42 protein-coding genes and 3 tRNA genes (1 of these 45 cut by a window edge) are annotated in these 51,646 nt (G+C 62.9%); 23 read left to right on the top strand and 22 right to left on the bottom strand.

What is annotated here, in order from left to right; all coding sequences use genetic code 11:
* The first annotated feature begins 33 nt into the window (after positions 1 to 33).
* Complete coding sequence (gene xdhB, locus B3H47_RS14445) at positions 34 to 2,382, top strand: xanthine dehydrogenase molybdopterin binding subunit (RefSeq protein WP_286987734.1); 2,349 nt, start codon at positions 34 to 36, stop codon at positions 2,380 to 2,382.
* Positions 2,379 to 3,215 carry a xanthine dehydrogenase accessory protein XdhC gene (gene xdhC, locus B3H47_RS14440; RefSeq protein ID WP_286987732.1) on the top strand — a complete coding sequence of 279 codons (837 nt, stop codon included), beginning with the start codon at positions 2,379 to 2,381 and terminating at the stop codon, positions 3,213 to 3,215. Before xdhB ends, xdhC begins: the two co-directional genes overlap by 4 nt.
* 22 nt (positions 3,216 to 3,237) lie before the next feature.
* Here the strand turns inward: xdhC and ilvD are convergent, their stop codons facing one another.
* Positions 3,238 to 5,079, bottom strand: a complete 1,842-nt coding sequence (ilvD, locus tag B3H47_RS14435; protein WP_286987731.1) for a dihydroxy-acid dehydratase — start codon at positions 5,077 to 5,079, stop codon at positions 3,238 to 3,240.
* 108 nt (positions 5,080 to 5,187) lie between these two features.
* Here ilvD and B3H47_RS14430 point away from each other — a divergent pair, with 108 nt between their 5' ends.
* From B3H47_RS14430 to B3H47_RS14420, 3 genes are all read left to right on the top strand, one after another.
* Positions 5,188 to 6,090, top strand: a complete 903-nt coding sequence (locus tag B3H47_RS14430) for a LysR family transcriptional regulator (protein ID WP_286987730.1) — start codon at positions 5,188 to 5,190, stop codon at positions 6,088 to 6,090.
* A gap of 68 nt (positions 6,091 to 6,158) precedes the next feature.
* Positions 6,159 to 6,437, top strand: a complete 279-nt coding sequence (locus tag B3H47_RS14425) for a type II toxin-antitoxin system Phd/YefM family antitoxin (RefSeq protein ID WP_286987728.1) — start codon at positions 6,159 to 6,161, stop codon at positions 6,435 to 6,437.
* Positions 6,437 to 6,757 carry a type II toxin-antitoxin system RelE/ParE family toxin gene (locus tag B3H47_RS14420; RefSeq protein ID WP_286987726.1) on the top strand — a complete coding sequence of 107 codons (321 nt, stop codon included), beginning with the start codon at positions 6,437 to 6,439 and terminating at the stop codon, positions 6,755 to 6,757. Before B3H47_RS14425 ends, B3H47_RS14420 begins: the two co-directional genes overlap by 1 nt.
* A gap of 200 nt (positions 6,758 to 6,957) precedes the next feature.
* Here the strand turns inward: B3H47_RS14420 and B3H47_RS14415 are convergent, their stop codons facing one another.
* The 5 genes from B3H47_RS14415 to uvrA form a co-directional block, all read right to left on the bottom strand.
* On the bottom strand, positions 6,958 to 7,509 hold the full coding sequence (locus B3H47_RS14415) for a hypothetical protein (RefSeq protein WP_286987721.1): 552 nt from the start codon (positions 7,507 to 7,509) through the stop codon (positions 6,958 to 6,960).
* A gap of 191 nt (positions 7,510 to 7,700) precedes the next feature.
* A complete protein-coding gene (gene clpA / locus B3H47_RS14410; protein ID WP_013105756.1) occupies positions 7,701 to 10,013 on the bottom strand; it encodes an ATP-dependent Clp protease ATP-binding subunit ClpA in 2,313 nt (770 codons plus the stop codon).
* A gap of 10 nt (positions 10,014 to 10,023) precedes the next feature.
* Entirely contained in the window at positions 10,024 to 10,350 is a 327-nt protein-coding gene (gene clpS / locus B3H47_RS14405; RefSeq protein ID WP_013105755.1) for an ATP-dependent Clp protease adapter ClpS, read from the bottom strand.
* Positions 10,351 to 10,629: 279 nt separating this feature from the next.
* Positions 10,630 to 11,880, bottom strand: coding sequence for an NADP-dependent isocitrate dehydrogenase (gene icd / locus B3H47_RS14400; protein WP_286987720.1), 1,251 nt, complete (start codon positions 11,878 to 11,880; stop codon positions 10,630 to 10,632).
* A 104-nt stretch (positions 11,881 to 11,984) separates the two neighbouring features.
* A complete protein-coding gene (gene uvrA / locus B3H47_RS14395; RefSeq protein ID WP_286987719.1) occupies positions 11,985 to 17,930 on the bottom strand; it encodes an excinuclease ABC subunit UvrA in 5,946 nt (1,981 codons plus the stop codon).
* A gap of 201 nt (positions 17,931 to 18,131) precedes the next feature.
* Between uvrA and B3H47_RS14390 the strand changes: the two genes are divergently transcribed.
* From B3H47_RS14390 to B3H47_RS14355, 8 genes are all read left to right on the top strand, one after another.
* Positions 18,132 to 19,100 carry a M23 family metallopeptidase gene (locus B3H47_RS14390; RefSeq protein WP_286987718.1) on the top strand — a complete coding sequence of 323 codons (969 nt, stop codon included), beginning with the start codon at positions 18,132 to 18,134 and terminating at the stop codon, positions 19,098 to 19,100.
* A gap of 9 nt (positions 19,101 to 19,109) precedes the next feature.
* Positions 19,110 to 19,607 carry a bactofilin family protein gene (locus B3H47_RS14385; RefSeq protein WP_286987716.1) on the top strand — a complete coding sequence of 166 codons (498 nt, stop codon included), beginning with the start codon at positions 19,110 to 19,112 and terminating at the stop codon, positions 19,605 to 19,607.
* Between the two features lie 109 nt (positions 19,608 to 19,716).
* The gene (locus B3H47_RS14380; protein WP_286987714.1) at positions 19,717 to 21,456 is read left to right on the top strand and encodes an ABC transporter transmembrane domain-containing protein; all 1,740 of its coding nucleotides are present in this window, start codon (positions 19,717 to 19,719) and stop codon (positions 21,454 to 21,456) included.
* 208 nt (positions 21,457 to 21,664) lie between these two features.
* Positions 21,665 to 22,504, top strand: coding sequence for a thymidylate synthase (locus B3H47_RS14375; protein ID WP_286987709.1), 840 nt, complete (start codon positions 21,665 to 21,667; stop codon positions 22,502 to 22,504).
* Entirely contained in the window at positions 22,501 to 22,998 is a 498-nt protein-coding gene (locus B3H47_RS14370) for a dihydrofolate reductase (RefSeq protein ID WP_286987707.1), read from the top strand. Before B3H47_RS14375 ends, B3H47_RS14370 begins: the two co-directional genes overlap by 4 nt.
* Before the next feature lie 28 nt (positions 22,999 to 23,026).
* A complete protein-coding gene (locus B3H47_RS14365) occupies positions 23,027 to 23,377 on the top strand; it encodes a hypothetical protein (protein WP_013123045.1) in 351 nt (116 codons plus the stop codon).
* Positions 23,378 to 23,452: 75 nt separating this feature from the next.
* On the top strand, positions 23,453 to 24,757 hold the full coding sequence (locus B3H47_RS14360; RefSeq protein ID WP_286987705.1) for an MFS transporter: 1,305 nt from the start codon (positions 23,453 to 23,455) through the stop codon (positions 24,755 to 24,757).
* A gap of 34 nt (positions 24,758 to 24,791) precedes the next feature.
* Complete coding sequence (locus tag B3H47_RS14355) at positions 24,792 to 25,238, top strand: DUF3617 domain-containing protein (RefSeq protein WP_286987703.1); 447 nt, start codon at positions 24,792 to 24,794, stop codon at positions 25,236 to 25,238.
* 110 nt (positions 25,239 to 25,348) lie between these two features.
* On the opposite strand, the gene aceA is transcribed toward B3H47_RS14355, so the two are convergent.
* A complete protein-coding gene (aceA, locus tag B3H47_RS14350) occupies positions 25,349 to 26,656 on the bottom strand; it encodes an isocitrate lyase (protein WP_286987702.1) in 1,308 nt (435 codons plus the stop codon).
* A 413-nt stretch (positions 26,657 to 27,069) separates the two neighbouring features.
* On the opposite strand from aceA, the gene B3H47_RS14345 reads away from it, so the two are divergent.
* The 4 genes from B3H47_RS14345 (at position 27,070) to leuA (ending at position 31,897) form a co-directional block, all read left to right on the top strand.
* On the top strand, positions 27,070 to 27,672 hold the full coding sequence (locus B3H47_RS14345; protein WP_286987700.1) for a chromate transporter: 603 nt from the start codon (positions 27,070 to 27,072) through the stop codon (positions 27,670 to 27,672).
* Entirely contained in the window at positions 27,672 to 28,205 is a 534-nt protein-coding gene (locus tag B3H47_RS14340; protein WP_286987698.1) for a chromate transporter, read from the top strand. The genes B3H47_RS14345 and B3H47_RS14340 overlap by 1 nt, the downstream gene beginning before the upstream one ends.
* 16 nt (positions 28,206 to 28,221) lie before the next feature.
* Positions 28,222 to 29,799 carry an NAD(P)H-hydrate dehydratase gene (locus tag B3H47_RS14335; RefSeq protein ID WP_286987696.1) on the top strand — a complete coding sequence of 526 codons (1,578 nt, stop codon included), beginning with the start codon at positions 28,222 to 28,224 and terminating at the stop codon, positions 29,797 to 29,799.
* Between the two features lie 385 nt (positions 29,800 to 30,184).
* The gene (gene leuA, locus B3H47_RS14330; RefSeq protein WP_276728585.1) at positions 30,185 to 31,897 is read left to right on the top strand and encodes a 2-isopropylmalate synthase; all 1,713 of its coding nucleotides are present in this window, start codon (positions 30,185 to 30,187) and stop codon (positions 31,895 to 31,897) included.
* Between the two features lie 110 nt (positions 31,898 to 32,007).
* Here the strand turns inward: leuA and B3H47_RS14325 are convergent.
* The 13 genes from B3H47_RS14325 to B3H47_RS14265 all read right to left on the bottom strand — a co-directional run bounded on the left by B3H47_RS14325 (position 32,008) and on the right by B3H47_RS14265 (position 43,913).
* A tRNA-Pro gene (locus tag B3H47_RS14325) sits at positions 32,008 to 32,084 on the bottom strand.
* Positions 32,085 to 32,115: 31 nt separating this feature from the next.
* Positions 32,116 to 32,520: a MerR family transcriptional regulator gene (locus B3H47_RS14320; RefSeq protein ID WP_286987695.1), complete on the bottom strand. Its 405-nt coding sequence runs from the start codon at positions 32,518 to 32,520 to the stop codon at positions 32,116 to 32,118.
* Between the two features lie 200 nt (positions 32,521 to 32,720).
* The gene (locus B3H47_RS14315; RefSeq protein WP_013105710.1) at positions 32,721 to 33,068 is read right to left on the bottom strand and encodes an integration host factor subunit alpha; all 348 of its coding nucleotides are present in this window, start codon (positions 33,066 to 33,068) and stop codon (positions 32,721 to 32,723) included.
* Between the two features lie 44 nt (positions 33,069 to 33,112).
* A complete protein-coding gene (gene pheT, locus B3H47_RS14310; protein WP_286987689.1) occupies positions 33,113 to 35,554 on the bottom strand; it encodes a phenylalanine--tRNA ligase subunit beta in 2,442 nt (813 codons plus the stop codon).
* A gap of 67 nt (positions 35,555 to 35,621) precedes the next feature.
* A complete protein-coding gene (pheS, locus tag B3H47_RS14305) occupies positions 35,622 to 36,665 on the bottom strand; it encodes a phenylalanine--tRNA ligase subunit alpha (RefSeq protein WP_286987687.1) in 1,044 nt (347 codons plus the stop codon).
* A gap of 159 nt (positions 36,666 to 36,824) precedes the next feature.
* Positions 36,825 to 37,181 carry a 50S ribosomal protein L20 gene (rplT, locus tag B3H47_RS14300; protein WP_013105707.1) on the bottom strand — a complete coding sequence of 119 codons (357 nt, stop codon included), beginning with the start codon at positions 37,179 to 37,181 and terminating at the stop codon, positions 36,825 to 36,827.
* 49 nt (positions 37,182 to 37,230) lie between these two features.
* Complete coding sequence (gene rpmI / locus B3H47_RS14295) at positions 37,231 to 37,428, bottom strand: 50S ribosomal protein L35 (protein ID WP_013123033.1); 198 nt, start codon at positions 37,426 to 37,428, stop codon at positions 37,231 to 37,233.
* 214 nt (positions 37,429 to 37,642) lie between these two features.
* On the bottom strand, positions 37,643 to 38,188 hold the full coding sequence (gene infC, locus B3H47_RS14290; RefSeq protein WP_156052675.1) for a translation initiation factor IF-3: 546 nt from the start codon (positions 38,186 to 38,188) through the stop codon (positions 37,643 to 37,645).
* Positions 38,189 to 38,239: 51 nt separating this feature from the next.
* Complete coding sequence (gene thrS / locus B3H47_RS14285) at positions 38,240 to 40,159, bottom strand: threonine--tRNA ligase (protein ID WP_286987684.1); 1,920 nt, start codon at positions 40,157 to 40,159, stop codon at positions 38,240 to 38,242.
* Positions 40,160 to 40,304: 145 nt separating this feature from the next.
* Positions 40,305 to 40,381 (bottom strand) — tRNA-Val (locus B3H47_RS14280).
* A gap of 47 nt (positions 40,382 to 40,428) precedes the next feature.
* Complete coding sequence (locus B3H47_RS14275; RefSeq protein WP_286987680.1) at positions 40,429 to 42,645, bottom strand: RelA/SpoT family protein; 2,217 nt, start codon at positions 42,643 to 42,645, stop codon at positions 40,429 to 40,431.
* Complete coding sequence (locus tag B3H47_RS14270; protein WP_286987678.1) at positions 42,642 to 43,508, bottom strand: alpha/beta fold hydrolase; 867 nt, start codon at positions 43,506 to 43,508, stop codon at positions 42,642 to 42,644. Before B3H47_RS14270 ends, B3H47_RS14275 begins: the two co-directional genes overlap by 4 nt.
* A gap of 63 nt (positions 43,509 to 43,571) precedes the next feature.
* Entirely contained in the window at positions 43,572 to 43,913 is a 342-nt protein-coding gene (locus tag B3H47_RS14265) for a transglutaminase (RefSeq protein WP_231836507.1), read from the bottom strand.
* A 175-nt stretch (positions 43,914 to 44,088) separates the two neighbouring features.
* On the opposite strand from B3H47_RS14265, the gene ompR reads away from it, so the two are divergent.
* From ompR to B3H47_RS14250, 3 genes are all read left to right on the top strand, one after another.
* Entirely contained in the window at positions 44,089 to 44,817 is a 729-nt protein-coding gene (gene ompR / locus B3H47_RS14260) for a two-component system response regulator OmpR (RefSeq protein WP_013105699.1), read from the top strand.
* Positions 44,786 to 46,261 carry an ATP-binding protein gene (locus B3H47_RS14255; protein WP_286729991.1) on the top strand — a complete coding sequence of 492 codons (1,476 nt, stop codon included), beginning with the start codon at positions 44,786 to 44,788 and terminating at the stop codon, positions 46,259 to 46,261. Before ompR ends, B3H47_RS14255 begins: the two co-directional genes overlap by 32 nt.
* Positions 46,262 to 46,380: 119 nt before the next feature.
* Positions 46,381 to 47,190 carry a DUF2189 domain-containing protein gene (locus tag B3H47_RS14250; RefSeq protein ID WP_276728603.1) on the top strand — a complete coding sequence of 270 codons (810 nt, stop codon included), beginning with the start codon at positions 46,381 to 46,383 and terminating at the stop codon, positions 47,188 to 47,190.
* 3 nt (positions 47,191 to 47,193) lie between these two features.
* On the opposite strand, the gene B3H47_RS14245 is transcribed toward B3H47_RS14250, so the two are convergent.
* Positions 47,194 to 48,822: a peptide chain release factor 3 gene (locus B3H47_RS14245; protein ID WP_286987677.1), complete on the bottom strand. Its 1,629-nt coding sequence runs from the start codon at positions 48,820 to 48,822 to the stop codon at positions 47,194 to 47,196.
* Between the two features lie 179 nt (positions 48,823 to 49,001).
* On the opposite strand from B3H47_RS14245, the gene dnaQ reads away from it, so the two are divergent.
* The 3 genes from dnaQ (at position 49,002) to B3H47_RS14230 (ending at position 51,321) form a co-directional block, all read left to right on the top strand.
* Positions 49,002 to 49,721: a DNA polymerase III subunit epsilon gene (gene dnaQ, locus B3H47_RS14240; protein WP_286987676.1), complete on the top strand. Its 720-nt coding sequence runs from the start codon at positions 49,002 to 49,004 to the stop codon at positions 49,719 to 49,721.
* Positions 49,722 to 49,787: 66 nt separating this feature from the next.
* Positions 49,788 to 49,862 (top strand) — tRNA-Val (locus tag B3H47_RS14235).
* A 520-nt stretch (positions 49,863 to 50,382) separates the two neighbouring features.
* Positions 50,383 to 51,321: an ion transporter gene (locus B3H47_RS14230; RefSeq protein ID WP_286987675.1), complete on the top strand. Its 939-nt coding sequence runs from the start codon at positions 50,383 to 50,385 to the stop codon at positions 51,319 to 51,321.
* Here B3H47_RS14230 and B3H47_RS14225 read toward each other — a convergent pair.
* Positions 51,263 to 51,646, bottom strand: partial view of an FAD-binding oxidoreductase gene (locus tag B3H47_RS14225; protein ID WP_286987674.1) — the 3' end only. It continues 1,047 nt past the right edge of the window; the window shows 384 of its 1,431 coding nt (coding positions 1,048-1,431); its start codon lies beyond the right edge, outside the window — the gene reads right to left on this strand; it ends in the stop codon at positions 51,263 to 51,265. The genes B3H47_RS14230 and B3H47_RS14225 overlap by 59 nt on opposite strands.

The following is a 51,646-nucleotide window of genomic DNA, read 5'->3' as shown; positions in this document are numbered from 1 at the left end:
CCGCCGGGCCGCCCCAAGGCGGGGTGCGCCCCCTTGGGGGGCAGCGACCGCGAAGCGGGAGCGTGGGGGCCGTCCACTCCGCCGCACGAATCGGCGCATCTACACGTCAGCGGTCAGGCCACGTACACCGACGACGCGCCCGAACTGCACGGCACACTGCACGCGGCGCTGGGGCTTTCTTCCCTGGCGCACGGCAAGCTGCTCGGCATCGACCTCGCCCGCCTGCGCGCCCAGCCCGGCGTGGTGGCCGTGTTCACCGCCGCCGACATTCCGGCGACGAATGACTGCGGCCCCGTGGTGCACGACGACCCGATTCTGGCCGACGGCACGCTGCGCTTCGTCGGTCAGCCGGTCTTCCTGGTTGTCGCCACCACGCAGACCCTCGCGCGCCGCGCGGCGGCCCTGGCACGCGAGGTGATCCAGGCCGAGGCCCTGCCGGCGGTGCTCACCGCCCGCGAAGCCCATGCCCAGGGCCAGTATGTGCTGCCCCCCATGCACCTGACGCGCGAGACGGCGCCCGGCGAACTCGAACGGGCGATGGCCTGCGCCCCGCATCGCCTGCAAGGCAGCTTGAGCGTGGGCGGGCAGGAGCAGTTCTACCTCGAAGGCCAGGTGGCCTATGCCATGCCCACCGAAAACTCGGGGCTGCGCGTGCTGTGCTCCACCCAGCACCCCAGCGAGATGCAGCATGTCGTCGCCCACATGCTGGGGTGGATGCAGCATCAGGTGCAGGTGGAATGCCGACGCATGGGCGGCGGCTTCGGCGGCAAGGAATCGCAGTCGGCGCAATTCGCCTGCTGCGCGGCGCTGGCTGCCCACTTGCTGCAAAAGCCGGTGAAGCTGCGGCTCGACCGCGACGACGACTTCCTCATCACCGGCCGGCGCCACGGTTTCGAGTACGACTACGCCGTGGGCTTCGATGACGACGGTCGCATCCTCGCCTACGAGGTGACCTTGATCGCCAATGCCGGGCATTCCGCCGATCTCTCCGGCGCGGTGCTCACCCGGGCCATCTGTCATGTGGACAACGCCTACTGGCTGCCCAATGTCGCCATCCACGGTTTCGTCGCCAAGACCAACACCCAGAGCAACACGGCCTTCCGCGGCTTCGGCGGGCCGCAAGGCGCCCTCGTCACCGAATTCGTGCTCGACTCCATCGCGCGCAAATTGGGGCATGACGCGCTGCAGGTCCGCCGCGCCAACTTCTACGGCATCGGCCGGAACAACCACACGCCCTACGGCCAGGGTGTGATTGACAACGTTATCTCCCCGCTGGTGGACCAGCTTGTGCAGAGCGCCGACTACGCTGCGCGCCGCACCGCCATTACTCGCTTCAACGCCCACAGCCCGGTGCTCAAGAAGGGGCTGGCGCTCACCCCGGTCAAGTTCGGCATCTCGTTCAATGTCGTGCACCTGAACCAGGCGGGCGCACTCGTCCACATCTACACCGATGGCAGCGTGCTGGTGAACCACGGCGGCACCGAGATGGGGCAAGGGCTGAACACCAAGGTGGCGCAAGTCGTCGCCGAGGAACTGGGGCTGGATTTCGCCGCCGTGCGCTGCACCGCCACCGACACCCACAAGGTGGCCAACACTTCGGCCACCGCCGCCTCTACCGGGGCCGACCTCAATGGCATGGCCGCACTCGACGCCGCACGCACCCTGCGCCAGCGCTTGGCGGCGTTCGCCGCCGAACAGCACGGTGGCCGCACCGAGTCGGTGCGATTCAGTAGCGGCATGGTGCACGCGGGCAACACCACCCTGCCCTTTGCCGCCCTGGTGCAGCAGGCCTATCTGGCCCGGGTGCAGTTGTGGAGCGACGGCTTCTACACCACGCCCGACCTGCATTGGGATGCCAAGACGCTTACCGGCCACCCGTTCTACTACTTCGCCTACGGCGCCGCGGTCAGCGAAGTGCTGGTCGATACGCTCACTGGCGAATGGCGCCTGCTGCGCGCCGACCTGCTGCACGACGCCGGGAGGTCGCTCAACCCGGCCATCGACATCGGGCAGGTCGAAGGCGCGTTCATTCAGGGCATGGGCTGGCTCACGATGGAAGAACTGGTGTGGCACCCGAAAACCGGGGTGCTACTCACCCACGCCCCCAGCACCTACAAAATACCGACGGCCAACGACAGCCCGCCTTCGTTCCACACCGCACTGTTCGACAACCCCAACGCCCAGCCGACCCTCCATCGTTCCAAGGCCGTCGGCGAGCCACCGCTGCTGTTGCCCTTCTCGGTGTTGCTGGCGATACGCGATGCCATTTCCGCCGTCGGCGACCATTGCATCGACCCGCCCCTGCGCGCGCCAGCCACGCCTGAAGCCATACTCGACGCTATCGAGGCGGTGCGCATCCAGCGAGGTTCGGCAGCGCCATGAAACGCGAACCCGCACCGCTCAACCTGCTTGACGGCGAACCCGCGCAGACGCCCTGGGTCTGCGTCACCCTCAGCCGGGTGCGCGGCTCCGCGCCGCGCGAACAAGGCGCCTGCATGCTGGTGGGCACCACACAAACCCGCGGCAGCATCGGCGGCGGACACCTGGAATACAAGGCCATCGCCACCGCGCGGCGACTGCGTGCACGCTGGGCCGCCGAGACGCCAGCCGAACCCCACCTCGAAAGCCACGCCCTCGGCCCCGCACTCGGGCAATGCTGCGGCGGCCACGTCGAGCTTCGCTACGAGATTGCGGCCAGCGGCGCGCTTCCCGTTCCCGCCCCGCTGTTCCATCTGCAGCTTTTCGGCGCGGGCCATGTCGGTCGGGCGCTGGTGCGCGCCCTGCGGCCGCTGCCTTGTCACATCGACTGGATCGACGAGCGGGAGCAGGAGTTTCCGCCTGACGCCTTCGCGCCCGAAGTCGGCGGCGAGTGGCCCTCCACGCTGCGCGCCCTGGCAGTGGACGTCCCGGAAGCCGAAATCGCCACCGCGCCGCCCGGCGCGTTCTATCTGGTGATGACCCACAGCCACGACCTCGACTTTCACTTGGGCGAAACCATTCTGCGACGCGCCGACATCGGCTGGTTCGGCCTCATCGGCTCCGCCACCAAACGCGCGCGCTTTCTGCGGCGCTGGCGCGAACGCGGTGTTTCCGAGTCGGCGCTGGAGCGGCTGGTCTGCCCAGTGGGCATCCCCGGCATTCCGGGCAAGGCGCCAGAGGTGATCGCCGCCTCGGTGGCGGCGCAGTTGCTGCAGGTGGCGGCGCGGACCGGTTGATCGGGCCGCCACCAGTTGCGCGTCAATCGTCCAACAAATTAGCGTCGCGCACCGCGCCCTTGTCGGCGCTGGTCACCAGCTTGGCATAGGCCTTGAGCGCCTGGCTCACCTTGCGGGCGCGCGGCGCTGCGGGCTTCCAGCCCCGGGCATCCTGCTCGGCGCGGCGGCGGGCCAGTTCGTCGTCGCTCACATCCACCCGCACCAGGCGGTTGGGAATGTCGATGACGATGCGGTCGCCCGTGCGCACCAGGCCGATGGCGCCGCCCTCGGCCGCTTCGGGCGATACATGGCCGATGGACAGCCCCGCCGTTCCGCCCGAGAAGCGGCCGTCGGTGATGAGGGCGCAGACCTTGCCCAGGCCCTTCGATTTGAGATAACTGGTCGGGTAGAGCATTTCCTGCATGCCGGGGCCGCCGCGCGGGCCTTCATAGCGGATGACGACCACATCGCCCGGCTTCACCTGCCCGCCCAGAATCGCCTCGACCGCCGCGTCCTGGCTTTCCAGCACCACAGCAGGGCCGGAGAAGGTGAGGATGCTCTTGTCCACCCCGGCGGTCTTGACGATGCAGCCGCGTTCGGCCAGATTGCCGAACAGCACGGCCAGCCCGCCGTCGGTGCTGTAGGCGTGCGCGACATCGCGGATGCAGCCATTGGTGCGGTCGGTGTCCAGCGTGTCGTAACGGCAGCTCTGCGAAAACGCCTGCGTGCTGCGCACCCCGGCCGGGCCTGCGCGGTAGAAGGTCTGCACGTCGTCGCTGGGCTGGCGCGCCACGTCCCAGGTATCGAGCGCGGCGGCCAGCGAGGGCGCGTGCACCGTCGGCACGCGGGTGTCGAGCAGCTTGGCCCGGTCGAGCTCACCCAGAATGGCCATCACGCCGCCGGCGCGGTGCACATCTTCGAGGTGATAGTGGCTCGACGGCGCGACCTTGCACAGCGTGGGCACCTTGCGCGACAGGCGGTCGATGTCGCCCATGCCGAAATCGACGCCACCTTCCTGCGCGGCCGCCAGCAGGTGCAGCACCGTGTTGGTCGAACCGCCCATGGCGATGTCCAGCGACATCGCGTTCTCGAACGCTGCCTTGCAGGCGATGCGGCGCGGCAGCACGCTGTCGTCGTTGCCTTCGTAGTAACGGCGGGCCAGATCGACGATGGTGCGCCCGGCGCGGCGGAACAGTTGCTCGCGGTCGGTATGCGTGGCCACCAGCGAGCCGTTGCCCGGCAGAGAAAGACCCAGCGCTTCGGTCAGACAGTTCATCGAGTTGGCGGTGAACATGCCCGAGCACGAGCCGCAGGTCGGGCAGGCCGAGCGTTCGATGGCCTGCACGTCGTCGTCAGACACCTTGTCGTCCGCCGCGGCCACCATGGCGTCGATGAGGTCGAGCGAAATCACCTTGCCGGCCAGCCGCGTCTTGCCGGCCTCCATCGGCCCGCCCGACACGAAAACCACCGGAATGTTCAGCCGCAGCGCGGCCATCAGCATGCCCGGGGTGATCTTGTCGCAGTTGGAAATGCACACCAGCGCGTCGGCCGTATGCGCGTTGCACATGTACTCCACACTGTCGGCAATGATGTCGCGCGACGGCAGGCTGTAGAGCATGCCGTCGTGCCCCATGGCGATACCGTCATCCACCGCGATGGTGTTGAACTCCTTGCCCACCCCGCCCGCGCGCTCGATTTCCTCGATCACCAACTGGCCGAGATCTTTCAGATGCACATGGCCGGGCACGAACTGGGTGAACGAATTGGCCACTGCGATGATGGGCTTGCCGAAATCGCCGTCCTGCATGCCAGTGGCGCGCCACAGTGCGCGGGCGCCCGCCATATTGCGGCCGGAAGTGCTGGTACGGGAACGGTAGGCGGGCATGGGACGATTCTCCTGCGGGGAAATGATGGACAAAGAGAAAGATTGTCCCGCCCCTCGGCTATATTGAACAATACATTTTTTATGGCAGCGCTATACGCCAAACGAATCATGGAACTGCGGCAGCTCCGATACTTTGTCACCATTGCAGAACAAGGCAGCTTCTCGCGCGCGGCCGAGCGGCTGCACATCTCGCAGCCGCCGCTGTCCACCCAGATCAAGGCGCTTGAAGACGAAATCGGCGCCCGATTGCTTGAGCGCAGCAACCGCGGCGTGGCACTCACTGCCGCGGGCGCCGCCTTTTTTGATGACATCCGCGCCGTCCTCGCCCAGCTCGAACACGCGGTCGAGCGCGCGCGCCAGACCGAGCGCGGCGACGCGGGTACGCTCTCCATTGGCTTCGTCTCCATCGCCGACTTCGGCATCCTGCCGCCCACCCTCAAGAGCTTTCGCGCGCGGTATCCGCAGGTGGACGTGCAACTGCACGAACTCACCACCGATGCCCAGATCCGCGAGCTTCTCGCCGCCGAACTCGATCTGAGCATCGGCCTCGCCCCCGTGGACGAGCCTGGACTGACCTTCACCCCCTTGCTGCAAGAGCCGCTGATGCTCGCCGCCCCGACCGCCCACCCCGTGCTGCAAGAAGGCAGCGGCGCCGTCGATCTGCGCGCCCTCGCCAAAGAACCCTTCATCGTGCCGCCCCGCAACATCGGCCCCGGCCTGTACGACCTCACCCTCAGTCTGTGTCAGGCCGCAGGCTTCGCCCCCCGCATCACCCAGCACGCCCGGCAGATGCAAACCGTCATCGGCCTGGTCTCCTGCGGCATGGGCGTGGCCCTCGTGCCGGCTTCGCTACGCCAGCTAAAACGCCCCGGCGTGCAGTACCGCCCCCTGCTCGGCCAACCCGCCACCATCGAACTCGGCATTCTTCAGCCCGCGCAGACGCCCAACCCCCTGCGGGAGAATTTCATCCGGGCGCTACAAGAAGCTGCGCAAGGTCTGGCGCAGACGTAGGCCACTGCGGTCATTGACTGAGACTGAATTCAGACCTAAATTCAGACTGAATTCACCCCGGAGGCCCCATGCAATCCGTCAGCAACATCAAATCCATTTCCTACCTCAAAAGCCACGCCGCCCAGATATCCGAAGATCTGGAATTGAACGGCACTCCCTATGTCATCACCCAAAATGGCGAAGCCAGCATGGTGATTGAACATGTCAAACAATTTCAGGAAAAAGAAGCGCTAATTTCCGCCCTCAAAATCATCGCACTCGGCGAAAAAGACCGACAACAAGGCAAAGGATTTTCAGTCGAGGAATCGCGCGCCCAATTAAAGGCCGCCCGCCAGAGCCGGAAGTAATGGCCATCATCATCCTTCCCGACGCGCAGGAAGATCTGCTTTCGCTGCAAGACTACATGCTCGACAAATGGGGCGAATCGGCCTGGATAATTGCAGAAGATGAAATTTTTGAAAAATTACGCCTGATAGAAACAGGCATTTTAGACGGTTCACCAATTCCAGAACTGGCTGCTGTTGGAATAATGAATTACAAAAACGTCCTCACATCCCATCACAAGCTGGTGTACCAACACCTGGACGGAAATATCTACGTCTATCTCGCCGTAGGCCACCGCCAAGATTATCCAACCACTCTTCTTAAACGATTGCTTCGCAGGTGATGATGGCGAGCGAAGGAAAGTTGGGGGGCAGGCCTCGTGTTGATTCACTCAGTGCAACAAAGATAGACCTGACCCCATTTGCACGTTTTTTCCTAAAAATTAACAAGACGTAACAAGACGAACAAGACGGGGTCAGGTCTAGCTTTGTTGCAAATGCATCATAGCTAGACCTGACCCCCAACTCTTACACAAGTGTTTCCTTAGCCAAAAAGGTCGCTCGGGAAGGCTTTCCGCGCAATAATTAGTTTTTTCCTAGCTACTCTCCCCTTCTTTCCAGCTGCATTTACATAAGCGCGAAGGCTGTTGCCTTGCTCTGCTGTAACTAAGATTTGATACAAATCCTCATCATGCCCTGCTGATTTTTTTCTACTCTCGATTAGCGTGTTGAACTGATCAACAGTCAGGCAACAAATCTCAGCGTCTTCGATACAAACGAGCGCAATAAACGCATGATCGTTGTGTTTGGTAATTTTTTCGATAGCTGCAACATGGTCGGCCTGAAAAGTGAAGAGATACTCACCTCCACCATTCGGCTCAGATGCGTATTTACACAATAGACCAATATTGTTATTGATCTTAAATGCATTGTTGATCGACTCCCCCTTGATTTTCATCGCGTTGATGGCAGTGAATTGTTCGTGCTCGGCAATTTGCATAAGTGCGGCACCGATGTATTTGTGTTCCGTCCTGATTTTCAATTCACTTCTCCTATGTGAAATTTGCGAAAAATGACAGCGGAAGATTGGGGTCACGAAGATTGGGGTCACGAAGATTGGGGTCCGAAGACTGGGGTCAGGTCTATCTTCGTAGCACCCCTTCATATTCCTCACCCGCAGTCTATCCCCCACCCCGCGCACCACCCTCGCCACATTTGAAACACCCGTATCAAAAAGCAAAACGCCCCGAATAACGGGGCGTTTTACTGAACCGATGCTTGAGAACGTCAGGCCGCAGCGTCCTCGGCTTCTTTTTTCTTCGGGCGCGGTTCGGGCGGGGTGATGTCGAGTTTGATTTTGTCTTTCTCGGCTGCCGCTTCATCAATATCCACCGACACCCGCCCGCCATCGACCAGGCGGCCGAACAGCAGTTCGTCGGCCAGGGCGCGGCGCAGGGTGTCTTGGATGAGACGCTGCATCGGGCGGGCGCCCATGAGGGGGTCGAAACCGGCCTTAGCCAGATGCTTGCGCAGGGCGTCGGAGAAGGTGATGTCCACCTTCTTTTCGGCAAGCTGGGCTTCGAGCTGGAGCAGGAATTTATCCACCACGCGCAGGATGATGGTTTCGTCCAGCGGCTTGAAGCTGATGGTCGCGTCGAGCCGGTTGCGGAACTCGGGGGTGAACAGGCGCTTGATGTCGGCCATCTCGTCGCCCTGCTCGCGCTTGTTGGTGAAACCGATGACGGATTTCTGCATGGCTTCCGCGCCGGCATTGGTGGTCATAATGAGAATGATGTTGCGGAAGTCGGCCTTGCGCCCGTTGTTGTCGGTGAGGGTGCCGTTGTCCATGACCTGCAGCAGCACGTTGAACACATCCGGGTGGGCTTTCTCGATTTCGTCGAGCAGCAGCACGGCGTGCGGCTTCTTGGTCACCGCCTCGGTGAGCAGGCCGCCCTGGTCGAAGCCCACATAGCCGGGCGGCGCGCCGATGAGGCGCGAGACGGTGTGGCGCTCCATGTATTCGGACATGTCGAAGCGAATGAGATCGACGCCCAGAGTGAACGCCAGTTGCTTGGCCACCTCGGTTTTGCCAACGCCCGTGGGACCGCTGAACAGGAAGGCGCCAATGGGTTTGTCGGGCTTGCCCAGGCCGGAGCGCGCCATTTTGATGGCGGCGGCCAGCGCGTCGATGGCGGCCTCTTGCCCGAACACGACGTTTTTCAGGTCGCGGTCTAGGCTCTTGAGCTTGGAGCGATCGTCGGTGGTGACGCTGTGCACCGGCACCCGGGCGATCTTGGAGATGATCTCCTCGATCTCGATTTTGCCGATGGTCTTTTTCTGCTTGCTCTTGGGCAGAATGCGCTGCGCCGCGCCGGCTTCGTCGATGACGTCGATGGCTTTGTCGGGCAGGTGGCGGTCGTTGATGTACTTGGCCGAGAGTTCGGCCGCGGCCGACAGCGCGCCGGGCGAATACTTCACGCCGTGGTGCTCTTCAAACCGCGACTTGAGGCCGCGCAGAATTTCAACGGTCTGCTGCACGCTGGGCTCGACCACGTCGATCTTCTGGAAACGGCGCGACAGCGCGGCGTCTTTCTCGAAAATGCCGCGGTACTCGGTGAAGGTGGTGGCGCCGATGCAGCGCAACTGGCCCGACGACAGCGCCGGCTTGAGCAGATTGCTGGCGTCGAGCGTGCCGCCCGAAGCCGAACCAGCGCCGATCAGGGTATGAATTTCGTCGATGAACAGCACCGCGTGCGGCTTGTCCTTGAGCTGCTTGAGCACGGCCTTGAGGCGCTGCTCGAAATCGCCGCGATATTTGGTGCCCGCCAGCAGCGCGCCCATGTCGAGCGAATAAACCACGGCGTCTTGGAGAATGGCCGGCACCTGCCCTTCGGTAATGCGCCAGGCCAGACCCTCGGCAATAGCGGTCTTGCCCACGCCGGCTTCGCCCACCAACAGCGGGTTGTTTTTGCGACGGCGGCAAAGAATCTGAATGACGCGCTCGACTTCATGCTCGCGGCCGATGAGCGGATCGATCTTGCCCTGCTGCGCCAGCGCGTTGAGGTTGAGGGTGAACTGATCGAGCGGCGATTCCTTGCCCTCTTTCTCGTCCCCACCGTCTTCGCTCGGCGCCGAAGCCGACTTGGCCGGTTCGACCGGCTCGGACTTGCGGATGCCGTGCGAGAGGAAATTCACCACGTCGAGCCGGGTGACACCCTGCTGGTGCAGGTAATAGACCGCGTGTGAATCTTTCTCGCTGAAGATCGCCACCAGCACATTGGCGCCCGTCACCTCTTTCTTGCCGTTGGAGGTGGACTGCACGTGCATGATGGCGCGCTGAATGACGCGCTGGAATCCCAGCGTGGGCTGGGTGTCCACATCGTCCGAACCCGGCACGATGGGGGTGTTTTCCTTGATGAACGCGGTCAGGCTTTTGCGCAGATCGTCCAGATTGGCCGAGCACGCGCGCAGCACCTCGGCGGCAGAAGGGTTGTCGAGCAGGGCCAGCAGCAGATGCTCCACGGTAATGAATTCGTGGCGCTGTTGGCGCGCCTCGACAAAAGCCATATGCAGGCTGACTTCCAGTTCTTGCGCAATCATCACGAGCCTCCTAAATGGCTTCCATCACACACTGCAAAGGGTGACCGGCCTGACGGGCCGCGCCGATCACCTGCTCCACCTTGGTGGCCGCGATGTCGCGGGTGTAAACCCCGCAAACGCCCCGGCCGTCACGGTGCACTTTTAACATGATTTGCGTCGCCGTTTCGCGGTCTTTGTTGAAATAGTGCTGAATCACGACAACCACGAATTCCATCGGCGTGAAGTTGTCGTTGAGCAGGATGACCTGATACATCGCCGGCGGCTTGAGCCGCAGCGTCTGACGCTCGACAACGACGGCGCCGCCGTCTGCTGGAGGGGGGGAATGGGAAGCTGACATGCTCAAAATTGTAGGGAGGTCTGCCGTGGTTTGTTGTCGCCAAGGGTAATTCCGCAAGGTCGGCCGAACAACAAAAAACCGCATCCGAGCCATCCATCTGCGGCGGGGCCGACAGAAAACAAGAGCGGATGATCCCTCACTCGCAACCCGCATAAAAAAGACCGCCGGAGCGGTCTTATGAGAAAACGCAGGGCCGCCCCAAGTTTCCTTGTCCACCCCGGGTGGGCCTGACGCGAACGCGGCAGGTCTGGGGGCGCTTTCAGGCGTCAGCAACGAGGGTCACATATGGTCGATCATCACCTGACCGAAGCCGGAGCAGCTCACCTGGGTGGCGTCTGGCAGCAGACGGGCGAAGTCGTAGGTCACCTGTTTGGACAGGATGGACTTTTCCATACTGGCGATGATGCGGTCAGCGGCTTCGACCCAGCCCATGTGGCGCAACATCATTTCGGCGGAGAGGATTTCGGAGCCGGGATTCACATAGTCTTTACCGGCATACTTCGGCGCGGTGCCGTGGGTGGCCTCGAACATGGCCACGCTGTCGGAGAGATTGGCGCCCGGCGCAATGCCGATGCCGCCCACCTGGGCCGCGAGCGCGTCGGAAACGTAGTCGCCATTGAGGTTGAGCGTGGCGATCACGTCATATTCATCCGGGCGCAGCAGGATTTGCTGCAGAAAGGCGTCGGCGATCATGTCTTTCACCACAATCTCGCGGCCAGTTTTGGGATTTTTGAAGCGCATCCACGGCCCGCCGTCGAGCAACTGGGCGCCGAATTCCTTGCTCGCCAGACCGTAGCCCCAGTCGCGGAAGGCACCTTCGGTGAACTTCATGATGTTGCCCTTGTGCACCAGGGTGACCGACTTGCGGTCATTGTCGATGGCGTATTGCAGCGCCTTGCGCACCAGGCGCTCGGTGCCCTCACGCGATACCGGCTTGATGCCGATACCCGAGGTTTCGGGGAAGCGGATTTTTTTCACCCCCATCTCGTTGATGAGGAAATTGACGAGTTTCTTCGCCCCGTCCGACTCGGCGGCCCACTCGATGCCGGCGTAGATGTCTTCGGAGTTCTCGCGGAAAATGACCATATTGGTCTTTTCCGGGTGTTTGACCGGCGAGGGCACGCCCTGGAAATAGCGCACCGGACGCAGGCAGACGTAGAGGTCGAGCTCCTGCCGCAGCGCGACGTTGAGCGAGCGGATGCCGCCGCCGACCGGGGTGGTCAACGGGCCCTTGATCGACACCACGTAATCGCGCAGGATCTGCAGGGTGATCTCGGGCAGCCACACGTCGGGGCCGTACACCCGCGTGGCCTTTTCGCCGGCGAAAATTTCCATCCAGGCGATCTTGCGCTTGCCGCCGTAGGCCTTCTCAACCGCAGCGTCCACCACCTTGATCATCACTGGGGTGATGTCGAAGCCCGTGCCGTCGCCCTCGATGTAAGGAATGATGGGATGGTCGGGAACATTGAGCGAAAAGTCCGGGTTGACCGTGATTTTTTCGCCTGCGGGCACGCGGATGTGTTGATCCATGGGGGGTCTCCTTCGGTAGTAACCCGAGCATTCTATGCCTCGGCAAGGGTGGAATGAAACAGTCTTGTATATGACATAAGAGATAAGAGTGGGTTTTGCGTGGCTCAAGCCAAATCGGCGCGTGCCGCTCGATATTGCGCCTGATGCTGCGTCCAAGCGTCGCGCAGCGCCTTGGCGGTATGCCCCGGCGCATCGGCTTCGAGGAAGTCGGCCGTCGGCCCCTGCATCACCAGCCGCCCGCCGCCCTTGCCGCCTTCAGGGCCGAGATCGATCAGCCAGTCGGCATTGGCCATCATGTCGAGGTCATGCTCGATGACCACCACGGTATGACCGCTGTCGGTCAGGCGGTGCAGCACGCGAATGAGTTTTTCGGTGTCGGTCTTGTGCAGACCGACGGTCGGCTCGTCGAGCACGTACACCGTCGGCCGGGTTCCGGCGGTGGCGAGTTCGGTGACCAGCTTGATGCGCTGTGCCTCGCCGCCCGACAGAAACGGACTGGGCTGGCCGAGTTGCAGATAACCCAGCCCCACGTCCTGCAGCAATTGCAGCGCGTGATGGATTTTGCGGTGCGCCGCGAAAAACTCGACGGCTTCGTCCACCTCCATCTGCAGCACCTCGCCGGCGTTGCGGCCGCGCAGCCGCACTGCGAGCGTTTCAGGGTTGAAGCGCAGACCGTTGCAATCGGTGCAGGGCACGGTGACGTCGGGCAAGAAGTTCATCGCCACTTTCACCGCGCCCTGCCCCTCGCAGGTCGGGCAGCGGCCGGGGCCAGCGTTGAAGGAGAATCGGCTGGCGGTATAGCCGCGGATGCGCGCTTCCTCGGTGTCGGCGAACAACTGGCGAATGCCGTCCCAGAGGCCCAGATAGGTGGCGGCGCAAGAACGGGGCGTCTTGCCGATGGGGGACTGATCGACTTCGAGCACGCGCTCAAGGCCTTCCCAGCCCGTCAGATCGCCCGCGTCCTCAATCTCGCCCGCATGCCCCGCAAGCCGCTGACGCAGCGCAGGTACCAGCACTTCGCGGGCCAGCGTGGATTTGCCCGAACCCGACACCCCAGTGACCACGGTGAGCCGCCCTCGCGGAAACTGCGCGCTCAAGCCCTGCAGATTGTGCAGGTGCGCGCTGTGCAGATGCAGCGCGGGTTGGTCGGCCCGGGTGAGCGGGCGCGGCTGCAGCGGCCAGGGCATGGGATCGCGCAGGCTGCGCGCGGTGGCCGTGTCGGCGTGGGCCATGACTTCCGCCAGCGCGCCGCTGGCCACGACCTGACCGCCACGACGCCCCGCCCCCGGGCCGATGTCGATGAGATGATCGGCGCGGCGCATGGTGTCTTCGTCGTGTTCCACCACCACCAGCGTGTTGCCCTTGGCCTTGAGCCGGTCCAGCGCGTCGAGCAGGATGCGGTTGTCCCGAGGATGCAGGCCGATGGTCGGCTCGTCGAGCACGTAGCAAACGCCGCGCAGATTGCTGCCGAGTTGCGCCGCCAGCCGGATGCGCTGCGCCTCGCCGCCGGAGAGCGTGGGCGCGCCGCGGTCCAGCCCCAGATAGCCGAGGCCCACCTGCTGCATGAAGGCCAGGCGCGAACGGATTTCGCTCAGGGCGTCGCGCACGATCTCGGCTTCCCGCGGCGTGAGGGCCAGTGCTCCGAACCAGGCGGCCGCGGCATCGATATCGCGTGCGGCAAGCTGGGCGATGGACTGATCGCGCAGCCGAACCGCCAGACTGTCGCGGTTCAGCCGCGCGCCGTGGCAGCTCGGGCAGGTGGACGGAGCGCCCGGCTCAGCCTCGGGCGCGGCCTTGCGGCCCCGGCCCGGTTTGCCTCGCGACGCAGCCTTCTCGCCGTCCGCCTCGGCCCAGGCGGCCTCCTCGCCGGTCTGCTCGGCATCGAAACCGGCGATCAGTTCCCCGGTGCCGAAGCAGGTGGGGCACCAGCCGGTGGGCGAGTTGTAGGAAAACTGGCGTGGATCGAGTTCGCGGAAGCTGCGCCCGCAGCCCGGACAGGCGCGTTTGGTGGACAGCAGCAGGCTGCGCATCGGTGGCTCGGGCTGCCCGGCTTCCATCGCCTCCTTCAAACCATCCAGCGGCGCCAGCACCAGCACCACGCCTTTGCCCAGCGCCAAGGCACGCCGCAGCAGATCACGCAATGCCTCCTCGTTCTCCGCCCGCACCACCACGTCGCCGACGGGGAGTTCGATGCTGTGCTCCTTGAAGCGATCGAGCCGCGGCCAGGGATCGGTCGGCACGAATGCGCCGTCCACCCGCAGATGGGTGTAGCCCATGCTGCGCGCCCATACCGCCAGATCGGTGTAGTAACCCTTGCGCTGCACCACCAGCGGCGCCAGCAGCCCGATGTGCTGGCCGCGCCAGTCGCGCAGCAATTGCGCGGCAATGGCCTCCGGGCTTTGCGGCTCGATGGGGATGTTGCAGTCCGGACAGTATTGCGTGCCGCACTTGGCGTAGATCAACCGCAGGAAGTGATACGCCTCGGTGAGCGTGCCCACGGTGCTCTTGCGCCCGCCGCGGCTGGTGCGTTGCTCGATGGCGACCGTGGGCGGAATGCCGACGATGGCTTCCACATCGGGCCGCGCCGCGGGTTGCACGAACTGCCGGGCGTAGGCATTGATCGACTCCAGATAGCGCCGCTGACCTTCGGTGAACAGTACGTCGAAGGCCAGGGTCGATTTGCCGGAACCGGAAACGCCGGTGATGACCGTCATCTCGCCACGCGGAATATCCACATCGACCCCGCGCAGATTGTGCTCACGCGCCTGGCGGATGGCGATGAATCCGGCCTTGCCGGCGCGCAGCGCGCTGGCGAGGTGCGGGCCGACGGGTTCGTCGGCGGCGGAGTAGCTCGCAGCGGGCTCGGCGGCTTGCAACAGAGACGAGGCGTTCGCTGCCCCCTCCCGGCCTCCCCCACAAGTGGAGGAGGTGAGAACGGCGCTTCGCGCGTCCTTCGGATGCCCCTCCCGACCTCCCCCACGAGTGGAGGAGGAGAACACCCCCTCCCCACTGGGTGGGGAGGGTTGGGGTGGGGAGGGGTTTTGCCCGGCCCGTCGCTGCGCCGCATCCCGCGCCAGCGCCTGGCCGGTAAACGATGTCGCGCAGGCGGCCAGCTCGTCGGGCGGCCCAGCGAAAACCAGCCGCCCCCCGGCGTCGCCCCCTTCGGGGCCGAGGTCGATGACCCAGTCCGACGAGGCGATGACATCGAGGTTGTGCTCAATCACCAGCACGGTGTGCCCGGCGTCGAGCAGTTTGCGCAGGGCCCGCAGCAGTTTGGCCACGTCGTCGAAATGCAGTCCGGTGGTCGGCTCGTCGAACAAGAACAGCGTGCCCTTGCGCGCCAGTCCGGCCCGGGTCTTGGCGGCCTCGGCCAGAAAACCCGCGAGCTTGAGCCGCTGGGCTTCCCCGCCTGATAGCGTTGGCGTGGGCTGGCCCAGGCGCAGATAGTCCAGCCCCACATCCACCAGGGCCTGCAGCGTCCGGGTGATGTCGGCCTGGCCGTGAAAGCGCTGCAGCGCCTCGGCCACGGTGAGGTCGAGCACCTCGGCCATGTTCAGCGGGGCGAACCCGGCCTGCGCCGGCAGTTGCACTTCGAGCACTTCGGCGCGGTAGCGCTTGCCGTCGCAGTCGGGGCAACGCAGGTAGACGTCCGACAGGAACTGCATTTCCACATGCTCGAAGCCCGAACCGCCGCAGGTGGGGCAACGGCCGTCGCCGCTGTTGAAGCTGAAAGTGCCCGCGGTGTAGCTGCGCTCGCGTGCGGCGGGCAAAGCGGCGAACAGGGCGCGAATGCCGTCGAAAGCGCCGACGAAACTCACCGGGTTGGAGCGGGCCGTCTTGCCGATGGGCGACTGATCGACCAGCACCACATCACCCACCTGATCGGCGCCGAGCAGGCGGTCGAAAGCGCCGGGCACGGGTGCGGTCTTGCCCAGCGAGCGGGCCAGCGCCGGATACAGCACGTCGCCGATGAGGGTGGATTTGCCGCAGCCCGACACGCCAGTGAGCGCCGTCATGAAGCCCAGCGGAATCTCGACCGTCAGCGACTTGAGGTTGTGCTCGCGCGCGCCTTCCAGAATGAGGCGCGGCGCCAGCAGACCGCCCTGCGCATCGCGGCGCGGGGTGCGTCGGCGCGGCAAAGCATCGCTCACCTTCAGTTCACCGCTGAGGTAACGGCCGGTCAGCGTGTTTGAGCGCTGCGCCTGATCGAGTGTGCCCTGGAATACCAGATGCCCGCCGCGCTCGCCCGGGCCGGGGCCGATTTCCAGCATCCAGTCGGCGGTGCGCATGAGCTGGGGATCGTGCTCGACGAGTAGCAGCGAATTGCCCGCCTCCTTGAGCCGATGCAGCACACCGCCCAGCCGGTCGAGATCGCGCGGGTGCAGGCCGATGGACGGCTCGTCGAGCACGAACAGGGTTTGCGTCAGCGCCGTACCTAGCGCGGTGGTGAGGTTGATGCGCTGCACCTCTCCGCCCGACAAGGTGCGCGACTGGCGGTCGAGGGTGAGATAGCCCAGGCCGACATCGCGCAGGTAGCGCAGACGCGAGCGGATGTTGTCGAGCAGCATGCTGCTGGCGGCTTGCGCCATGTCCGGCAGCGCCAGATCGGCGAACAGACGCTGCAGACGCTCGATCGGGAGCGAGTTGACGTCGTGCAGATTCAGCCCCGGCAGGCTGGCCAGCACGGCGTCGCTCCAGGACGCCCCTGCAGGGCGAAATCGCGCGTAGCTGCCCTCTCCGCCGATCGCGGCCTCGGCCTGTTCCAACGAGCCGATGCGCCACAACAGCGCTTCGGTCTTGAGCCGCGCGCCCTGGCAGGTGGGGCAGGCGGTGTAGCTGCGGTACTTGGACAACAGCACGCGCACATGCATCTTGTAAGCGCGGCTCTCCAGCCAGTCGAAATAGCGCCGCACCCCGTAGAACTGCTTCTGCCAGTTGCCGCGCCAGTCGGGGTCGCCCTCGATGACCCAGGTGCGCTCGCGTTCGCTGAGCTCGGCCCAGGGCACATCGAGCCTGATCTCGGCCTGCGCGGCGTAGCGCTCCAGATCGGTCTGGCATTCGGCAAAGCTCTGCGTCTGCCAGGGTTTCACCGCCCCGGCCCGCAGGGTTTTGCGCGCATCGGGAATCACCAGATCGAGGTCGACGCCGATCACCCGGCCGAAACCGCGACAGGTTTCGCAAGCGCCGACGGGCGAATTGAAGCTGAACAAACCCGGGCTGGGGTCGCGGTAGTGGATGTCGCAATCCGGGCAGTGCAGATCCGAGGAATAACGCCACACCATCCCATTGCTCTCGGCGGCCTCAACATCGCGCGGCAGCTCGTGCACTTCCATGCGTCCCTGGCCCAGCCGCAGCGCCGACTCGACGGCCTCGCTGAGCCGCGCGGGCTCGTCGGTCGGCAGACGCAGCCGGTCCTGCACCACGTCGAGCACCCGTCCTTTGGGCGTGTCGCGCTCGCCGAGAATGCGGGTGTAACCCTGCGCGGCGAGCTGCTGGGTGATGTGCTCCACGCTCATGCCCTGCGGCATTGCCACCGCGAACACCACGGCGGCGCGCAGCCCCTGCGGCAGCAGGCGCGCGCGGCGCTGCACGTCCTCGACGATGCTCTGCGCCGTATCCCGCCGCACCTCCGCGCCGCAGCCGCGGCAGTACAGTCTGGCCGCACGGGCGAACAGCAGCTTGAGATGATCGGCCAGCTCGGTCATGGTGCCCACGGTGGAACGCGAGGTGCGCACCGGGTTGGTCTGATCGATGGCGATCGCCGGCGGAATGCCTTCGATGCGATCGACCTGCGGGCGATCCATGCGGTCGAGAAACTGCCGCGCGTAAGGCGAGAACGTCTCGACATAGCGCCGCTGCCCTTCGGCGTACACCGTGTCGAACACCAGCGAACTCTTGCCCGACCCCGAAACGCCGGTGACGACGACAATGCGCCCCAGCGGAATGTCCAGATCGAGGTTCTTGAGATTGTTCTGCCGCGCACCGATGATGCGGATGGCGCTCTCCTTATCTGAGGAAGATGCCGAAGAGCTGGGGAAATGTGCAGTCATCCGAGCACTATACCGGCAGCGATTGCACCGCGTCTCCAGCAGGACTTTGCGTTGGCGGCCCATCAAAAACTGACTCACAGCCGTCCTTCAGCCGCGCCCGACTGTGTCGTTTCAAGCTGTAACCATTCACCCGCATTTGCGGGGGCTCGCCCCCTGCGCTGGGTAGAATTTGTCAACGATCCGCCCGCAGACTCTTCACTCATGCGATTGCCCAAGCGCCCTGCCCTGATCTCCGCCCTGTTCGGCAAGCCCGCCAACCCGCGCGCGGCGGCGCACTCGCGGCATCTGGAAATTCTCATTACCCGGCCGGGCCATGCCGCGCACAGTTTCCGTATCGACCTCGATGCCCTGCGTCGTGCGGCTTTCTGGGTGCTGGCGGCCGTGGCCCTGTGGCTCATGGTCACGTTTTTCATGGCCTGGCGCCAAGTCGCCAGCGGCAATCTTCAGCAGCGCGCGGATCAACTGGCCGCGCAAGCCGCTACCGCCCAGAGCGCCAACGCCCGGCTGCAGGCCGAAAACGGCGCCATGGCCAGCCATCTTCTCGCGCTCAAGCAGCGCGTGGACAGCCTCGCCACCACCATGCGCGGATTTGTGCAGAAGCGGGCCGAGCAGTTTCCGGTCGAGGAGAAAAACGTCAACCAGGGCGGCATCGCCCAACCGCTCAACGCGGCCAATGCCCCAGCGCTGCTGCACGATGAAGTCGATCTGATCGGTGCGCGCCTGAGTCTGTTGCTACCGCAAGCCCATCACCTCGCTTCGCTGGAGGCGGCGCGGCCCATGGGCGACCCTGTCAATGGCGATGCGCCCATCACATCGGATTACGGCCTGCGCCCCAACCCCATGGGCGGCGGCGTGGAGTTTCACAACGGCATCGACTTCGGCGTGAAACCGGGCACGCCCGTCCACGCCACCGCCATCGGCGTGGTCGAGAGTGCGGGGTGGAAGTCGGGCTATGGCAACTGCGTGGTCATCGCCCATCCCTTCGGCTATCGCAGCCTGTTCGGCCACCTCAGCACCATCCGGGTCAAGGCGGGCGACACGGTCACGCGTGGTCAGGTCATCGCCCTGTCGGGCAATACCGGCCGCTCCACCGGCCCGCATTTGCACTACACCTTGCTCTACGGGGACAAGACGCTCGACCCCACCATCTACCTGCTTGCCCAACGATAGGACTGCCTCATGTTCAAGCCGAAAACGCCGAAGACCACTGATGTCTGGTCGAAAGAATCCGCCGCCGCCTCCGCCGCGACGGCCGCCGTCACGCCCTCGGCGCTGACGTACATCGGCGCGGGCAGCGAGGTGCATGGCGACCTGCGCGCGGCGGGCAATCTGCGCGTTGACGGCACGATCTTCGGCACGGTGCAGGTCGATGGCGATCTCGAAGTCTCCACCACTGGCGCGATCGAAGGCAAACAGGTCAGCGCTCGCAGCGTGCTGGTGCACGGGCGCATCAAGGCCAAAGTGCACGCGACGGAACAACTGCGCATTCACGGCCAGGGCCAGGTCGAAGGCGACGTGACGGCGCAATCACTCGACATCGAAGCCGGGGCGCATTTCACCGGCTACAGCCGCACCGGCATGACGCAAGAGCCGGAGGTGCTGCAACTCGATCACGAGGCTCAAGCGCCCGAGCCCAATCAGGCGCAAGGCGATCCCGACATTCGATCCGCCGTTTGACATTCGTCCTGCATGCTGAAAGCTGACATGCTGTAATGCCTGCATGTCCGCCGAATACGCCTCATCCCGCTCCCTCCCCCAAACCGACAAACGCCCCCGTAGCCGCTCGATGCGTAGCTTGAGCGGCTTGCTGCCGTTTCTGCGCCCGTATCGTGGACGCATTGCGGTGGCGCTGCTCTTCTTGTTGCTCGCTGCGGGCAGCACCCTGGCCTTCCCCATGGCGCTGCGCTGGCTGATCGACGCCGGCATGCTGCATGCGCAAGCCAGCCGGGCGGCTTTAGGCTGGCATTTCGCCGGACTGTTCGGGCTGGCCGTGGCGCTGGGGGTGTTTTCCGCCGCGCGCTTTTATATGGTGAGTTGGCTGGGCGAGCGCATCACCGCCGATGTGCGCAGCGCCGTCTATGCCCACGTGCTGCGGCAGAGCCCGCAGTTTTTCGAGCACACGCAAACCGGCGAAGTGCTGTCTCGTCTCACCACCGACACCACGCTGGTGCAGACCGTTGTCGGCACCAGTTTTTCCATGGGACTGCGTAACGTGGTGGTGCTGATCGGCGGTATGACCATGCTCATCATCACCAACCCCGGTCTGATGCTGGGCGTGCTGGTGGTGATTGCCGTGGTGGTGGCCCCCGCCGTGTTCATCGGCCGCCGTGTGCGGCGCCTGTCGCGCGCCAGCCAGGACCGCATCGCCGACGCCAGCGCGCTGGCCTCCGAAGTGCTCGCCGCCATGCCTGTGGTGCAGAGCTACGCCCGCGAAGACGACGAAGCCCGGCGATTTTCCAACTCGGCCGAAACCGCATTCCGCACCGCGGTCAGCCGCAACAAGGTGCGCTCGCTGCTCACCGCCTTCATCATCGTCGCCATGTTCGGCGCCCTGCTCTATGGCCTGTATCTGGGCACGGTGTCGGTCATGGAAGGCCGCATGAGCGCCGGTGTTCTGGGCCAGACGGTGCTCTACATCGGCCTGGTGGCCGGTTCGGCCGCCGCGCTGGCCGAAGTGTTTGGCGACTTGCTGCGCGCGGCCGGCGCCACTGAGCGCCTGATGGAACTGCTGGCCGAACAATCGCCCGTGCGCAATCCGGCGCATCCGGTCGCGCTACCCGCGGTGCAGCGCGGCTCGGCGGTGGTGCTCGACCATGTGCGGTTTTTCTACCCTTCGCGGCCGGACAAACCGGCGCTCGACGACTTTTCGCTGCAGATCAAACCCGGCGAAACCGTGGCCCTGGTCGGCCCCAGCGGCGCCGGCAAGACCACCGTGCTGCAACTACTGCTGCGCTTTTACGACGCGCAGCAAGGCAGCATCCGCATCGACGGCGTGGACGTGCAGCAGGCCGACTTCAAGGCGCTGCGCCAGCGCATCGGCCTGGTGCCGCAGGACGCGGTGATTTTTTCCGCCAGCGCGGCCGACAACATTCGCTACGGCCGCCCGGAAGCCACCGACGCCGAAGTGCAGGCCGCAGCCCGCGCGGCGCAGGCTGAAGAATTTCTGCGCGAACTGCCGCAGGGCGACGCCACCTATCTGGGCGAGCGCGGCGTACGCTTGAGCGGCGGCCAGCGCCAGCGCATCAGCATCGCCCGCGCCATTCTGAAAAACGCCCCGCTGCTGCTGCTCGACGAAGCCACCAGCGCGCTCGACGCCGCCAGCGAGCGCGACGTGCAGACCGCGCTCGAACACGCCATGCGCGACCGCACCACCCTGGTCATCGCCCACCGCCTCGCCACCGTGCAGCGCGCCGACCGCATTGTGGTGATGGATCAGGGCCGCATCATCGACATCGGCACCCACGCCGAACTCATGGCCCGCGGCGGCCTCTACGCCAGCTTGGCGTCGCTGCAGTTCATGCAGTGAGTTGTGGAGCCCAGTTGCAGCATGTAGGCACAATGATGAGAGCTGTGACCTGACGCCAAGTGGTCTGGGCACCGCAAAAGCCGCTCGCTGTGCTGCATCCCAGCCGTGAACGCTCAGGTCGTGGGTAAGATTGCCCCGCGCGAGGCTCTTGCGCCTCTGCCATATTCTTTGCGCCAGCCCACGGCCTGCGTCCAACGAAGTGTGTTTCATGACCGCCATCCCCACCCCTTACGAAGACCTGATGCGTCACGTCTTCACCCACGGCCAGGACAAGACCGACCGCACCGGCACGGGCACGCGCAGCGTGTTCGGTCACCAGATGCGCTTCGATCTGTCGGCCGGTTTTCCGCTCATCACCACCAAGCGGGTGCATTTCAAAAGCATCGCCTACGAGCTGTTGTGGTTTCTGCGCGGCGAGTCGAACGTGCGCTGGCTCCAAGAACATGGCGTGACGATCTGGGACGAATGGGCGCGCGCAGACGGCGAACTCGGTCCGATCTACGGCGTGCAATGGCGTTCGTGGCCCGCGCCGACGGCCGACGACCCGCACCGTTCCATCGACCAGATCAGCGAAGTGCTGCGGCAACTGCGCACCCAGCCGGATTCGCGCCGCATCATCGTCAGCGCCTGGAACGTCGGCCAGATCGCGGAAATGGCCCTGCCGCCCTGCCATGCGTTTTTCCAGTTCTACGTCGCCCCACCGCGCCAACCCGGAGAACCGGGACGCCTGAGCTGCCAGCTCTATCAGCGCAGCGCCGATATTTTTCTTGGCGTGCCCTTCAACATCGCCAGCTATGCGCTGCTCACCTTGATGATCGCGCAACAGACCGATCTTCTGCCCGGCGATTTCGTCTGGACCGGGGGCGACTGCCACCTCTACAGCAACCATTTCGCCCAGGTGCAGGAGCAACTCAGCCGCGCGCCCTACCCCTACCCCACACTGGAGTTCGCGCGCAAACCCGAGAGCCTGTTCGACTACACCTTCGACGATTTCGTCCTGAGCCACTATCAGCACCATCCGGCGATCAAGGCGCCTGTGGCGGTATGACCGAACTCGTCCTCATCGCCGCCGTGGCGCGCAACGGCATGATTGGCAAAGACGGCGGCATGCCCTGGCATCTCCCGGCCGATCTGCAGCACTTCAAGCGCCTCACCCTGGGCCACCCCATCCTGATGGGGCGCCGTACCTGGGATTCATTGGGACGACCGCTTCCGGGACGCCGCAATATCGTGATCAGCCGTCAGCCCGGATGGCAGGCGGCGGGGGCGGAACCTGCCGAGTCACTTCCGGCGGCACTGCAACGGATCAGCAACGATGCACTGTCCTTCGTCATCGGCGGCGCCCAGCTCTATGCCCAAGCGCTACCCCTGGCCGACCGGCTGGAACTCACCGAGATCGACCACGACTTCGACGGCGACACGCGCTTTCCCAATTGGGACCGCAGCCGCTTCACCGAAACCGCCCGAGAGTCGCACCTCGCGCCTGAAGGCTGGGCCTATCACTTCGTCACCTACACCGCGACGACGGCATCGACAGACTGAGAGGGTGTGAACCGTGGCGGTGTGCGCAATGTTGTTCCAAGGCGTCGCCGTCTGGGCGGGACTGCCCGCCTTTTTGTTCGCCCTCATGCTGCTGCTGGGGTTCCGCCTCAATACCCGGTTCACCTGGATTTTGCTGCTGCTCGGCCTCGCCGGGCTGGCCGCGCAGGGGCTGTCCATCGCCTGCGCCGGCTGGGCAAACGCCAGCGCCTGGTTGCCCGATTGCTGCGGTTTGGGCTCTGCTGCGCGCATGCTCTCTGCTGAAGGGCTTTGGTGGCTCAATCTGGCCTGGCTGCTGCTGGCGCTGACCGTCATCGCAGCCTGCGCTGCGGCGATCTGGCGGCTGGCTTTGCCAAAACGCAGCAAGCAAAAAACTCCGTAACGCGGTTTGCATTCTGAAACATTCCGGATTCGCGCCTTCCGGTAGATTGCTCGCAAACAAACATGAGGAGACTCCATGACAGCCGCGTCCATCGCCCCGGTTAACAAGACATCGCATATCGCCATCGCCAGCTTCATCGGCACGGCCATCGAGTTCTACGACTTCTACGTTTACGCCATTGCCGCGGCGCTGGTCATCGGGCCGGTGTTCTTTCCGAGCGCCTCGCCCACGGCGCAGACACTCAACGCCTTTGCCACTTTCGGCATCGCGTTTCTGGCGCGGCCGGTCGGCTCCTTTCTGTTCGGACATTTCGGCGATCGATTCGGCCGCAAGTCCACCTTGGTCGCCACGCTGCTCACCATGGGGGTGTGCACCACGCTCATCGGCCTGCTGCCCGGATATGACCACATCGGCGAGCTGGCTCCGTGGTTGCTGGTCATTCTGCGCATCGGCCAGGGGCTGGGGCTCGGCGGCGAATGGGGCGGCGCGGCGCTGCTCGCCACAGAAAATGCGCCCAAGCACCGCCGCGGTCTGTTCGGCATGTTTCCCCAGCTTGGGCCCTCCATCGGCTTTCTCGTGGCCAACGGTCTGTTCCTGCTGCTGGGCCTGCTGCTGAGCCACGAACAGTTCATGGCCTGGGGCTGGCGCATTCCCTTTCTGGTCAGCGCCGTGCTGGTGCTCATTGGCCTGTATGCGAGACTCAAACTCACTGAAACCCCCTTGTTCCAGGCAGTCGCCAAGCAACCCCGACGCGTTCCGCTGACCGAACTGCTCAGCGGCCACCTCAAGCCGCTGATACTCGGCTCGTTGTCTATCGTGGTCTGCTACGCCTTGTTCTATATCAGCGCGGTGTTCGTGCTGAGCTATGGCATCGGCACCTTGCATCTGCCCAAGCCGACGCTGCAGGCCTGGCTGATGCTGGCCATCGTCTGCATGGCCGTGGCCACTGTGTTGTCGGCCTGGGCCAGCGACGCCCTGGGGCGACGCGCCGTCTTGGTCGCGTCGGCCGGGGCCGCGGTGCTCTGGGGTTTCGCTCTGGCACCGCTGCTGGGCTCAGCCACCACCACGGGCGTGGGAATATTTCTGTGCGGCGCCCTCTTTCTCATGGGCATGACCTATGCGCCACTGGGTGCGATGCTGCCCGAGATTTTTCCTACCTCGGTGCGCTACACCGGCTCGGGCGCGGCCTACAACCTCGGCGGCATTCTCGGGGCCTCGCTTGCCCCCTATGTCGCCCAGGTGTTGGTGGCGCACGGTGGGCTGAGCTGGGTAGGCGGCTACATTTCCGTGGCGGCTGTCATCAGCCTGCTCGCCGTTCTGGGGCTGGGTGAAACCCGACACCGCGATCTCGGTCAAACCGAGTCTATTTCCATTTCCTGATGATTTGCGGGCCCTGTGCCCTGGAGGTTTTTTGATGCGCTACACCACCCTGGGTTTGATGATGGTTTTCGCCGGATTGAGCGCCACCGCGTACGCCAAAGATGCGCCCATGGAGCCCGGGCTCTGGAGCATGGACATTCAAGGCACGACTCGCGTCGATCCGAACCTGAGCGTGCCGATGCAGCGCGATGTGAAGATCTGCGTCAAACCGGGGCAAAAACCGGAGAGCGTGGTGGTGCCGATGGACGGCAAGCAGTGCACACGCGAGCAAGCCACCTTGGCCGGTGGCGAGACGCAATGGACCTTCCACTGCGATTTGCCGCAAGCCAAGGTCACGCAGACCGGCACCTTCCGCACCGGCCCAGCAACATTCGAGTCGAAATGGAGCATCACCAGCGTCGCCCCCTCGGGCGCAACGACTCAATCGGACATGCAGGTGAACGGCAAGCGCCTGGGCAGCGATTGCGGCGACGTGAAGTAAGAACCCACGCCCCAACATCGGAAATAAAAAACCGCCTCAAGAAATTTTGAGGCGGCTGCGTCTCCTCGGCAGGCCAAGGCCATCGTGGCCCTGCCCACTCTTCTCCAGTCTTAGGTCACTTTGCGGTCGAAGAACTGCTCGTCTTCGGTCGATCCCTTGAGCGCGGCGGTGGAAGCCTCGTTCTCGATCGTCGTGGTGACGGCGTCGAAATAGCCGGTGCCGACCTCGCGTTGATGCTTGACCGCGGTGAAGCCCTTGGGCGCTGCGGCGAATTCGGCCTCTTGCAACTCGACGAAGGCGCTCATCTGGTTGCGGGCATAGCCGTAGGCCAAGTTGAACATCGAGTAATTCAGCGCGTGGAAACCGGCCAGGGTGATGAACTGGAACTTGTAGCCCATGGCGCCCAATTCCTTCTGGAACTTGGCGATGGTGGCATCGTCGAGGTTCTTCTTCCAGTTGAAGGACGGCGAGCAGTTGTAGGCCAGCATCTTGCCGGGAAACTTGGCATGAATGGCTTCTGCGAAGGCCTTGGCGTAGGCCAAATCGGGCTTGCCGGTTTCGCACCACACCAGATCAGCATAGGGCGCGTAGGCCAGACCGCGGGAGATGGCCTGCTCCAGGCCGGGCTTGGTGCGGTAGAAGCCTTCGACCGTGCGCTCGCCGGTGCAGAAGGGCTTGTCGGTATCGTCAACGTCGGAGGTGATCAGGTCGGCCGCTTCGGCGTCGGTGCGCGCCACCAGCACCGTCGGCACGCCCATGACGTCGGCCGCCAGGCGCGCTGCCACGAGCTTGGCAACAGCCTCGCGAGTCGGCACCAGCACCTTGCCGCCCATGTGGCCGCATTTCTTCACCGAGGCCAACTGGTCTTCGAAGTGCACGCCGGCGGCGCCGGCCTCGATCATGGACTTCATCAGCTCGAAGGCGTTGAGCACGCCGCCGAAACCGGCTTCGGCATCGGCCACGATGGGGGCGAAATAGTCGATGAAGCCTTCGTCACCGGGCTGCTTGCCTTCCATCCACTGAATCTGATCGGCTCGGGTGAGGGTGTTGTTGATGCGCTTGACCACGCTGGGCACCGAGTTGGCCGGATACAGCGACTGGTCGGGATACATCTCGCCAGCCAGGTTGGCATCGCCCGCCACTTGCCAGCCCGACAGGTAGATGGCCTGCAGGCCGGCCTTGACTTGCTGCATGGCCTGGTTGCCAGTCAAGGCGCCCAGGGCGTTGACGAACGGCATGTCGTGCATCTGCTTCCACAGACGATCCGCACCGCGACGGGCCAGCGTATGCTCAACCATCACCGAACCGCGCAGGCGCACCACTTCCTCTGCGCCGTAACCGCGCTTGATGCCCTTCCAGCGCGAGTTCTGCGCCCAGTCCTGTTCCAACGCTGCCACTTGCTGTTTGCGATCTGCCATCTTGCTTCTCCGGGTGAATGAAAATTCGATGCTTGAGCGTAGTCGACTTTTGCGGCGCAGCATAGTCTTATGTCTTATATAAGAGATAATTTTATGTCTTTATACATCAATGACATAAATCCATTTTTTTGCAATGCGGAACATTTTTTTGCTGAGTGAAACCCCTCAGGCCTGCGTTGCAGCAGGCTGTTTTCACATCACGATTTCCAAATTTCGCATTGTGAGAAATGCACCCGTCCCGAAAGCCTTCGCTACCCTCGACACTCCCCTCTCAAGGAAACGCAGGGTCGCCCCAAGTTTCCTTGCCCCCCCACTGGGGGCTGGGCGCAGTCCAGCCCTGGGGGCGCTCAGGGGGCAGGAAACTTTTGGGGCTGCCCACGCTTTTTTGAAGCATCTATTCACTTGCTCATTCCATGACTTCCCTACCCTCTGCGGACAAACCGGCCGATCCGAGTCGCCCGACCGCCACCCCCCATCAGTCGCCGCGTCACAAGGCCGAATTGTTCTGGGTGTTCAACCACCTCACCCTGCTGGGGGTTGGCGGGGTATTGCCGTTTGCTCAGCGCATTCTGGTGGAAGACAAACGCTGGTTGAGCAATGGCGAGTTCGTCGAGATGCTCAGCCTGAGCCAAGTGCTGCCAGGGCCCAACCTGATCAATCTTGCCCTGATGGTCGGGCAGCATTTCTTCGGCTGGCGCGGGGCGGCCGTGGCCCTGGCGGGCATGCTGGTCGCGCCGCTGGTGCTGATCTTCCTCGTTGCCATCGCCTACGCCCAATACGCCAGCACGCCCGCAGTGACTCATGCATTGCAGGGAATGTCTGCCGTGGTGGCCGGACTGGTGATTGCCATGGCCATCAAGCTCTTTCCCGCCATTCGCCATTACCTGCCCAACTGGGGCTGGGCGGGGCTGGCGTTTGCCGGGGTGGGCCTGCTGCGTATCAACCTGCTCTGGGTCTTGGTCGTACTCGGTCCGATTGCCGTCGCACTGGCCTGGTGGCGCATTCGGAGGGCCTGATGCACACCCTCTCTGTCACCCTGGCTTTGTTCGGCCATTTTCTGCTGTGGTCTGTGCTTTCAGTGGGCGGCGCCATCGGCCTGCTGCCCGACATGCACCGCTATCTGGTGGTGGAGCAACATTGGCTCAGCGATTCGGCGTTTACCTCGGCCCTGGCGCTGGGGCAGGCCTCGCCCGGCCCCAACATGATTCTGTTCTCCGCCCTGCTCGGCTGGCAGATTCTCGGACTGCCCGGCGCCCTGCTGGCAGCCATCGGGCTGATTCTGCCGTCATCGCTCATGACCGTGGCCTATTTCCGCTACAGCCGGATTCACAAGGATCGCCACTGGGTACGCGCCATGCACGACGGCATGGCGCCCATCACCGTCGGCCTGCTGCTGTCCTCCGGCTGGCTGCTGGCGCGGCAGGAAGCCACCAATTGGCAGCGCATCGCGCTCATGCTGCTTACCGTCGTGCTGGTCGTCCGCACACGGCTCAACCCCTTATGGCTACTGCTCGCCGGGGCATTGTTGGGTCTGCTCGGCTTCATTTGAGGGAGAAATTACGCACATGCTCAAACGCATCAGCCCCCTGCAATCCGAGCCGGTGTATCGCGTCGACGCGCTGCGCCAGATCGAATCCGAGGCCGCCCGCACATTACCCCCGCACAGCCTCATGCAGCGCGCGGGTAGTGCCGTGGCCCGACTGGCGCAGGCTTGCTTTCCGCACGCAAGACGCGTCGTCGTGCTCGCGGGCGCGGGAAACAACGGCGGCGACGGCCTTGTGGCGGCCACGCAGTTGCACCAGGCTGGACGCGACGTGCTCGTCCTCGCCTGCGGCGCCGAGACGCTGAACGAATGGCGCTCTCGCCTGCCCGCCGACGCTGCGTGGGCCTGGGCGCAAGCGCAGACGGCTGAGGTTCGGTGCGCCTGGGACGATCACAGCACCTTGCCCGAGGCCGATCTCTACATCGACGCGCTGCTGGGCCTCGGCCTGCGGGGCCCCATGCGAGCGCAGATGGCCGAGATCATCCAAAAGCTCAACGCGCAGCGCGGCGCCCCGGTGCTCAGCGTCGATCTGCCCTCGGGGCTGGATGCCGACACCGGCGCCGCAACCGACGTCTGCGTGCGCGCCAACGTGACTCTCAGCCTGCTCGGGCTCAAGCCCGGTTTATGCACCGGCCCCGCATCAAGCTTGTGCGGCACGCTGTGGCATGACGATCTCGGCGTCAGTGCGGCAACGCATCATCCGCATCTGCCGATTGATGCCATCTGGCTCGGCGCCGATCTGATTCGCCCTCTGCTGCCCGACCTGGCACAGTCCGCCCACAAGGGCCAGCGGGGCGACGTCGCGGTGATCGGAGGTGCCGCCGGCATGACAGGCGCTGCCCTGCTCGCCGCCCGCGCAGCAGCCCAGCTCGGCGCCGGCAGAGTGTTCGTCGGCCTGCTCGATCACCAAGCCCCCGCCGTAGATCTGCTGGCGCCAGAACTGATGCTGCGCTCCCCCACCGCGCTACTCGACGCCCAAGGCGGCCGAACCTGCCTGCTCATCGGCCCCGGCGCCGGTTGCGACGACACCGCTCGCAGCTACTTGGCGCAGGCCCTGGCCCAACCCGTCCCCCTGGTGCTCGACGCCGACGCGCTCAATCTCCTGGCCGTTACTGATTCGCTGCAAACCCTGCTACGGCAACGCAACCCCATCACAACCCTATTGACGCCCCACCCCCTTGAGGCCGCCCGACTGCTGGGCGCCTCGGTACAGGCGATTGAGTCGGACCGTCTCACCGCTGCGCGCACCCTGGCTCAGCGCTTCGCCTGCTGGATTGTGCTCAAGGGCCGCGGCACCCTCATCGTCTCGCCGCAACAAACAGCGTGGATCAATGCCACCGGCAATGGCCTATTGGCCACGGCAGGCAGCGGCGATGTGCTGGCCGGCAGCGCGGCCGCCCTGCTCGCAGCAACAGGGAAGGCTTCATCAGTGCTCGCTGCCGTCTGGCTGCACGGCCAAGCGGCCATCCACTACGCCCGCAAACACGGCCCCGGCGGACTCACCGCCGCCACGCTGCCGTCGTGGATGGCGGCAAGCTGGGCCGATTTACCCTATCGTCGTCCCCGCCCTGGCATTGACGAGAATGCAGACTTTTGCTAACTTGCTTTCATGTCTATGTCTCGCATTCCTTTCGCCTCAAAGTTATCGATCAACGCTGAAGTTGCGCGTGATGTCAGTGTTCGGTCTTTCGGGGGCGGCGAGGGCGCTTGCGAGGCTTTGCTACTGGGCGGTCTACTACTGGCTTTGCCATCGAATGCCGCGCGCGACTGATTGACGTTTTCATCACGTTTTCCAAATCCCAAGCGCCCGCGGCTTAAGCCACCGGGCGCTTTTCTTTTATATGCGCTTGCCATGACGATTTTCTGCACCGATCTGAGACGACTACCCACCGGCGGTCGGGCCCTGCACCCGCGACAGCCCGACCGCCCCATCGTCGCACCCTCTATGCCCTGCGCAACCCCATTCGCTTTCTGGAGATGACCTCATGTTGAAGCAACCGAACACCAAATACCGTGCCTTCCCTCAGATCGATCTGAAAAACCGCACCTGGCCCGATCGGGTCATCACCCAGCCGCCGATCTGGATGAGCACCGATCTGCGCGACGGCAATCAGGCGCTGTTCGAACCCATGGATGCACAGCGCAAGATGCGCATGTTCAAAATGCTGTGCGCCGTCGGCGTCAAGCAGATCGAGGTGGCCTTTCCGTCTGCCTCGCAAACCGATTTCGATTTTGTGCGCGAACTCATCGAGGGCGGCCATATTCCTGACGACGTCACCATCGAAGTGCTGACCCAAGCGCGCGAAGATCTCATCCGCCGCACCTTCGACTCACTGCGGGGCGCCAAGCGGGCGATCGTTCATGTGTACAACGCCACGGCCCCAAATTTCCGACGCATCGTGTTCAACGTCGACGAAGCGGGCTGCACGCAGATCGCGGTGAATGCGGCCAAACTCATCAAGCAGATCGCTGCCGAGCACCCGGAAACCCAATGGACCTTCCAGTACAGCCCCGAGGTGTTCAGCGGCACCGAGCTTCCCTTTGCCGTCTCGGTGTGTAACGCCGTGACCGAAGTCTGGCAGCCCACGCCGGAAAACAAGATCATTTTCAACTTGCCGGCCACGGTCGAGATGAGCACCCCCAACATCTATGCCGACCAGATCGAATGGATGCACCGCCATCTCGACAAGCGTGACAGCATCATCCTGTCGCTGCATCCGCACAATGATCGGGGCTGCGCCGTCGCCGCTGCAGAGCTGGGCGTGATGGCCGGCGCCGACCGCGTGGAAGGCTGCCTGTTCGGCAATGGCGAGCGCACCGGTAATGTCGATCTCGTCACCCTTGCGCTCAACCTCTATTCGCAAGGCGTGAACCCGGGGCTGGATTTTTCGAACATCAACGCCGTGGCGCGCACCGTGGAGGAATGCACACAGTTGCCCGTGCATCCCCGCCACCCCTATGCAGGTGATCTGGTGTTTACCGCTTTCTCCGGCTCACATCAGGACGCCATCAAAAAAGGTCTGGCCGCACAACGTCAAGATGCCCTGTGGGAAGTGCCGTATCTCCCGGTCGATCCGGCCGATCTCGGCCGCGCCTACGATTCGGTCATCCGCGTCAACAGCCAGTCCGGCAAGGGCGGCATCGCCTACCTGCTCGAAGCCACCTACGGTCTGGTCATGCCCCGCCGTTTGCAGGTCGAGTTCAGCGGTGTGGTGCAAAAACACACCGACGCCACTGGCGCTGAAGTCACCGCACAACAACTCTGGCAGATGTTCAATGAAGAGTATGTGCAGATTGGGCAGCCGTTGCACCTGCACAGCTACCACCTCAGCGACCACGGCGAGCGCCAAGGCGTTCGCCTGGAAATCGAAGTGGATGGCAAACACCTGAGTCTCACAGGCGAAGGCAACGGCCCCATCGACGCGGCCATCCACGCCCTGCGCCTGCCACTGGCCGTGCATAGCTATGAGGAGCGCGCACTCGGCCTTGGCGCGGATGCCAAAGCCTCGGCCGTCGTCGAAATGGCCATCGCAGGAACGGCCACCAGCACCTACGGAGTGGGCATGGACGCCAACATCGTCACCGCCTCCGTGCGCGCGTTGATCTCCGGCGCCAACCGCCTGCTGCAGCGCATGCCAGAAGCCGAGGCGCGGCAGCATCTGGAATCCCTGCAAGCCCCATTGCGTGCCGTAGCTTGAACCCTTAGTCGGGAATGCGAACCAAAAGAAAAAGCCCGCTTTAGCGGGCTTTTTTATTGCTTTTCCGTCAACGATCAGATCTGACGATCTGGTCATTTACTTAGTAATTTTGGTCGGGGCGAGAGGATTCGAACCTCCGACCCCCTGCACCCCATGCAGGTGCGCTACCAGGCTGCGCTACGCCCCGACGACCAAAGCAGGCAATCATACACTATTCCTCAGGGTTCGATCAAACTTCTGCGGATCGAGAGGAGTTCGGCGCGCAGTTCGTTGATGTGCTGAATGGCAGGTAGCGGCACCGGAGGAGCCTGCTCTCCGGCATCCGGCGTGCCCGCTGCTTCTCGCATTGCGTGCTCCTCGCCAGGAATTCCGCCCAAGCGCGCCCGGGCACCGCTGATGGTGAAACCTTGCTCATACAGCAGCTCGCGAATACGGCGAATCAACAGAACCTCATGGTGCTGGTAATAGCGCCGGTTGCCCCTTCTTTTCATCGGGCGCAATTGTGCGAATTCTTGCTCCCAATACCGCAGTACGTGCGATTTCACTCCGCACAACTCGCTGACTTCTCCAATGGTGAAGTAGCGCTTGGCAGGTATGGGCGGCAATGCGGGGACGGCACTCATGGTGGCGACGGGCAAATCCTAAAAGCGTGTGCGGTTACGTCAAAACGGAATTCGCCCGAAGGGGCTGGTTAATGGATTTTGCCGCATCTCAGGCGCATAACGGCAATGTCCAGCAGGATTCACCGTGGGTTCGTGGCATTCTTCAGATACCTTACCAACAAATTTCGCCGTTCTTCGATGATTTGCAGACCCGGCGAAGGTCACTGCACCTCTTCGGCCAGATCAGCAAGGGCGGGGCCTTGGAGTTGATGCTTGAACTTGTGGCTGGCGTGGAAAATCACCACCCGGCGTGCGGCGATGGGAATGATTTCGCCGGTGCGGGGATTGCGGCCTGGCCGCTGCGCCTTTTCGCGCAACTGGAAATGGCCGAACCCGGAAAGTTTGACATCTTCGCCGCGGCCCAAGGCATCTCGAACGCGGTCGAAAAAGGCATCGACCATGTCTTTCGATTCACGTTTGTTGAGGCCGATACGCTCATAGAGCTGTTCGGCGAGTTCTGCCTTGGTCAGCGTAGGTGTCTGCACCGATTCGATCTGAATGCGTGCCATCTGTGTCCTCCTGTGTGCTGCTTTTGTTGTTGTTTCGACCGACTTCAACCCCTGAGTTGTGCCCCGGTTGCAGTCGCCAACTCGGCAACCAACGCCTGACAGGCGGCATCCACCCGCTCGTCAGTCAAGGTTTGCTGGTCTTGCAGTTGCAGTCGGAAGGCCATGCTTTTCGAGGTCGTGTCTCCGGGCGGGGTGAACAGGTCGAAGAGTCGCACCTCCCGGATGATGCCGCAAACCGGAATGTTCTGGATGGCGGTTTGTACTGCCTGCTGCATCTGCGCATAGCTGACGCCCGAGGGAACCTGAAACGCCAGGTCGCGCTGCACGGCGGGTACGCGGTTAATGGGGGCAAACACGGGCAGTTTCTGGGCCTGCAAGAGCCCAGCATCCAGCTCGAAGATCACGGGTGCAAACTGCAGGTGATAGCGCTGCACCCATTGCGGATGCAATTCTCCCACCACACCCAGGCGCTCACCGCCCAGCCGAACTTCCGCGCTGCGCCCCGGATGCAAGGCGGGATGTTGAACCGGCATCCATTGCAACTCGCCCGTGCCCTCGCCTGAGCCCTCACACAAGGCCTCGACATCTGCCTTCACATCGTAGAAATCGACCCGCCGTTCCGGCTCGGCCCACTGCACGGGAACCACCGAGCCATAGGCCAGACCCGCCAGGCGCATCGGCTGGCGAATGCCCGCAACCTGCATCGGCCCGTTCTCGGCCTGCGCATCGCGCGCAAACACACGACCGAGTTCAAACAGCCGCACCCGTCTAGCACGATGGTTGAGGTTGTCTGCCAGCACCTTGACCAGTGAGCCGATAAGCGTGGAGCGCATCACCGACATCTGTGACGCGATGGGATTGAGCAGGCGGATGGGGTCAGCCTGACCTGCGAAATCCTGCTCCGCTTGCGCATCCACAAAAGAGAAATTGAGGGTCTCTTGATAGCCCAGGGCCGCGGCTTTCAGACGTAGGCTGTGCAAAGTGCGCTGGCCCTCGGGCACCGGCAGCGGATGCAGGCGCGCCACCGGCGCCTGGGTTGGAATGTGCTGATAGCCGTGAATGCGTGCAACTTCTTCGATCAGATCTTCTTCAATCTCCAGATCGAAACGTTCAGCGCCTGGCGTCACGATCCAGGCGGGTTCAGTGCTGTTGCGGTCGAGTTCAGCCTGAAGCCCGAGCCGCGAAAAAATCTCGCCCATGCGGTCTGAGCCGATAGGAATGCCGATGACTTTCTCACATCGCGCTACCCGCATCCGCACCGGCTTGCGTTGCGGCAGTTGGGTGATCTGATCGTCGGCCGGGCCCGCTTGTCCGCCGCAGATGTCCAGAATCAGCGCGGTGATGGCATCGAGGTGCTCGACGGTGGTCGCATAGTCGACCCCGCGCTCGAAGCGGGCGGCCGCATCGGTGGAAAAATTCAGCCGGCGGGCGCGGCCACGAATGGCGTCTGGCCACCAGAATGCGGCCTCGAGGTAGATGTCTGTGGTGTCCAAGGTGACGGCGGTGGACTCGCCACCCATGATGCCGGCAAGAGATTCCACGCCGTTTTCGGCGGCAATCACCCCCATGTCGGCGCTCAGGGAGATGGTCTGCCCGTTGAGCAATTCAAGCTGCTCGCCCTCGCGCGCCCAGCGCACGGTCAATCCGCCGCGAATCTTGGCCAGATCGAACACATGGCTCGGGCGGCCCAACTCCATCATCACATAGTTGGAAATGTCGACCAGAGCAGAAATGCTTCGCTGTCCGCTGCGTTCCAGCCGCGTTTTCATCCATTGCGGCGTTTCGGCCCGAGCATTCACACCGCGGATGATGCGGCCGGAAAACCGCCCGCAGAGATCGGGCGCTTCAATGCTCACCGGCAATCGGTCCGCCAGAGTGGGCGCCACGGTCCTGAACGTCGGTCTGTGGAACACCGCACCCGTGACTGCAGACACCTCACGGGCGACACCGATGATGCTCAGGCAATGCCCCAGATTCGGCGTGAGCTTGATGGTGAACACGGCTTCGTCGAGCGAGAGCCATTCACGCAGATCCGCCCCGGCCTGCGGCGCTCCTTGAAGCGCCAGCAAACCGGCATGATCGGCCGACAGGCCCAGTTCGCGTGCGGAGCACAGCATGCCCTGCGATTCCACACCGCGCATCTTGGCCGGCCCGATCCGGAACGCGCCCTGCCCCTCTTGCTGCGGCGGCAACTCGGCCCCCACCAGCGCACAGGGCGCGGCCATGCCGACGGCCACATTGGGCGCACCGCAGACGATTTGCAGCCATTGAGCCGCGCCGACATCCACCTGGCAAACACGAAGTTTGTCGGCATTGGGATGAGGCTGCACATCACGCACCAACCCCACTACAACGCCCGAAAAAGCGGGTGCCGCGGCTTGCACTTCCTCCACTTCCAGACCCGCCATGGTCAGGGTATCGGCCAGCGCTTCGGTCGAGAGGTCGGGATTGCAAAACTGGCGCAACCAGGATTCGGGAAACTGCATGATCAGCTCTTTGAAAAGTTCAGCTCAGCGGTCAGGCCGCAAAATATAACGAGGGGTGGCGACTGGGTTAGGCGAACTGCTGGAGAAAGCGCAGATCGTTTTCGTAGAACAGCCGCAGATCCGAGATGCCATAACGCAGCATGGTGATGCGATCCAGGCCGCTGCCAAAGGCGAAGCCGATGAACTGCTCGGGGTCGAGCCCGAAATTGCGCACCACCGTGGGATGCACCTGCCCGGAACCTGCAAGCTCCAGCCAGCGGCCTTTGAGCGGCCCGCTCTCGAACATCATGTCGATCTCGGCGGATGGTTCCGTGAAGGGAAAGTACGAGGGGCGAAAGCGCACCAGAATATCGTCGCGCTCGAAGAAGGCCTTGAGAAAACTGGTGAAGGTGCCCTTGAGATCGGCCATTGAGACATTCTGGTCGATCCATAGTCCTTCAAACTGATGAAACATCGGGGAATGCGTCGCGTCGCTGTCCACACGATAAGTGCGTCCCGGCGCAATCACCTTGATCGGCGGCATTTCGGCGGCCCCTGCATACCGCTGCACGTGGGCTCGGGCATGGCGAACCTGCATCGGAGAGGTATGCGTTCGCAGCAGCAACGGTTGGCCGTGCACATCCTTGGCGTCGACGTAGAAGGTGTCTTGCATCGAGCGCGCGGGGTGATTCTGTGGCGAATTCAGCGCGGTGAAATTGGTCCAGTCATCTTCGATTTCCGGGCCGTCGGCCACGTCGAAACCCATGGAGCGGAAAATCTGCTCCATCCGCATCCAGCTACGCGTCAGCGGGTGCAAGCCGCCTTGATTTCCAGCGCGCCCCGGCAAGGTCACGTCAATCGCCTGCGCCTGCAGTTGAGCCTGGAGCGCCGCCTGCTCGATCGCCTCGCGCCGCTGTTGCAAAGCCTGCTCAATCGCCTGCTTGGCCAGATTGATCTCAGCGCCCCGGGCCCGCTTTTCCTCAGTCGGGAGAGCCGCCAGGGCTTTCATCTCGATGGTGATCAAGCCGGTCTTCCCCAGATAGCGCGCCTTGGCGTTTTCCAGCGTGGCGGAATCCGTCGCTTGCGAAAACTCGGCACTGGCTTGATCGATCAGGGTTTGCAAAGGATTCATAGACTAAGTACACCGAAAAAGTGTGAACAGGCATCCCAAGAGACGGCAACCAACCCTTGCGCCCAAGCGCAGCACCGCCAACAAAGAACAAAGGCCTGTGGAAACAGGCCTTTGCACAGCAAGACACGCAACAGAGCAACAAAGATCCAGGCCCTGCGATCAGGCCATTGCTGCCTTGACCTGAGCGACGATTTTGGCGAACGCTGCTGCGTCGTGCACCGCCATGTCGGCGAGCACCTTGCGGTCAATTTCGATCTGCGCTTTTTTCATGCCATTCATGAACACGCTGTAGGTCATGCCGGACTGGCGCACCGCGGCGTTGATCCGGGTGATCCACAGCGAGCGGAATTCACGCTTCTTGGCACGACGGTCACGGTAGGCATATTGCCCAGCCTTCATCACCGCTTCTTTGGCGATGCGATAGACGTTTTTGCGGCGGCCGCGGAAACCCTTGGCGAGGTCGAGAACTTTTTTGTGACGTGCACGTGCAGTCACACCACGTTTGACGCGAGGCATTTAAGACTCCTTATCCTGATTGATTGTTCGAACTGAGGCGACTGGCGCTTCAGGCGAAAGGCATCATGGCGGCGATCTGCTTCAGATCGCTGTCATGCACCGCCGTGGCTCCACGCAAGTGACGCTTGTTCTTGGTGGTTTTCTTGGTCAGGATATGGCGCTTGAACGCTTGGCCACGTTTGACAGTGCCGCCCGGACGCACGCGGAATCGCTTTGCGGCACTCTTTTTGGTCTTCATCTTGGGCATGATTGCTCCATTAAATATGACATATCCGCAGGCGGTCTGGCGATGAACCAGACACTTTCAAGCCTACGCACACGAGTTTTGCGGCATTCGCCCCTCTGAGCCAAACACACGCGACTGCAGCTTGCGCCACAGGTTTGTTCACCGCCAAAAAGCAGGAACGCACTTCTCGCCTTTGCTGCACCAGCACCATTTGAACCAGCGCAGCAAAGGCTGTTTATTTTTTTTTCTTCGGCGAGATGACCATGATCATCTGGCGCCCTTCCAGCTTGGGCATCTGCTCAACCTGGCCGACATCTTCGACGTCCGCCTTAACGCGCTCCAGCACCCGCATCCCGATGTCCTGGTGGGTAATTTCACGCCCACGGAAACGCAGACTGACCTTGCCTTTATCACCTTCCTCCAGGAAACGGCGGAGGTTACGCAGCTTGATCTGGTAGTCGCCGTCGTCTGTTGCCGGACGGAATTTGACTTCCTTGATCTGGATTTGCTTTTGCTTGGACCGGGCTTCGTGGTTCTTTTTTTGTTCTTCGTATTTGAACTTGCCGTAATCCATTAAACGACAGACCGGAGGTGATGCGGTCGGCGCAATTTCCACCAGGTCCACATCATGCTGCTCGGCGAGTCTGAGCGCCTCGGTGAGAGAAACCACCCCGAGCGCCTCGCCGTCAGGTCCGACTAGGCGGAGTTCGGGAAGCGTGATTTCGCGATTCAGACGATGCGCGCGTTTTTCCGGTGTATTACGGCTCTGGAACGTAGCGATGGCTCAAACCTTTCAATTCATTTAGACAAATATGCTGCCCCAGCTGAGTTCTTACTGCTGGGCTGATCCGCGCGACTGCACTTCCTGGGAGAGTTTTTGCGTCAGCGCCTCTAGGGACAGCACCCCGAGGTTGACATTGCCGCGTGCCCGTACCGCGATGGTTCCCGCGTCTCGCTCTTGGTCACCGACCACAAGCAAGTAAGGCACTTTGCTCAATGCATTCTCACGTATTTTATAGTTGATTTTTTCGTTGCGCAAATCCAACTCGACCCTAAAGCCTTGTTTTGTCAGCGCTTGTGCAACAGATCGTGCGTAACCGGCCTGCGCATCGGTGATGTTCATCACGACGGCCTGAACCGGCGCGAGCCACAGCGGCATCGCGCCGGCGTAGTGTTCGATCAGTACACCGATGAAACGCTCCATCGAGCCGACTATCGCCCGGTGCAGCATGACCGGCCGCACCCGCTGCGAATGCTCATCGACATACTCGGCATCCAGCCGCTCAGGCATCATGAAGTCGACCTGCATGGTGCCCACCTGCCAGGCGCGACCGATCGAGTCTTTCATGTGGTATTCGATTTTCGGGCCGTAGAACGCGCCCTCTCCCGGCAACTCCTGCCACGCCACACCGCAGGCCTGTAACGCAGCGCGCAAGGCGGCCTCGGCTTTGTCCCAAACGGCTTCTTCGCCGATGCGCTTTTCTGGGCGCAAGGCAATCTTCAGGGCAATATCGGTAAAGCCGAAGTCGGTGTAGACCTGCATGGCCTGCTGGTGAAAAGCTGTTACCTCGGCCTCGATCTGATCTTCGGTGCAAAAAATATGACCGTCATCCTGCGTGAAACCGCGCACGCGCAGCAGACCGTGCAGCGCACCGGAGGGCTCGTTGCGATGGCATGAGCCAAACTCGCCATAGCGAATGGGCAGATCGCGGTAGCTGCGCAGACCTGAATTGAAAATCTGGATATGACCGGGACAGTTCATCGGCTTGACCGCGAACTGGCGTTTTTCGGACTCGGTGAAGAACATGTTCTCCGAATAGTTGTCCCAGTGACCCGAGCGCTTCCACAAGCTCACATCGAGAATCTGCGGTCCCTTGACTTCTTGGTAGCCGCTATCGCGATAGACCTGCCGCATGTACTGTTCGACAGCCTGCCACAGCGCCCAACCTTTGGGATGCCAGAAGGCCAGTCCCGGCGCCTCTTCCTGGAAATGGAACAGGTCGAGTTCCTTGCCCAGCTTGCGGTGATCGCGCTTTTCCGCCTCGGCCAAGGCGTGCAGATAGGCGTCCTGATCTTCTTTCTTGGCCCAGGCGGTGCCGTAAATCCGCTGCAATTGCGCGTTGCGATGGTCGCCGCGCCAATAGGCGCCGGCCACCTTCATCAGCTTGAACACCTTCAGCCGCCCAGTCGATGGCACGTGCGGGCCGCGGCAAAGATCGGTGAAAGCCCCTTCGGAATACAGCGACACATCCTCACCCGCAGGAATGCTGGCGATGATTTCGGCTTTGTAATGCTCGCCGAGCGACTTGAAATAGTCGACCGCTTCATCACGCGGCAGCACTTTGCGGCGCACTGGCTCATCCTTGCGGGCAAGTTCGGCCATGCGCGCCTCGATCTTTTCGAGATCTTCAGGCGTGAAGGGTCGCTTGTAGGCGAAGTCGTAGTAAAAGCCATTTTCGATCACCGGGCCGATGGTCACTTGCGCGTCGGGGTACAGGTCTTTAACGGCGTAGGCCAGAAGGTGAGCCGTCGAATGCCGAATCACTTCCACCCCCTCGGCATCCTTGTCCGTGACGATGGCCACCTCGGCATCTTGCGAAAGGCGGTAGCTGGTATCGACCAGCTTGCCGTCAACTTTTCCGGCCAAGGCCGCCTTGAACAGCCCGGCGCCTATCGACTGCGCCAGTTCGGCGACCGTCAGCGGGGCTTCGAAAGCACGTTTGGAACCGTCTGGCAGGGTGATTTGAAACATGATGCGTCTCGCTCAAATAAAAAAGGTGCGGATGGACCGCACCTTGTCATCGCTATGCACGGGCGTGCGGACCTCTAAAACTCAGGGGGTCTGCAAGCTAGTTCGAAAAGGATGCATGGCGTTGTATGAGGAGATTGGAAGAATTTGGTAGGCGGTATTGGAATCGAACCAACGACCTCTTGCATGTCAAGCAAGCGCTCTAACCATCTGAGCTAACCGCCTACGAAGCCCGCAATCATAGCACGGCTCTTGTGCACCAAATAACAGAGTTATTTTCTCGAAGCTTTCAGCACACCGGGCACGTCGGCAATGAGCTTGAGGGCGCGCTTGAGTTTGGCGCTGTTGGCCAACTGCACGGTGAACCGCATCTGCGCTAGGTCGCCTACTGAGCGGGTGCTCACTGCGATGACGTTGATGCGCTCTTGCGTCAGCACGTCGGAAATATCGCGCAGCAAGCCTTGGCGGTCGTTCGCGCTGACCTCCAGGTCGATCGGGTAGAGCGCGCTGGCATCATCTTGGCCCGCCCAGGTCACGGCAATCACGCGCTCGGGATGCTGGCGCGCGATATTGCGAAAATTCTGACAATTGGCGCGGTGAACCGTCACGCCTTTCTCGCGAGTGACAAAGCCGCCGATGGCGTCGGGCGGAGCCGGTTTGCAGCAAGCCGCAAGCTGCGTGAGCAGCGAGCCCATGCCCACGACCAGCACCTGCCCGCCCTGCTTTTTAGGGGCGGCGCCACCGCTTGAAAAAACCAGTGACTCGTCCACAGCCGAAGTGGCGGGATCGGCGCGCAGGTAGGCCTCGATCTGCCGCTGCGAAAACTCATCTTTGCCGACGCGCTCGAATAGCTCATCGGCAGTGCGAAACCCCAATCCTTCAGCCAGACTCTGCAAATTGAAACTGGTCTTGCCCTCGCGCTGCAGCAGGCGCTCGACCTGCGCTCGGCCCTTGGCAATCGTCTGCTGCTGGGCGAGTTGATTGAACCAGGCGCGCACCTTGGCACGCGCCCGAGGGCTGCGCAAATAGCCCAGCTCGGCATTGAGCCAGTCTCGCGATGGACCGCCCTCTTTCGCTGCGACGATCTCCACCGTCTGCCCGCTACGCAGCGGCGTGGTCAGCGGGATGAGTGCGCCATCGACGCGCGCGCCTCGGCAGCGGTGCCCCAGATCGGTATGCAGCGCATAAGCGAAATCCACTGGCGTGGCGCCTCTGGCCAGCTCGACAATGCGGGCCTGTGGAGTCAGCACGAAGATGCGATCTTCCGCGTCGGGCTCCACGGCAGGGTCGGCGGAGGCGCCCGTCGATGCTGGCGCATTTGCTGCTGGCGAACTTGCACCGGCGAGTTCCTGCTGCAGTGCCAGCAACTGGCGCGCCAGGGCGATGCGCGATTGGTAGTCGCCCGCCTGCGTTTGTCCTAGATAACCCTTGGCGCCCGCCTCTTTGTAAGCCCAGTGCGCCGCGCTGCCCTGCTCGGCGTGCACATGCATGGCGGCGGTACGAATCTGGATTTCAAAAATCTGACCCGAGTCGGTTCGCACCACGGTGTGCAGCGACTGATAGCCGTTGGGCTTGGGCTTGGCGATGTAGTCGTCGAACTCGCCCGGCAGCGAAGCCCACATGGCGTGCACCACGCTCAAGGCGGCATAGCAGGCGCTGACGTCGCCGACGATGATGCGCAAGGCTCGCAAGTCCATCACCTGCTCGAACTGCAGATGCTTGCCTTGCATCTTGCGCCAGATGCTGTAGATGTGTTTGGGTCGGCCAACCACCTCGGCGGCGATGTGTTGCCGCTGCAATTCCTTCTGCAGCAGGGAGATGGCCGTGCTGATGCCCTGTTCGCGCTCGACGCGCCGCTCGTCCAGTTTGCGGGCGATGTCTTTGTAAACCTCGGGCTGCATTAAGCGGAAAGACAGGTCTTCCATCTCCCACTTGACCTGCCAGATGCCCAGACGATTCGCTAGCGGGGCATAGACCTCCATGCTTTCAGCCAGAAATGCCGCGGGCGCGGCTTGCTTGGTGCGGGTGAAATATCGCAGGGACTGAAGCCTTGACGCCAGGCGCAGCAGGGCGACGCGCAGATCGCGTGAAAATCCAAGCAGCAGGCGCCGCACCAATTCGGTGTGCCGACGCCGCAGTTCCGCCTCGTCCGGACCGCTCCTTGCCATGCGGGAAACTTCGACCAGCTTGCGTGTTTCCACCGACAAGGCCGCCAGCGCTTCGCCGAAGTGTTTGCTCAGCTGATCTTGCGGATGCGCCAGTTGGGGCACCACTAGATTGAGGTAGGCCGCGGCCTGGGCGTCGGCATCGGCACCGATTTCGCGCAGTATGGCGCTCACGCCGTCCGCATGCTCCACGGCGGGCTCGCCGGTTTCGAGCACCACGGTATCGATCAGCGCCAGGGCGTAGGCCCGCGCCTGGTCGATCCGTTGGTCTGCGGGCTCCGCCTGGGCGGCGCTACGCACCGCGACGGACTGATTCGGGCTCACGACAGCAAAAAGTCGCGCACGATGCCCACCTGGTCGGGCTGCACCAGCGTCGGCGCGTGCCCCACGCCAGCAAGCTCGACCAGACGCGCCCTGGGGCCGCGCTGCGTCATCGCCAGCGCCGTCTGCACATTGAGAATGTCGGAATCCGCCCCTCTCACAACCAAAGTCGGCGCTGCGATCTGATCGTAGGCCTGCCAAAGGGCGATTTCGCCAGCCGCTACGGCCTGCGCCGTCGCCGCGCTGAACGGCTGAGATAGCGCGGGGTCGTAGTGCAAGCGCCAGCCGTCACCGTCCGGGCGCAACATGGGGCGGGTCAGCGCCATCCATTGCTCTGGGGTATGGGGGCCAAAGCCCAGCGAAATTTCGCGCAGCGAATCAGCCGCCTGCTCGGGGGTGTCGAAGCGCATTTGCCGTCCGACATAGCTGGCGATGCGCATCAACCCTCGCGGATCGAGCGATGGGCCGACATCGTTGAGCACCAGCCGATCTATCGGGCTGTGCTCCATGCCGGCCAGAGCAATACCGATGAGCCCGCCCAGCGAGGTGCCCACCCAAGACACCCGACGCGCCTTCAAACGGGCCAGCAAGGTGACAAGATCGGCAAGGTATTGCGGCACCTGATACAGCGCAGGATTGGTCAACCAGTCCGACTCGCCCCGGCCGGGCAGGTCGGGGCACACCACGCGGCGGCCCGGTTGCAGCGCCTGAGCCAGCACGTCGAAATCGCGGCCCTGCCGGGTCAGACCATGAACACAGACGACGACATCATCTTGGTCCGCAGCGCCCCATTCCCAATAGGCCAGGCGATGCAAACCTCCGGGATGCAGGCATTGCACAGAGCAGAGACGAGGCTGATTTTCCACGGCGATCAACTGAGTTTCAGAAGGATCGGCTCATCATACCGATCACCGACCGACTCGGAGAGATCAGTGATGCGATTTGTGCGTGGCGGAGGGCGCCCGCGCATTCATGCCCTGCGTCGCGCCCTGAATCTGCTGCCGCAGAATTTCCCGGTCATGCAAGGTCAACACATGCGGCTTGACGGGCGTGGACGCTGCCGGGCTGAGAAACTGCGACGTAGCCAGTCGGCCGTCCGCCACCTTGCCACCCGCCCCTTCGGCCAGGTTGGCCTCCACAGGCCCGGCAATCTGGCGCAGCCGCTGCGGCATCAACGCCGCAGACGCCCCCGCCTGGGCCACCGTGCCGACAAGGCAGGCGCCGATCAGGGAAATCAGGCGTAATCGACGCCAGGACGGACGCAAGATCACAGGCAAGGGCGTATCCAAAGTTTGCAAATGAAATTATCGAATCGAATCGACCCGAATCACCTTGCTCTCGCAGTAAACTGTGTAACAAGCCTTAAGCTGACACATCGCTGCAAGGAAGGTCGGCAGCCTAGTTTGCCTTGTTTTTGCCTTGTTTTCATTCAGGAATGACGCCTCTATGGACCACGAAAAACCGAAGAAGCTGATGGTCGTCGATGACGACGCGCGCATCCGCGACCTGCTGCGTCGCTATCTTTCCCAAGAAGGTTATGAAGTGTTCGTAGCCGAAGATTCCAAGGCGATGTCGCGCATCATGGTGAAGGAGCGCTTCGACCTGATCGTGCTCGATCTGATGCTTCCCGGTGAAGACGGCCTGTCCATTTGCAAGCGTCTGCGCGCCTCCAAAGACCAGACCCCGATCATCATGCTGACGGCCAAGGGCGAAGATGTGGATCGCATCATCGGCCTGGAAGTCGGCGCTGACGATTACCTGCCCAAGCCCTTCAACCCCCGCGAACTCCTCGCCCGCATCAGCGCAGTGCTGCGTCGCCAGCCTTCGCCGGAACTGCCCGGCGCGCCCTCGCGCGAAGACGAAACCGTGGTGTTCGGCCCCTTCAGCCTCGATCTGGCCCGGCGCGAACTCAGCAAGAACGGCGAAGTCATCAGCCTGACTACCGGCGAATTCGCCATGCTCAAGGCGCTGGTGCGTCACCCCCGCCAACCGCTGTCGCGCGACCGCCTGGCCGAGTTGGCCCGCGGACGCGACTACGAAGCCTTCGACCGCAGCCTTGACGTCGCCATTTCTCGTCTGCGCAAAATCATCGAAACCGACGCAGCGCATCCGCGCTACATCCAGACCGTATGGGGCGTGGGCTATGTCTTCGTCCCCGACAACGCCGAAGGCTGATCCTGACGAAGGCCCTACCCCGCCCGACCAGACGCCGGGGCGTGGCGCGGGCTCGGTCGGCGGCTCTGCGGCTTTCTCTCTCAGTCCATTTTCCCGTATGACGCGCTGGATCAGCGCGCTGTTCGGCCGCCTGTACTGGCGCACTTTTCTGCTCATCGTCCTGCTGGTCAGCGCCAGCCTGGCGACTTGGTTCCAGAGCTTTCGGCTGCTCGAACTCGGCCCCCAGGTCGAGCAGACCTCGCGACAAATCACCAGCCTGATCGATCTCACGCGGCTGGCGCTGATTCACTCCGACCCGCAATACCGGGTTTCGCTGCTCGAAGATCTGGCGAAAAAGGAAGGCATCTACATCTACCCGCGCAGTCCGGGCGATCAGTGGACGCCGATGAATCATTCCGAATTCACCCGGCGGCTTGAAGTCGCGGTGGACACGCGGTTGAACGAACATCTCGATTTCGCCGACGTCGTGAACGATCGCCCTGGCTTGTGGATCGGCTTCGTGCTCGAAGGCGACCCCTACTGGTTGCTGCTCGACCGCTCCCGGATCGATCCCTCGCTGAGTGAAACCTGGGCAAGCTGGGGGGTCATCGCCACCCTTTTGGCGCTCATTGGTGCGGCGGTCATCGCCAGCTTTGTCAACAAGCCGCTGCGCGATCTGCGCCTGGCCACAGCCCGCGTAGGCGCCGGCAATTACTCGCAGATGCTCGACGAGCTGTCGGGCATGCGCGAAATTCGCGAAGTCAACCGGGGTTTCAACCGCATGGCGCGCAGCCTTCAGGAAGTCGAAGAGGAGCGCGCGCTGATGCTCGCCGGCATTTCGCACGACATCCGCACACCGCTGGCCCGGTTACGGCTGGAAGCCGAGATGAGCGTGCCTGACGAGCAGGCACGCGAATACATCATCGAAGACATCGAGCAGGCCGACCGCATCATCAGCAAATTTCTTGAATATGCGCGCAGCACCACGCCGAAGATCGAAACGGTGGATCTCAATGCCTTGATCGACTTTGTGCGCGATCGTTATCAGAAAGACGAGACCGTGGTGCTGCACCTGCAGACACCGCCGGTTCCGCCGGTACGCGCCAACACCCTGGAGCTGCAACGCGTTGTGGTCAATCTGGTGGAAAACGCCAAGCGCTACGCCTTGACACCGGGTGAAGTGCACACCGATCTCGACATCAGCCTGCAGCCGGGCATCGACCATGTGCAACTCACTGTGCGCGACCACGGCCCGGGCGTCCCGGCCGATCACCTCGCCCAGCTCACCCGTCCGTTCTTTCGCGGCGACGCGGCCAGAACCTCGGCCAAAGGCACGGGCCTGGGTCTCTCCATCGTGGAAAAAACCATCACCGCCATGGGCGGGCGGCTTGAACTCAGCAATGCTCAGCCTGGCGGTTTGCAGGTTCAGATCTGGTTGCCGCAAGCCAGCGCCCATACCAGCTGAGACATCACGATAGACACCACGGGGTATCCCGGGTTGTGCGACGGTTTGTCACACCTTAGCCTCTGAGTTGGATGGGCTGCCCTAAGTCGGCTGCCCCCAACATGGAGGAGAACAGGGATATGACGCCAGAAGAAGCGCAGCATCACCCGCTAGCCGCGGAAACCCGCACCCGTGTGAGCGTGTGCAGTCTGCAATGGAATACACCTTTTCGCTGGCTGGCCGCCGGTTGGCGCGACTTTGCCCGCTGCCCGGTTGTCGGTCTGAGCTACGGGCTCATTTTCACCGCGCTGGGCTGGCTGCTGGCCTGGACGCTGGCGAGTTCGCCCGAATACACCCTGATGCTGGCGGCTGGCCTGCTGCTGGTCGGCCCCGCCCTGGCCATGGGCTTGATGGAAGCCAGCCGCCGCTGCGAGATCAATCTGAAGGCGCGGCTGAACTTCTGCATCCGCTGCTGGTGGCCTCACCGGGGCAGCGTGGCCATTTTCGCCGGGCTGCTGCTGGTCATCGAGTTGCTGTGGGGGCGCACCGCGCTGGTGGTGTTCGCCCTGTTTTTCGATGCGGGCATGCCCGAAACTGGCGGCGTGTTGCGGCTCTTGCTTGACCCCGCCAACGTCACATTCGTCCTGGTTTATCTGGGGGTCGCTCTGCTGTTTGGCGGGCTGGTGTTCGCCATCAGCGTGGTGTCTATCCCCATGATGCTCGATCGGCCCGTGGACGCCATCACCGCGGCGCTGACGAGCCTGCGCGTCTGCCTGGAGCATCCGGTGGCGATGTTCTGCTGGGCGGCGTTGATCGGCAGCATCAGCCTGCTGGCCATGCTGCCCTTTGGCCTGGGCTGGATTATTGTGCTGCCCGTCATTGGCCATGCCAGCTGGCACGCCTACCGGGGCGTCGTCTGCCCCAGTCTGCAACAACCCGCAGCGACCTGACCGTCAAGTCTGCAGCGAGGTCTTAAACACCTGGCCGGCATGCTCACGCAGGGTATGGAACTGGATTTTGGGCGCCAGTTCCTGCATCACCCGCAATTCGCTGGCGTGCGTGAGCAAGACCGCCGGCGCATCGACCACGTCGTAGGCGATGCGGTGGGCATTGGTTTCGATGAACCGCTTGAGCGCCTGCGGATCGTCGCAAGTGAACCAGCGCGCCATGCGGTATTTGCTGCTTTCCATGCGCGCATCCACGCCATACTCCGACTTGAGCCGGTGCTGCACCACTTCGAACTGCAGTGTTCCCACGGCCCCCAGCAGTAGGCTGCCGCCGGTGGACGGGCGAAAGACCTGAATCGCGCCCTCCTCGCCCAGTTGCTGCAGCCCGGTGCGCAGTTGTTTGCTGCGCATCGGGTCGGCAATTTCAACCGCACGAAACATCTCGGGCGCGAAGAACGGCAGCCCGGTGAACTGCAGTTCTTCCCCCTCGCTCAGGCTATCACCCAGATGCAGCGTGCCGTGATTGGGAATGCCGACGATATCGCCGGCAAACGCTTCGTCCAGCAACTCGCGCCGCTGCGACATGAAGGTCACGACGCTGCCCGGCCGAATGTCCTTGCCCGTGCGCCCCACCCGAATTTTCATGCCGCGTTCGAAATGACCCGAGACAATGCGAACGAACGCAATGCGGTCACGGTGAGCCGGGTCCATATTGGCTTGGATCTTGAACACCACGCCGGTAAACGCGCTTTCGTCCGGCTGCACCACCCGCGTGGTCGCCGCGCGCGGCAATGGTGACGGCGCGAGTTCCACCAGCGCATCGAGCACCTCCTGCACGCCGAAGTTGTTGATCGCCGAGCCGAAAAACAGCGGCGACTGACGCCCTGCGAGAAACTCCTCCGCATCAAAAGCCGGCGCTGCTTCGCGCAGCAAGCCGATCTCGCCCTGCGCCTGTTCGTAGGGCTGGCCAAAGCGGCGCGCCGACTCGGGATTGTCGAGCCCGGTCAACATCTGGTCGTCATCGCGCACCCGCTCCTCGCCGGGCCGGAACACCCGCATGCGGTCCAGGCGCAGGTCATAAACGCCGTGAAATTCGCGCCCCATCCCCACGGGCCAGGTAAACGGCACCACGGCCATGCCCAGATTGCGCTCGATCTCGTCCATCAAGTCGAGCGGCTGGCGCACCTCGCGGTCCATCTTGTTCACAAAGGTGAGAATCGGCGTGTTGCGCGCCCGGCAGACTTCGAGCAGACGCAGCGTCTGCTCTTCGACGCCGTTGGCCGCATCGATCACCATCAACGCCGCGTCCACTGCGGTCAGCACGCGGTAGGTATCTTCAGAAAAGTCTTGGTGACCCGGCGTATCCAGCAGATTGATCACGCAATCGCGCCACTCCATCTGCATGACCGACGAGGCCACCGAAATGCCCCGCTGCTTCTCGATCTCCATCCAGTCGGAAGTGGCGTGGCGACTGGCCTTGCGCGCCTTCACGCTGCCCGCAATCTGAATCGCGCCGGAGAACAACAGCAGCTTTTCGGTCAGTGTGGTCTTGCCCGCGTCGGGGTGAGAGATGATGGCGAAAGTGCGTCGCCTGCGGATCTGCTCGCGGTTCAGTTCGGATTCGTTCGTGCTCATGGTCTGGCCGGGTCGCATCTCGCGACGGCTTGCATCTGGGGTAGGCTTTTGGCTGCGTAGCGGGAAAAGAATTTGAATTTCATAGACCTGAGGCCTTGCAGCCCGCCGCTACGCGCAAAGTGGCCGCCAAATAAAAAGCGGCGCAGCAAACCCACTATTTTGCCTGAGACCCACCCCGCATGACACGCCAAATCGTCCTCGACACCGAGACCACCGGCCTCAATCCCGCCAGCGGCGACCGCATCATCGAAGTTGCCGGAGTCGAACTGTTCAACCGCAGATTGACGGGCAAGCACTACCACGCCTACCTCAACCCGGACCGCGCCAGCCACCCCGACGCCCTCAAAGTCCACGGACTCACCGAAGAATTTCTCTCCGACAAGCCGCGCTTCGAGCAGATCGCCGACGACCTGCTCGAGTTTGTGCGCGATGCCGAAATCATCATTCACAACGCCCCCTTCGATTGCGCCTTCCTCGACGCCGAACTCGAGCGACTCAACCGTCCCGCCTTCAAGCAACACGTCCCGCTGGTCACCGATACGCTGGCGATGGCCAAGCTGCAGTTCCCCGGAAAGTTCAACAACCTCGACGCGCTGTGCAAGCGTTTCGGCATCGACAACGCACACCGCACCCTGCACGGCGCGCTGCTAGACGCCGAATTGCTCGCCGAGGTCTATCTCAGTCTCACACGAGGCCAAGAAAGCCTGGTGATCGATCTGGAGACGCCTCAACAACAGATGAGCGTGGCTTCGCACCGACTCGATCATTTTTCCCTGCCCGTTCGCGCCCCCAGCAGCGACGAGCAAGCCGCGCATGAAGCGTTTCTGCAATTGCTCGACAAAAAAAGCCAAGGCAAGAGCATCTGGCGTCCGGGCGCGGCGGCGAGCCAAAACAGTTGAACCGAAAAAAGTGTGCAATAATTGCGGACTTTGCTGATCGTCCTTCCTGGAACGGAAGGGTGATTCGGGCGGTTAACTCAGCGGTAGAGTGCCACCTTCACACGGTGGAAGCCACTGGTTCGATCCCAGTACCGCCCACCAGTTTTTTATTCGGCACAGTTCAAAGAGAGCCGTAAAGCATACAGAAATCAATGCTTTACGGCTTTTTTTATTCCGTAGCTGTTCGGTGTCGTTCTTTGACATCCGCGAGGCGATAGGGGTACAAAGCGGGGGTACATCAGAAAGGCATGGGGTACATGCCTAGATGGGGGGAACCCATGCCGCTGACTGATACCGTCGCCCGCAACACAAAGGCCACCGACCGCGCCCAAAAGCTCAAGGTCTTCATTGCGGCGGGCACCGGGCTCGCATCGTTCCAGCCGATGTTTCGGTAGCCTGAAAGGCAAGCCGAACTCGATAGCGCCGTGCTGTAATTTGGATGAAGGGCCGTCGCGCAGGACATCACTGCCCGCTTGCATCCAATACCCGGGATGGTCGTGCGGTGCCTCAGTCGCGAAGAGCCCCGACCGGAGGCTCCATTGATCGGTGGCCGCAAGCCCCGAGTTGCGCCCCCATAGAATCGCGACGCGCCTTACTTACGGCCTTACTTACGCCTACGCCGATGCAAAACCGACAGTCCAGCACCCAGCTTGCGCCACGCTCCAAGGAGGGGTGGCGGGCGTACTGGTACCGGGTGATGTATTACCACGACGAGCGCGACGAAAAGCTATTCGATCTCGTGCTGATCGGCTTCATTCTGCTCAGCGTGCTGATCACCGTGCTCGATTCGGTGCAGGCCGTGCATGTTCGTGCGCATGGGGTGTTTTATGTTTTAGAGTGGATTTTCACCATCGCTTTCACGCTGGAGTATGTGCTTCGGCTTTCCGTGGTGCAAAACCCGTGGCGGTATGCGCGCAGCTTTTTCGGCATCATCGATCTACTGTCTTTCCTGCCGGCGTATCTGGAGTTGTTGTTTCTCGGGTCGGGCCATCTGACGGTCATCCGGACTCTCCGGGTGCTGCGTATTTTCCGAATTCTCAAGCTGATGGAATACACCAGCGCGTCGAATCAGATGCTCGATGCGCTGTCTCGCAGCAAGAACAAGATTTTTGTGTTCGTGCTCAGCGTGCTGGCGCTGACCACTATCTTCGGCTCCATCATGTATCTGGTCGAGGGGCCGCAAAACGGCTTCACCAGCATTCCGCGTGGCATCTACTGGGCCATCGTCACCATGGCGACGGTGGGTTTTGGCGACATCACGCCGAAGACGGCGCTGGGGCAGATCATCACCTCGGGCATCATCATCGTGGGCTACGGCATCATCGCCGTGCCGACGGGCATCTATTCGGCGGAGTTGATCAACTCGTATCGGAACCAGCGCCGCGTCGAAGAACACCGCCAGGCGCAAGAGGAAGACGCCACGGCGTGCTCGCGTTGCGGGCTGGTCGGGCACACTGCAGATGCCCGCTATTGCCGCCGCTGCGGCGAAGCGCTGCCGGTCATCAACCGGACCACATCTTCCCCGGATTCATCAGATTCTGCGGATCGAGCGCCTGTTTGAGAGCGCGCATCTGGGCCAGCGCAACCGGGTTGCCGTAACGCGCCAGATCGTCCCGCTTGAGCTGGCCGACTCCGTGTTCTGCCGAGAACGTTCCGCCGCAAGCCACCGCGGCATCGTGCACGATGCGGTTGCAAACGGTTTGATGCTCGGCCAGAAAACGTGCCGCATCCGCGCCCACCGGGGCCTGCACGTTGTAATGCAAATTGCCGTCGCCCAGATGGCCGAAAACCACCAGGCGTGCACCGGGCAGCGCCTGCGTGACCAACTCGGCGGTGGACTCGACAAAGGCGACCATGCGCGAGAGCGGCACGCCGATATCGTGCTT

It is taken from the genome of Thiomonas sp. UBA7699, from assembly GCF_002482605.1.
GTDB classification, from domain to species: domain Bacteria; phylum Pseudomonadota; class Gammaproteobacteria; order Burkholderiales; family Burkholderiaceae_C; genus Thiomonas; species Thiomonas arsenitoxydans.
This window is presented reverse-complemented; position numbering and strand designations above follow the sequence as displayed.

Bases quoted from the DNA above. Each gene is read 5' to 3' on its own strand.
- uvrA (WP_286987719.1), bottom strand. From the start codon at position 17,930: ATGACTGCACATTTCCCCAGCTCTTCGGCATCTTCCTCAGATAAGGAG.
- B3H47_RS14430 (WP_286987730.1), top strand. From the start codon at position 5,188: ATGGAACTGCGGCAGCTCCGATACTTTGTCACCATTGCAGAACAAGGC.
- B3H47_RS14385 (WP_286987716.1), top strand. From the start codon at position 19,110: ATGTTCAAGCCGAAAACGCCGAAGACCACTGATGTCTGGTCGAAAGAA.
- B3H47_RS14245 (WP_286987677.1), bottom strand. From the start codon at position 48,822: ATGAGCACGAACGAATCCGAACTGAACCGCGAGCAGATCCGCAGGCGA.
- icd (WP_286987720.1), bottom strand. From the start codon at position 11,880: ATGGATCAACACATCCGCGTGCCCGCAGGCGAAAAAATCACGGTCAAC.
- B3H47_RS14340 (WP_286987698.1), top strand. From the start codon at position 27,672: ATGCACACCCTCTCTGTCACCCTGGCTTTGTTCGGCCATTTTCTGCTG.
- clpA (WP_013105756.1), bottom strand. From the start codon at position 10,013: ATGATTGCGCAAGAACTGGAAGTCAGCCTGCATATGGCTTTTGTCGAG.
- xdhC (WP_286987732.1), top strand. From the start codon at position 2,379: ATGAAACGCGAACCCGCACCGCTCAACCTGCTTGACGGCGAACCCGCG.
- B3H47_RS14230 (WP_286987675.1), top strand. From the start codon at position 50,383: ATGCAAAACCGACAGTCCAGCACCCAGCTTGCGCCACGCTCCAAGGAG.
- B3H47_RS14365 (WP_013123045.1), top strand. From the start codon at position 23,027: ATGTTGTTCCAAGGCGTCGCCGTCTGGGCGGGACTGCCCGCCTTTTTG.
- B3H47_RS14250 (WP_276728603.1), top strand. From the start codon at position 46,381: ATGACGCCAGAAGAAGCGCAGCATCACCCGCTAGCCGCGGAAACCCGC.
- B3H47_RS14370 (WP_286987707.1), top strand. From the start codon at position 22,501: ATGACCGAACTCGTCCTCATCGCCGCCGTGGCGCGCAACGGCATGATT.
- thrS (WP_286987684.1), bottom strand. From the start codon at position 40,159: ATGTTTCAAATCACCCTGCCAGACGGTTCCAAACGTGCTTTCGAAGCC.
- B3H47_RS14345 (WP_286987700.1), top strand. From the start codon at position 27,070: ATGACTTCCCTACCCTCTGCGGACAAACCGGCCGATCCGAGTCGCCCG.
- B3H47_RS14320 (WP_286987695.1), bottom strand. From the start codon at position 32,520: ATGAGTGCCGTCCCCGCATTGCCGCCCATACCTGCCAAGCGCTACTTC.
- pheT (WP_286987689.1), bottom strand. From the start codon at position 35,554: ATGCAGTTTCCCGAATCCTGGTTGCGCCAGTTTTGCAATCCCGACCTC.
- rpmI (WP_013123033.1), bottom strand. From the start codon at position 37,428: ATGCCCAAGATGAAGACCAAAAAGAGTGCCGCAAAGCGATTCCGCGTG.
- ilvD (WP_286987731.1), bottom strand. From the start codon at position 5,079: ATGCCCGCCTACCGTTCCCGTACCAGCACTTCCGGCCGCAATATGGCG.
- pheS (WP_286987687.1), bottom strand. From the start codon at position 36,665: ATGAATCCTTTGCAAACCCTGATCGATCAAGCCAGTGCCGAGTTTTCG.
- aceA (WP_286987702.1), bottom strand. From the start codon at position 26,656: ATGGCAGATCGCAAACAGCAAGTGGCAGCGTTGGAACAGGACTGGGCG.
- B3H47_RS14335 (WP_286987696.1), top strand. From the start codon at position 28,222: ATGCTCAAACGCATCAGCCCCCTGCAATCCGAGCCGGTGTATCGCGTC.
- B3H47_RS14420 (WP_286987726.1), top strand. From the start codon at position 6,437: ATGGCCATCATCATCCTTCCCGACGCGCAGGAAGATCTGCTTTCGCTG.
- B3H47_RS14255 (WP_286729991.1), top strand. From the start codon at position 44,786: ATGTCTTCGTCCCCGACAACGCCGAAGGCTGATCCTGACGAAGGCCCT.
- B3H47_RS14380 (WP_286987714.1), top strand. From the start codon at position 19,717: ATGCGTAGCTTGAGCGGCTTGCTGCCGTTTCTGCGCCCGTATCGTGGA.
- B3H47_RS14315 (WP_013105710.1), bottom strand. From the start codon at position 33,068: ATGGCACGCATTCAGATCGAATCGGTGCAGACACCTACGCTGACCAAG.
- B3H47_RS14360 (WP_286987705.1), top strand. From the start codon at position 23,453: ATGACAGCCGCGTCCATCGCCCCGGTTAACAAGACATCGCATATCGCC.
- B3H47_RS14425 (WP_286987728.1), top strand. From the start codon at position 6,159: ATGCAATCCGTCAGCAACATCAAATCCATTTCCTACCTCAAAAGCCAC.
- clpS (WP_013105755.1), bottom strand. From the start codon at position 10,350: ATGTCAGCTTCCCATTCCCCCCCTCCAGCAGACGGCGGCGCCGTCGTT.
- dnaQ (WP_286987676.1), top strand. From the start codon at position 49,002: ATGACACGCCAAATCGTCCTCGACACCGAGACCACCGGCCTCAATCCC.
- leuA (WP_276728585.1), top strand. From the start codon at position 30,185: ATGTTGAAGCAACCGAACACCAAATACCGTGCCTTCCCTCAGATCGAT.
- rplT (WP_013105707.1), bottom strand. From the start codon at position 37,181: ATGCCTCGCGTCAAACGTGGTGTGACTGCACGTGCACGTCACAAAAAA.
- ompR (WP_013105699.1), top strand. From the start codon at position 44,089: ATGGACCACGAAAAACCGAAGAAGCTGATGGTCGTCGATGACGACGCG.
- B3H47_RS14390 (WP_286987718.1), top strand. From the start codon at position 18,132: ATGCGATTGCCCAAGCGCCCTGCCCTGATCTCCGCCCTGTTCGGCAAG.
- B3H47_RS14355 (WP_286987703.1), top strand. From the start codon at position 24,792: ATGCGCTACACCACCCTGGGTTTGATGATGGTTTTCGCCGGATTGAGC.
- B3H47_RS14375 (WP_286987709.1), top strand. From the start codon at position 21,665: ATGACCGCCATCCCCACCCCTTACGAAGACCTGATGCGTCACGTCTTC.